The organism is Stutzerimonas kunmingensis (assembly GCF_032106285.1).
Classification (GTDB): Bacteria; Pseudomonadota; Gammaproteobacteria; order Pseudomonadales; family Pseudomonadaceae; genus Stutzerimonas; species Stutzerimonas kunmingensis_B.
Window position 1 is genome coordinate 146,826 of the sequence record NZ_DAMCPO010000007.1, and the last position, 46,637, is coordinate 193,462.

Here is a 46,637-nt window from a genome sequence, read left to right on the forward strand (position 1 = left end):
TTCGCGAGGGGGTCAAGCAGCCCTACTCGTTCGTGGTGACCCCCAATGTCGACCACCTGGCGCAACTGCAGGATAACCCTGCGCTGCGCGAGGCTTACGCCAAGGCTCGCCTGCGTCTGTGCGACAGCCGAATTCTGCAGCCGCTGCTGCAGCGCCTCGGTGTGCAGATCGAAGAGGTGATTCCGGGCAGCGATCTGACCGTCGACCTGCTGGAATGGGCAGACCGCGAGCGCCTGCGCATCGTCCTGATCGGGGCGACCGAAGAGGAATGCGTCAAACTGCGCGCGATCTACCCCGGAATCACGCTCTATCACCACAATCCACCGATGGGCTTCATAAATCGTCCGGATGAAGTGCAACGGGCATTGCAGTTCGTTCGGGAAAACCCGTCCGAACTGGTGCTCTACGCAGTCGGCGCGCCGCGCCAGGAAATACTTGCCAGTTCCATCGAAAGTCACGAACGGACCGGTATGGGCTTTTGTATTGGCGCATCCATTTCGTTCGCTACCGGCAGTATTAAACGTGCCCCGGTGTGGATGCAGAACTGCAAACTCGAATGGTTGCATCGGATGCTTTCCGAACCCAAAAGGCTGGTTAAGCGCTACGCACATGACGCGATGTTCATAGTTCCGGCATTCATGCGGGAAAAAAACTACCGCGTGCAGAAGGCCAAGCCGGCGAAACAGGACAGCTAATCCCAATGATCGAAAAATTGGGCGAAATTGCACTGAACGACGGTGAACCCAGCGAAATCGAGACGGTCTATCCCTTCTGTGTGAGCGTGACAGGATGGCAATTCAACATCTAACTAAACATGAGCGCCATCCCGCCTCGGTGGTAACGCAGCAGCCGTATGTGAAGAACTTAGGAATTAAACCTGCCCAACCAAACAGCCGCTGTCTTTACAACCAGGAGGGAAATAAAAACGCGTCTACGTAGCTGAATAGATAGCTGCTGGAGATGAACAAGTCAGGAAGGAGAGAAACTTTGGCTACCGATCCAATTTGGTCGCTGAGGAGTGTGGAGTGATGACTCCGGTCCTCTTGGAAAGGCGAAAAAATTACTCAAGCGCCTCAGGCAGAAAAGTGAATCAAGCCGTCTCACTCTTTGAACAACAACCACTCCGTCAAGGATGAACAACCCATGAAACCATTTATCGCTCTAGCTTTTACTTCCGCCTTGGTATTGCAGGGCTGTGCGTTCGCCCCCGGCCAGTACCTCGATCCCGATGAGTTCAAGGAAGGTGCCGAAGCCGAGCACGGCACCGTTCAACTGATCCGCATCACCCCCGAAATGCTCAAGGGAGACCTCGCCTCCGACGCGGGCACCTCCAGCAAGCAGGAACTGCTCAACTACAAGCCCGGCGCCTACCGCATCGGCGCCAACGACCTGCTCTACATTACCGTCTGGGACCACCCGGAGCTGACCGCGCCGTCCGGCCCGCAGCAGCAGCTGGATGCCAACGGTCGTCTGGTTCGCCCCGATGGCACCCTGTTCTACCCGTACATCGGCAATATCGAAGCCGCGGGCAAGACCATTGAAGAACTGCGTGCCCTGATTGCGCGTCGCCTGACCAACTACATCGACAGCCCACAGGTCGATGTATCCATCCTGCGCTTCGGCAGCCAGCGCGTGGTCGTTTCCGGTGCATTCGACACCGCCGGCGAAGTGCCGGTGACCACCGCTCCGATGACCATCACCCAGGCTATCGGTCAAGCCGGTGTGGATACCGAAACCGCGGACCTCACCGGTCTGACGCTCAAGCGCGACGGTCGTGAGTACATGCTTGACATGGATTCGCTGAACCGCCCGGACTCGTGGCTGCACCAGGTTTACCTGAAGGACGGCGACCAGCTGCACCTGCCATACAACGACCAGCGCAAGATCTACGTGCTGGGCGAGGTCAACCTGCCGCAAGCGCTGTCGTTCAAAGCCACCAACATGAACCTGATGGACGCAATCGGCACCGCCGGCGGCATTCGTCAGGAGACTGCCGATGGTGAGGCGCTGTACGTGATTCGCGGTGCTGAAGACATGATGACCGAGCCGGCCAAGGTCTTTCAGCTGAACGCCGATTCCCCCACCGCCTTTGCACTGGCCAAGCACTTCCCGCTCCAGCCGCAGGATGTTGTGTTCGTGGGGCCGGCCAACATCACCCGCTGGAACCGTTTCATCAGCCAGCTGCTGCCGTCCGCCAGCATCGTGGGCACCGGTGCCGCAGCGGACTACAACCTGTCTCGCTAAGCGCGCCATGGCCTGATCGCAGGATCGGGTAGAAAAGCCGCAGAGTCATCACCGATGCTCTGCGGCTTTTTCGTATGTTGGCACCCGCCATTGCGCCGTGCGTGCAACACCTACAGCGGAACCGAACCGCCGTCGGCGACGGCGCTCCACGCAGCATCAGTCAGAAGCGGCCCGACTAGTACCCCGCAGAACGCAGCCAGGCAAAAAAAACGGGCCTGCTACAGCTTGGTAGCAGGCCCGTTTTTGTGAGCAGCTTCGAGGGCTTCAGCGCACCGCTTCGAACAACCCGGCCGCGCCCATGCCGCCGCCCACGCACATGGTCACCACGCCGTAACGCAGATTGCGGCGCTGCAGTTCGCGCACGATATGGCCGGCAGTACGCGAGCCGGTCATGCCGAACGGGTGGCCGATGGAGATCGAGCCGCCGTTGACGTTGTACTTCTCGTTATCGATACCCAGGGTGTCGCGGCAGTACAGGCACTGCGAGGCGAAGGCCTCGTTGAGCTCCCACAGGTCGATATCGGCGATCTGCAGCCCTTTTGCCTTGAGCAGGCGCGGCACGGCGTAGACGGGACCGATGCCCATCTCTTCCGGCTCACAACCGGCCACGGTGAAGCCACGGAAGAACGCACGCGGCTTGAGGCCGAGCTTGATGGCCTTGTCCAGGCTCATCACCAGCGTCATCGAGGCGCCGTCGGACAGCTGCGACGCGTTGCCGGCGGTCACCGAGCCGTCCTCGGCGAAAGCCGGCTTGAGTCCGGCGAGGCTTTCCAGGGTAGTGTCCGGACGGTTGCAATCATCCCCGTCGACCACGCCCTGGTGCAGCGTACGCTCGCCGGTGTTCTTGTCCTCGGTGAAGTACTGCACGTTCATCGGCACGATCTCGTCGCCGAACAGCCCATCGACCTGAGCGCGCGCGGTACGCTGCTGGCTCTGCAGGGCATAGAGGTCCTGCTGCTCGCGGGTGACGTTGTAGCGCCGCGCCACCAGTTCGGCCGTCTGGCCCATGGTGTGGTAGATGCCCGGCACACGCTCCTGGATGATCGGGTTGAACAGGTGATCGGTGTTGCGGCTCTTCAGGGTCAGGGTGATCGACTCCACCCCGCCGGCGACGATGATGTCGCTGCAACCGGAGGCAATCTGGTTGGCCGCGACAGCGATGGCCTGCAGGCCCGATGAACAGTAGCGATTAAGCGTCATGCCGGCGCAGCCGATGCCCAGACGGGACAGCACCGCGGCGTTGCGACCGATGTTGTAGCCCTGGGCGCCCTCATTGGAGCCAGCACCGACGATGCAATCCTCGACGAGTGCGGGGTCGAGATCATTGCGCGACAGCAACGCATCAACGCAATGCGCGGCCATGTCGTCAGGACGGGTCATGTTGAACTTGCCACGGAAGGACTTGGCCAGGCCGGTCCGTACGCTATCGACGATCACTACTTCACGCATGACATACCTCGGAGACTAGGAGCGGTCGCGGGGATGTTGTGACGGCGCTGCGCGCACGGTTTGTTCCACGACCGCGGGGTGGACGGTGACCCGAGCATAGTTCGCGCCTCGCAGCACTGGCGACGACCATTCAGCTCGGATATGCACGGCCATCGCCTCTCCGGCCGGATAGCGCGTTTGGGTAGGCTTTTCAGGCTCGTAGATAGGATGCGATTCGCGCGACCAACCCTGCGGCGGCTCCCCGGTCACAGGACACCGTCGACCCCGTAGCAACAGCCTGGCAACCCCGCCCCGGTTAACGTCCCTTCTCGATCGCCGCCTCCAGCGCTTCATTCAACGTCCGCAGCACCTTGACCCTGGCGAAGCGCTTGTCGTTGGCCTCTACCAACGTCCAGGGAGCGATTTCGGTACTGGTGCGGTCGACCATATCGGCTACGGCATGCCCGTAGTCGTCCCAGCGCTCACGGTTGCGCCAATCCTCCTCGGTGATCTTGAAGCGCTTGAAGACTGTCTCCTCGCGCTCCTTGAAGCGCTTGAGCTGGGTTTTCTTGTCGATGGTCAGCCAGAACTTCACCACCACGATATCGGCATCGACCAGTTGCTCTTCGAAGTCGTTGATTTCCGAATAGGCGCGCAACCACTCATCCGGGGTACAGAAACCTTCCACCCGCTCGACCAACACGCGGCCATACCAGGAACGATCGAAGATGGTGAACTTGCCGCGCTCCGGCACATTGCGCCAGAAGCGCCAAAGCCAGGGCTGCGCGCGTTCTTCCTCGGAGGGCGCGGCGATCTGTATGGTTCGGTACATCCGCGGGTCGAGCGCGCCGGTCACGCGGCGAATCGCACTCCCCTTGCCCGCCGCATCATGACCCTCGAACAACGCCAGCACGCCCCGCTTGCGCAGACGGCGATCCCGCAACAACTGCGACAACCGCGCCTGCTCCTCGGCGAGCTGCTGCTGGTAGTCGTCCTTGGTGAGCTTCTGGCTCAGATCCAGGCTGTCCAACAGGCTCAAATGATCCAGATCGATCTGCAGCGGCGCCGAATGCGGCTGCGACGCCGCCTGCCCTGGCTGCTCCGCGGCGGCCAGGGCGGCCTGCAGACCTTCGAGCAGAATGCGGCCGACGGTCAGGCTGCGATAACGCTCGTCCGCACCCTCGATCACATACCAGGGCGCAAAATCCCGGCTGCTGAGCCGCAGGATCTTCTCACCGTGGCGCACGAACTTGTCGTAAGTCTTCGACTGTTGCCAATCCAACGGGCTGATGCGCCAGCTGTGCAGCGGGTCATTCTTCAGCGAATCGAGCCGGGCGTTCATACGCTCCTTGGACAGATGGAACCAGAACTTGAAGATCAGCGCGCCCTCGTCACAGAGCATCCGCTCCAGGCGCTGCGCCCGCGCGGTGGCGAGTTTCAGCTCGTCACCATCCATGCGCCCGTGCACACGGTCCTCAAGCATCTTGCTGTACCAGTTGCCGAAGAAAATCCCGGTGTGGCCCTTCGGCGGCAGGCGTCGCCAGAAACGCCATGCCGGTGGATGCGCGAGTTCTTCGTCGCTGGGCACATCGAAGCTGTCGACACGTATCAGCCGCGGATCCATCCACTCGTTGAGCAGCTTGATGGTTTCCCCTTTGCCGGCGCCTTCGATGCCATTGATCAGTATGAGGACCGGGAACCGCGCCTGGGCCTTGAGCCGGTACTGCGCCTGCAGCAGCGCTTCACGCAACTCGGGCACCGCCGCATCGTAGGCCTCCTTGTCGATGGAGTGACCAATTTCGGCTGATTCGAACATCGCTTTCTCCGTCCAGGTGATGCGCTCAACCCTAGCAGGCACCCTGAAGGCATAGCGAGCAGCGCGTGAAAAAATAACCGCAGCCTTGGTACGGTTTATTCCTCCTGAAGCGGAGCTGCAGCCGTTGGCGACGACGGCGTGCTGTTGATTTGCGCACCCTCTCCCCGCGGGAGAGGGACGGCGGGAAGCAGTCCAGATGCCCAAGCATCGACCTGGAACGGGACCGATGCCGGCGAAACAGCGCGAGTAGCAAGTGGTAATCCGCCAAGCGAAGTACGGCGCGTCGCCCGAAGCGCGATCACATCCAATACCTGCCTTGAGGCAGAATAGCGACCATGAACGATCTGCCTTCCTACCCGCGCTGCTGCACGCCACCCACCGACCACTGGCCGCTACCGCAAGCCTTGTCGGGTGTGAGCCTGATGAGCACACGCTTCGACCCGGCATTGCTCGACCTCGAGGATTTTAGTCGCTGGGAGATTCCCGCACAGAAAGGCGTCAGCAAGCGGCAGGCCGAGTTTCTCGCTGGACGTTTATGCGCTAGGGAGGCCCTTCGAGGCCTGACCGGCATTGCATTCGTGCCGCCAGTGGGTGAAGACCGCGCACCGCAGTGGCCGCGCGGCATCGTTGGCTCCATCACCCACGGCGCAGGCTGGGCAGGCGTGGTGGTGGGTTCCAGTCAGCAATGGAGCGGGCTGGGACTGGATATCGAGCGCATTCTTGCCCCCGAACGAGCTGACCGCCTGGCCGCCGAGATCCTTACTCCCCGTGAACTGGAGATCTACTTCCCGCTGAACGAAAACAAACGTGCCGAACTGGTCACCCGAACCTTCTCGTTTAAGGAAAGCCTGTTCAAAGCCCTGTACCCGCTGGTGCAGCAGCGCTTCTACTTTCAGGACGCCGAGGTGCTGGACGCCACTCATCAGGGCCTGGCGCGCCTGCGCTTGCTGATCGACCTCTCCGCAACCTGGCGCAACGGTGCCGAGTTCGAGGGCCAGTGCACTACCTTCGATGGCTACCTGCTCAGCCTGATCAGCATTCCTGTTCAGCCCGCCTCGGTCGACCCAAGCTAGTGCTCAGCCCTGCCACCGCGCCCAGAAAGGCGCGGCCCAGCGCTGGCAAGCTGAAGGGCCTGATATCGCCTCATCTGAAAAACCGAACCCGCGGGCTTTCAGCGAGTCAACCAGACACCCCAATTCACCGGCGCGCACGCCTATAATCGCGCCTTTCAGAAAACCGACACAGGTGAACACATGGCCAATCCATACCACGATCACAACCTGGCCCTGCTGGCCCATCTGCGCGGCATCCTGCTCGCCATGGGCGAGGCCGAACAGGTCTCGGAAGAAAGCCACGCGCTGTTTCTCGAACGCTTCGACGAACTGATCATGAACCTGCAGAACGTGCCGGAAGAGCGCCACATGGGCCAGGACCTGATCTGCCAGGTCTTCCACCGCTACCCCCAGATCGCCCACCTGGTTCCGCGCGACCTGCTGTGGTACTTCGGCGGCGACTGCCTGCACTTCATGCCGGATGACGAGATCGCCGTCTTCCAGCAGCTGGAAGAGCGCCGCTACGAAGCCGAGCAGAACGACGAACCGTTCGACTGGAACCGTGAAAAACAACTATTGAGCATACAGGACGAGGGTGCACGACACTGATATCCAGCACCAGCCGGCCGAATGGCAAGGAGTATCTGGCCAACTGAGAGGCAATCAAGGCCGCTAATGGTGGGGGCTGAAGCCCCCTTGGGAAGAAAGGTTCCCTGGCGGTAGAGGCTGTCGCAGGCAGTTTTAAAATCTCGCCTACTCAACAGCTGGGCAGTTCAGAAGCTGCCAGAAGACCAGGCCACCCTGACGTGACTCTACTTACTACTCCGGCTCCACCCTCCGCTGCTGATAAATCAAATCAACGATTTCACCTTCAGGCACATAACCACTCACCACTTCACGCAGCAATACGCGAACCTGCGGATAGTCATCCTGTTCAACAGCCTTGAGCAGTTTCGCCAGCGCACTACGCAGCGCATCCCAGGTGAAATACTCCTCATCGGCGCGCATGATCATCGGATGCTCGGTAGGGCTCACGTTGTCGCCGATCAGCAGCTCTTCATACAGCTTCTCACCCGGCCGCAACCCGGTGAACTCAATGGCGATATCCCCGTGCGGGCTTTTCTCCGAACGTACACTCAGGCCGGACAGGTTGATCAGTTTCTCGGCCAGCTCGGCAATAAGCACCGGCTGGCCCATATCCAACACGAACACATCGCCACCCTGCCCCATCGACCCCGCCTGAATGACCAACTGAGCGGCCTCGGGAATGGTCATGAAATAACGGGTGATCTTCGGGTGTGTCACCGTCACCGGCCCGCCACTGCGGATTTGCTGGTAGAAGCGCGGAATAACCGAGCCCGATGACCCCAGTACATTACCGAAACGAACCATGGTAAAGCGCGTTTTGTTGACGTGATGCACCGAGTCGCCAGCGCCAAAGAGCACCGGCGCGGTTTCGCGGCTCAACGCCTGCAGAATCATTTCAGCGACACGCTTGGTGCTGCCCATCACATTGGTCGGGCGCACCGCCTTGTCGGTGGAGATCAGCACGAAGTTGGCCACACCCGCCTGCACCGCCGCCTGGGCCGTGTTCATGGTGCCAAGCACGTTATTCAGCACGCCTTCAGCGACGTTGTGCTCCACCATCGGCACATGCTTGTAGGCAGCCGCGTGATAGATCGTCTCCACCTGCCAGGTACGCATCACATCCAATAAGCGCTCGGGATTACGGATGGAACCCATGATCGGCACCAACCGGACCGGCAGCGAAGCCCGCTCGATAGCCCGCTCCAGCTCGATGTGAATGCTGTATAGATTGAACTCGCTGTGCTCGAACAGCAGCAGCGTTTGAGGCTTGTTCGACAGGATCTGTCGGCACAACTCCGACCCGATCGAGCCGCCCGCTCCCGTCACCATCACCACCTTGCCACGAATGCACTTCTCGAACAGCGCCTGCTGCGGCGGAACGGCGTCGCGCCCGAGCAAGTCAGCAATGTCGACTTCCTGAATATCCTCAACCTTGACCTTGCCGCTGGCCAGATCCATAAAACCAGGAACACTGCGTACATGGAGGGGGAAATGCTCCAATGTCTCCAGCACCTCACGCCGCCTGCCTCGTGATGCAGACGGAATCGCCAACAGAATTTCATCCGCTCCCGTCTCGTCGACCATCTGCTGGATGTGCTTGGGCGAATACACCCGGAGCCCTGCAATCGTGCGGTTGAAGAGATTCGGATCATCATCGATAAACGCAACCGGACGCATCGCGCGCCCCAAGCGCAACGCAGCAATCAACTGATTGCCCGCCGCACCGGCGCCATAAACCGCAACCTTCGGCAAACCCGCGTCGCGGCCTTTGAACTTAGTGAGCGAGTCCGGGGAAAACCAATCACCCATGAAGTACTGGCGCATCACTAAGCGCAAGCCGCCAATCAGGAGCAGGCTCAGCCACCAGTAGTTAAACACCATCGAGCGCGGAATGACCTTGGGCACATCCGTACGCCAATACACCGCCAGAGACAAAAGCAACGCAGAGAGCGTAACCGCCTTGACGATGGCCATCAGTGCATCGTTACCGAAGTAACGCATCACGGCGCGATACATGCCGAAGCGAATAAAAAATGGAATCGCAATCATCGGTGCAATACCGAACAGCCAGGCATGGCCGCCGAACGGCTCGATATTCCGGGCATCCCCCAACCGGACTACGAACGCTAGCCAAAGCGCAGCCCAGACCAACACCACATCTGTCGATACTTGAACCAGGCGCTTGTAGCGCCTGGGTAGTTCCACCAGGCGGGAGCGCAGCTTTTCAGCAAGTCTTAACACCACGACCTCACTCTTGATGGGCTTCTTAAAACGCGCTGCTTGTCGCTAAACCCATGACGTCTTTAAGGACCGAGCAGGTTTTTTCAATTTCAGCTGCCGTTAGTGTTGGATGCACCAGAAACATAAGGCTGGTTTCACCCAGCTCACGTGCTACCGCCAAACGCTCCGCAGGCCTCCAATCCGTGCCGTCGAAGGCCTTTTCCAAATACACTTCCGAACAGGAGCCGGAAAAGCACGGGACACCTCTCGACGATATTTCACCAAGAATGCGATCTCTGCTCCAGCCTTCAGCCAACTCGGCAGGCTCAACGAATAGGTAACACTTATACGCTGCGTGATTGAATTCAGTCGGCATCGTCGGCACGCGTAAGCCGGTCAAACCCTTGGCTACTGACCAAATACGCTCAGCATTAGCCAAGCGAGCCGCATGCCAGCTCGGCATTCGCTGCAACTGAATACGGCCAATCACCGCCTGGACTTCCATCATCCGCCAGTTAGTACCAAAGCTCTCATGAAGCCAGCGAAAGCCGGGGGCATGCTCACGCTCATACACCGCATCCCAACTCTTGCCATGGTCCTTGAAGGACCACATTCGCTTCCAGAGAGAGCGATCATTTGTGGTGACCATTCCTCCCTCTCCTCCGGTAGTCATGATCTTGTCCTGACAGAACGACCATGCACCCACATTCCCGATAGAGCCTATTGGGCGCCCTTTATATTGAGCACCATGGGCCTGTGCACAATCCTCAATCACTTTCAGGTCATGCTCGCTAGCCAACGCCATGATCGGGTCCATGTCGCATGGCCAACCAGCCAGATGCACACAGATCACCGCTCTGGTACGCGAGGTCAACACAGCGCGAATAGTTTCGGCTGTAATATTCTGCGAATCACGATCTACTTCGGCAAACACCGGTACAGCACCAGCATTGACGATGCTCGACACCGAGGCCAAGAAAGTGCGCGGCGTCACTACCACCTCATCGCCAACACCGACACCTAGCGCCAGCAGCGCCACATCCAGCGCCACGGTGCCATTGGCCAAGGCAATCGCATACTCGCCGTTCGCCCAGGCGGCGAACTCCTTTTCGAACTCGCGACACTCCTGCCCCGTCCAGTAATTAACCTTATTGGAGAGGATCACATCGCGTACAGCATTGGCCTCTTCCTCAGTAAAGGACGGCCAAGGGGAGAAGGGGGTATTCAGCAAATCGAATCACTCATGATCTGGGAAGAAAAAACCGGCTCTTATAGTAGCGCCCAAACATGCTTGCGCAAGCTGAAGGGGAAAGCTACAAGCCTGCCCGCCTAGCGCAAGCTACAGGCAGGGACGCCAACCACAGTCTGTCCATCCGCCACATCGGCCACCACCGCCGCCCCGGCGCCGACCATGACGCCACTACCGATAAGGATCAATTGGCGCACGCTTGCACCGATACCGACCCAGCTCAGATCCCCTATTTCCACGCCACCTGCCAGCCGGGCCCCGGGACTTATATGCACGGCATTACCTAAGACGCAGTCGTGATCGACGCTGCAACCGGTATTGAGAATGGTGCCCTGTCCGATCTGCGTATCTGCATTGATAACCGCACCGGCAAACACCACCGAACCAACTCCCAAGCGGGCGTAACGGCTAAACGTGGCGGATGGGTGAATCAAGCTGACAACGTGAGCACCTATCGCCTGTAGTTGCAGCAGCTTGGCCTGACGGATCCGGTTGTTCCCAATGGCTACCAGCACACCATCGAAGCGACCAAGGCTGGATAGCAGCACAGTAGTATCGCCGACAACAGGCCAGTAACCGTTGGTTTGCCGGGCAGGCCAAGCATCGTCGAAGAACTCGATCTCCTGCCACCCACAGCATTCGGCGGTGTCGGCGATTACCTTGCCATGGCCACTGGCGCCCAAGAGCGCCAGACGCTTCATGGCCTATTCCCGGTGAACTTACTCATGGTCGCCTCTCCGTAGCCGCTGATGCCATCACGCACCAGCACCTTCTTGAATGTGAGGAAGAGGATCTTCATATCCAGCCAGAACGATTGATTATCCACATACCAGACATCCAGCCTGAACTTTTCTTCCCAACTCAACGCGTTGCGACCGTTGATCTGTGCCCAACCCGTTACACCGGGACGCACCTCATGGCGTCGATACTGCTCGGCACTGTAGAGAGGTAGATATTCCATCAGCAATGGACGCGGACCTACCAAGCTCATTTCGCCTTTAAGCACGTTCCACAACTCCGGCAATTCGTCCAAACTACTGGAGCGTAAGAAGCTGCCAAACGAGGTCATGCGCTGCAAGTCAGACAATGGTTTTCCATTGGCGTCAAAAGCATCTCGCATCGAGCGAAACTTGACCATTTTGAAGGGCTTGCCCTGTAACCCAGGTCGCACTTGACTGAAAAGAATTGGCGCTCCCAGCTTCCACCTGACCCCGCAAGCAACAAGCAATACGACAGGCAACAAGACGACCAACCCAAGTAGCGCAAGCGTGATATCAACAAACCGCTTCAATTGGCCTCACCTTGAAATAATATCGACAGATAGTCGCTGGTCAGCTTCGAATAGTCACGATTCTGCAACAACCATTCGCGCCCGCGTGCGCCCATCAGGGAACGCTCCTCTTCGCTTCTTGATTTCATGTCGAGGACGGCGGCGACCACCGCATCGACGTCATCTGCGGGCACGAAAACGCCGCAGCCTGATTCATTTATCATGGAGGGATAACCGTTGTAGGAAGCCACAATAGGTTTGGCCGCCAGCATGTAGTCGATGACTTTGTTCAGCGACTGTCCATAATCCCAGACCTTCGAGTCATGAACCGAGAAGTACAATAGGTCTCCTTTACAGAGCACCGCCTGCACCATGGTCCGCGGAACTTTTGGCGCGAAAACAAGGTTGGGAAGGCTTCCATACCGTTTCTCGTAGCCTTGCTTCAGCGCACCGTCACCGACGATAACGAACTCTATATCAGCAAATTGCTGCATGGCTTCGGCTGCTGCAAAAAACACGTCTAGGGCATTGGTAATGCCAATAGTGCCGGCATGCACAATCTTGAATTTGCTACTGGACAGGTAACGCTCAGCATATTCTGCAGGAAGCTCAGCCACATCGTTGAGATGCTCCCGACTAACCCCCATCGGGACGCAGAAAACCGGGCGGTCATGACCAAGCTCTCCCCGCACATGTTCGGCGAGATTTGGCATCGTTCCGACGATTGCATCCGCTTTTCTGTAAGCGAGTCGCTCCAGCCACGACAGCCCCTTGACAAATAGGTTGTTGTTGCTGAAGCCACCCTCCTCGACAATAGTGAGCGGCCATATGTCCCGAACTTCGAAAACCAGCCGGCACTTGTATTTAAGTCGCAACAACAGCCCGTTGACGATAGTCAACAACGACAAGCTGGAAATGATCACGACGTCCGGGCGTTCCAGCTTGCTCTTGTCGAGCCAGAACAGGTTCCACTCGAAGTGGAACCAGCTCAGGATCCTGCGCAGCGACTTGGCGACCGAATATTTCATCGTTTTCAGCCAAACGATCTTGACCCCGTTATTATCCAGCACGGTTACCCTGTCCCGAAGCACAGGAAGATCCACCAGATTGTTGGAATCCGAGGTGACAACGACGATCTGATGCCCGGCGCGCCTCATCTCATCCACCAGGAACCAACCCCGCCCGCCAGGGCTGGTGGAGGTCTTGGGTGAAAAGTACTTCGTTACATACCAGATCGTCTTGTTCATCGAGTCAGCCAGCCCGTCAGTCTTTGTAGAGCCGTGGAATGGCATTGACGACTTTGATCACCTCGGTAAAGTCCATGCCGAGCGCATCGAGATACCAGCGAATATTCTGGTAACGCGGGCGGTTTTCCTCACGCGCCAGTTCCAGGGCGCGATCTCGAGTAATTTCCCCTTCGCGCACCTGATTACTACGGAAGGTATCGTGTTCTGAAAATCCGGCAACTAAATAATAGATGTAATTGTACAGGCCCGCAGTACCATCCCCGATCCGCCAGGTGGTACTGGTGTCGATCGCCAGCTCCCAGCCGTAATCGTTAATCAACGTGTCATCGATAGCCTTCTCGTCCCAATGCCAGTAGTCGAAGATGTGGTAGTAGTCTTTTTTCTCTGTGAAGCTTCGATAGTACTCGCCGGATAAGGTATCCCACAGTGAACTGTTGAAATAACCAGGACTCTTCAGCATAGCTTTGAAGCGCAGGCTCTGATATTCCATTTGCTTGCGCCAACCGTGCATATAAACACGTTTCTCTTCGAAAGCCGGCGGCACTCCGAGAAAGCCCGCCTTGAAGTGAGTAACTTCTAACGGATTTACCCCCCAGAGGTTCAAGCTCACACCAGTTTGCTGTTTTACCGTTTCGATATGCCGAAAGAAATGTTTGTCACCGGAGGTAAGAATACTGATCATCCCGAGGTGCGGCGCTTTGAGCCATGCCTTGAGGTTGACGGCAATATTCTTTCGTTTCTGGGCGATATCGTCAGCAACGATGATATTTTCCACGCCTAGCTTGGCGCTCATCCGGCTGATATTACGCCGGCCCAGATCAGTGACCATGCCCCAGTCGTAGGTATAAGTGACCGGGTTCATCTTCAGCTCTTTGACAATCAGGTGCAGGCCATAGCAGCTGTCCCGCCCACCAGAGAACGGAACAATACAATCGGTGACGCCCGTCCGGCGATATGACTCTACGAGATTGAAAAGCTCTTCCTTGGGCTTGGGGATATTACGCGGGGTGTAATTGTGACAGTAATTGCAAACGCCATCAGCATCAAAGTCGATGAAGGGCATTGTCTCTGGAAGAATACAGCGGGTGCAGCGACGCAGGTTTGGTTGTGGGTGGATCAGTAGTTTTTCTTCGGTCGCCACAAACTGGAACGGCGGAATCAGGTTATGGACCCGCTGGTTAGTATCAGAAACACAAATGTCCGAAGCGACTGGCAACTCCAAAACAACAGCGTTTTCCCGAACCTGCTGAATGTCCGTGCAACCAATCTGGCTGAGCGGGAACATTTCTGAAGAGAAGCATGCGCCTTCTTTAGCAGATCCAATGTAAAGGCTGCCGTTATTGGAAAACAGCAGCGCCTTGCCCAGGCGGGGAACGACGATTGCACAGGCAATGACACCCTCACACAACGCGAGTATCTTTTCCGCTAGGCCATCCAAGGTGTCACCTGACTCTTTGAGGTGCTGCTCGGTGATTGCGGCAATCACCTCGCTGTCAATTTCAAGTGCTCGCATGGGCTTGATGTGATTCCACACATCGGCATCATTCACGATAATCCCGTTGTGAATAACGCAAATACCGTTACGAACGATCGGTTGATTGTCAGAGAGGCCATTGGTAATCAGGCGGCTGTGTCCAAAGACGAACGCGGAGTTAAACGGCTTAACCTCCGAGATCAGTTTCTTAATGTCATAATCAGCCCGTTTTACCTGATAACCAGAGCGGTCCGCATAGATCAGGCCGCTAGAGTCACGCCCGCGCTGCCGAGCATGCAGGGCCAGTGTTATCAGGCTCTCTTTATTAATTTTTCCCCTGGCGATGAAGCCAAAAATTCCACACATAGCACAGCCCGTATCAATTAGTTATGCCACTGCGAACAGTGGGTTTTAGTCTGGCGGGACGCAAAGCATGCTGAAGCCTACTCCACAACGTCGAACTCTTGCGGCTGGGCTCTTGCGTTCTCTGCAACCAGCAGCGTTGAATCCTGCATCACATCACCTAGCCGCGATCCTCGAATTAGCTTGTTGCGAAAGGCTTCATTGTTCAGGTTGTGCCGCCGTATCGGTTCAGCAAATAGCACAACATTAACTCAGCCGTCAGAATTTAGTCACTCGGGCAACTGCAAATTAAAGGTACACAATCCAGCCTCCCATGGCGACATTAAAGCACTGCCCGGTATGCACCAACACTTCTTGCACGCCATCAGTGGCCTGAATGGCTTGGAAATAACACTGGCCTTGATAAAATGCGGTGGGCATCGATGATAGTGAGGTTTTTGAATTGATTTTCGTCGATGCAAAGGCCACGGAACAACATAAAACATGCTTCGACTGTCGCTGTATGGTTTGTGGTCGTATAATCCAATCTAATTTTTTATCACCCTTTGAAACACATTCACCATCTGCTGAACGCAGGCGGGCCAAGAATAGGTGTCGGCGACGTGCTGCTTGCCTGCTACGCCAAAACAGTGGCGCAATTGTGGATCCAGTACCAGCTGTTGCATTGCATCTGCGGCGGCTTGGGGGTTTTCACGCGGTACTACCAAGCCGGTTTTATCTTGCAGGGTCACTTCTGGCAAACCGCCGGCGTCCGACACCACCACCGGGCGGCCAGCGGCTCCGGCCTCAATAATGGCTACGCCAAAGCTTTCGCTATCCAGCCGGCTAAGCGCAACGTAGATATCCAGCTTGGCTAGTTCTTGTGGCACTTGATCGTGAGGGACTTGGCCAACAAAGTGCACCTTATCTCTTACCTCGAAATGTGCCGCAAGGGTTTTGTATTCCTCGATTTCCGGACCACCTCCAACCAAGCGCAAACTTAGATTTTCAGCAAGTTGAGGCTCAATTTTATCTAACTGTTTGAGTAGCAATGCAAAAGCTTCAATGAGAGTATCGATACCGTACTTGCTGGCCATCGTTTTAACCGTTCCAATAACAAGCGATTGCCGGGCCTGCTCTGCAACTGGCTTTATAGTTTCATAGGCCGCCATGTCTACACCAAAAGGCGTAATAAAGATCTCGGCCAAACCAGGCACCAAGCTGCGTGCCTGCTTGGCCATGCAATGACTAGTGGAGGCCACGGCATCTGCCGCCAACAAGTTTCCTCTTACTAGCCACTTATGCAACGGCGACTTACAGGGGAAGTCATACACATCACTCCCCCAAATAGATAACAACCAAGGCCGCTGACCTGCCAAACGTGCAGTAGTGGCGTATCCGCTGGCATAGTGGGCATTGACAACATCTGGCTTTATTTCACTTAAAATTATTTTTACCCTAGGCACCATTATGAAATAACCAAAAACACCAAGAAAAGGAAACAAATGTAAAGTAACACCCTTATCTAAAGAATCGCTAGGACGATGCTGAGAAATGACGTGTACCTGATGGCCAACGGCGTTCAGGCCGTTCGCCCAACGTATGGTATGGATGGAGTTTGCTCCAGAAAGGAGAGCTATTATCATAAGGGTCATTTACTCCAAAACACTATAGTTTAAAGCGTGCAATCCGAGCAATGCAAAGCACTATGCTAGCGGTGCGTTATGGATTCACAATACAAACGCCATTATATTAGAAATACGCACCCAAGCAGCGCCTGTTATTTGATCCAGTTATTAGCAAACCCTCACACAGGCGTAGTTTTCTTCGCCATAGCCAAACCAACCAAAACCATAATAGGCAGACTAAGCGCCAAATTATTTTGGAAAAGACTTATTTCAAAAAACTGAAGCGCCAAGAGCCCTAAAAACGAAGAAATAGCGACTCTACCAAAGGCGTCTTCTGCAACTTCAAACAATCCATACCACACAATAAAAATCAAAAGAATAATACCTAGCAAGCCCACTAGCCCGACTTGTAACAATACCTGCAGGTACAGATTGTGTACAGAATACTTCCAGTTAGAAAGATCAGAGAGTTCAACCCCACCACCCCATCCGAAAAAAAGCTTTTCGCCTATTAACCCCATCACATGAGCCCATATTTCATTCCGCCCCGATTCGATTCTTTTATTGAAATATTTTTGCGAAAGACCATCAATGGCTATCATCCAATCTTCTGCAGCTATACCCGTTATAAATAGAACCGCAAAGAATCCGAGACTAAGAAAAGCGAGCAAGTAAAATATATATATATTTTTATTTCTTCTTAGAAAAGGAATAGCCCAGTAAGTAATAACAAAAGCCAATGTTGCCAATAACGATGCTCTAGACCCGGACAGAACAATATGCCCGATTGCGCATAAGCCTAAAATCCACCCCCAAAAGCCGCCTCTGCCGCTGAACATAAAGAACGAAAAAAGCACGTACCCTGCCATACCCAACGAATTTGGATTTTGAAAGCCGGCGCCTCCGAAAAACTCTAAGACCACAAGAATTATAAAAGAAAACGATGCAACCCAAAACAAACATTTATTAAATAACGCCTGAGGAGTTTTCCCATATAGAAAAGCACATAAAAGCACCGCAACAGTCACCGCAACCTGCACGCCACGAAACACAGACTTCTGCCAGCCATAAATATTGAAAAAACTAGTTGTGTACATTAAAGAAATAGCAACTGACACGAAGATCAAGCAGACTAAATACTTAGGAAGCTTTCGATCTCTATACAGGAACAACGTACCTAGAGTAGCTATGCCTAGTACCGAAACCGCTAGAGAAACCCTCCCAGCGAAAGCAAGGGTTTCTATAGAATGCAATGAAAAAAATGTAAAACATAAAACTAATAAAAAACTACCCTGTAGAGGCGACAATAAACCTAATTTAACTTTCACTTAAGGACCCACAAAAACAAGTTCTACGTCGAGAATAACCAAAATTCAGCCCCCATCGCTTGGCTGAATCGGTATTTTTCTACTTAAAATTAGATTTCTAAAACAAACATGAATCGAAAGTAGCGATTTTCTATAAATGATGCAGCCTATCGATCCCACTAACATCCACAGAATTAGACTGAGCTCTCCAAGTTGTTTCCCCCATAAAGATACAATCACCGCAGCCATGCTAGCCAAACCACTTCCTATGTAGAGCTTATATTTAGGAAAGCGGCGCCAGGCAACGCAGGAAAACTCGGTTCGAAGAAAAAAGAAAAACCAGAACGTAATCGCGGTAGCTGCAGCCGCACCTGCCGCACCATATTTGGGGACAAGAAGGTAGTTACTGAACAGGCTAAATCCTACTGCCATACATGACGCCAGCATCGATAGTGAAGTTCTTCTACTTATATTTAGGCCAATTCCAGTTGATTCCGCAAGAGCATAAAGCAGAGGAGCAGCCATACATGCGGGAACAATATGCTGTATTTGGGAATAATTTACTGGTAAAAAAAACGGAATGACCCATGAAAACATCCCTGAAATTACAAACAAGAAGAGTACCGTAGCAGCCATATGCTCGCATACGATATCAATTTTGTGAGGATTGACACCTTCAGATGTCCATTTAAAAACCATCGGAGCCCAAATAGTATTAAATATACTTGTTACAACACCAACAGCTGCGGCTACACTTATAGCAATCGAATATATCCCAAGCTCACTAAAACTAGAGATACTTCTTAAAAAAAACTTATCCATTGCCGTCATACCCCATGAGGCCAATCCAGCAAAAACTAGTGGCAAACCAAAGCCAAACATTTTCCTCATTTTATTATAATCAAAGCATGCTTTAACCGCAGAATACAACTCAAGCCGAGCAACCCAAAAAAATATTAATATCGCCAAAAGCAAAGAAACAGCTTGAGCAACCAGCAAATCTTGGAAACCAAGTTCGCTTTTTATAATAAAACAAAGAAATATAACAATAAGAAAAAAAAGTCTCGGGAGAATTTGGCTCATAGAATAAGCCACCCCCCTTTCCTGGACCCTTAAAACTAGAGAAATATATCGCAAAACAAAAACTGCCACAAAACATACCGCTATCAATGCGCTGAACAATACATTTTGCATAGAAAAAAACAAGTTAGATAAAAATACGGGCGAGACCGCAATACATGTCAACAGAGCAATTATTGTAAAGAAGAATCCTGGCACAAAGGCGGATTTTAAGAGCCCATGCTTATTATTAGCCTCATGATACTCCCTAACATATGCCAAATCTAAACCAAGGCTAAAAACAATTACTGAAAGACCGCTGAAAACTTGCAGCATAGTAATTCGACCGATATCCTCCGCAGAGAACAGCCAAGCCAACACTGGTAGACTAATGACCCCAATTAAAGCGGATCCTATTGGTCCAAGCGCAAAGCCTAAAATTTTAGCTTTATTGATAGCCAATCCGATATTCCTAGTTACCCTACGACAAATCTCTTATTTTTTTTGCAGGTACTCCGCCCCATATTTCGTAAGGAGGAATATCTTTGGTAACTACAGCTCCAGCGGCTACTATTGAACGATCTCCAATTGTTACGCCTCTTAAAATAACAACATTAGCACCTATCCAGACACCGTTTCCAATTTTTGGTGGTGCAATTTCTTTTTTCGTAAAATCTTGTTTTAATCCCATGCTGACCGCTTCGAAGGGTGACGTTGTAACATGGCTTACTACATGTTCGGCCGGCCCAATTAGAACATTATAAGCAATGGAGCAATATTCCCCTATTTCACCTGAAGCTATAACCCCCGAATTAACATATGTTCCAAGGCCCATCCTAACTTCTGCACCTATGGTAGTATTTCCAATATATTCAACGCCTTTGATGAAAGACCTCGGACTTATATTTGCTCCGCCATCCAGACGGACGCCTTGCAGAGAAGCTTTCAGCCAGCCCGCTAAATAATAAATCCTTTTTTTTACTAATGCTGATAAATTTCTAACTATCATGGAATTACATATCTTTTTTTAAAATGAAAACCAGCGCTTCATCAATTTTGTCTAAAAGACATTGTTAAAGCTCCCAACTTATAACATTAAACATCGATCATATCTGATATGGCTGAAACTATTTTCTGCTGGGTATCTAACCTCAAATAGGGATGCATGGGCAAACTGATAACTCGTTCGGAAACCGAATCGCCTATCGGCAACTCTATTAACGAACTAGCCACAGCAGGCTGCTTATTTAAAGGAATCGGATAATGAACTGTAGTAGGAATATTTGCGACCCGTAGCGCGGCTTGAATTCTCTCACGATCCTCCAAGCGAAGGGTATATTGCGCCCAAGCGGACGTATTATGAGCCTCTATAAAGGGACCGGTATAGATGTTGACTTCATCGAGAAACCTACTGTAGCGCTCAGCTACTATCTGACGTAACCGAAGCTCATCATCAAATATATCTAGCTTCGGTAATAAAATGGCCGCTTGTATCGTGTCCAGCCTACTGTTCACACCCACACGGATATGATGGTACCGACGGTCCTGCCCATGCCGAGAAATCTGGCGGATAACTTTCGCCAGTTCTTCATCATTGGTGAAAATGGCACCTCCGTCGCCGTAGCATCCAAGCGGTTTGCTGGGAAAAAAACTGGTGCATGCGATTGTCGTTAGGTTGCAGCTCTTGCGGCCCTTGTAGGTGGCGCCGAAGCTCTGTGCGGCATCTTCGATTACCGGAATACCGTATTTGGCAGCGATAGCGTTGATAATGTCGAACTCGGCGCACTGGCCGTACAGCGATACCGGAATAATCGCCTTGGTACGCGGTGTGATAGCCGCTTCCAGCAGCTGCGGATCGAGGTTGTAGGTACGTGGATCGATATCCACATACACTGGCTTGGCGCCCAGCAGGGCGACGGTTTCAGCTGTAGCGATGTAGGTGAAGCCAGGTGTGATGACTTCATCACCTGGGCCAATGCCCAGCGCCATTTGCGCGATCTGCAGCGCGTCGGTGCCGTTGGCGCAGGTGATGCAGTATTTGGCGCCGACAAAGGCTGCCAGCTTTTCTTCCAGTTCATCGACTTCCGGGCCAAGGATATACTGGCCATGGGCGAGCACGCGCTGAATACCAGCATTGATCTTGTCCTTGATGCGGGCTTGCTGGGTTTTCAGGTCAATGAATTCGATCATTTACTGGGCATCCACTTTATTCAGGATGTTGCCGGTTAATACATAGCGTGCCCTAGTATGGGGACAAGCGACTTCGCCCTCCCCGTTTACCGGCAATTCCAGTTGTTCGCCGAACTCGCTCATCCAGCCGATCTGTCGAGCCGGTACGCCAACCATCAGCGCATAGGCAGGGATGTCCTTATTGACTACCGCGCCGGCACCAACGAAAGCGTATTCGCCGATGGTCACGCCGCAAACGATGGTGCAGTTGGCACCCAGGGTGGCACCTTTCTTTACCAAGGTGTCGCGGTACTGATCTTTGCGCTCTATTAGAGATCGCGGATTATAGACGTTAGTAAAGACCATACTCGGTCCGCAAAAAACGCCATCTTCAAGCGTGACGTTGTCGTAGACAGAGACATTGTTCTGCACCTTGCAGCTGTCACCGATGACAACCTTGTTACCGACGAAAACGTTTTGCCCGAGGGAAACGCCTCTGCCAATACGGGCACCGCCGCAGACATGCACAAAATGCCAGACGCGCGAGCCCTCACCGATCTGTGCGCCGTCATCGACAATAGCGCTGGGATGCTGGGAATAGGTCATGGAAATTTCCTGTCAATAAACATTGATCGCCAGCAAGCTGGCTGCTTCACGATCTAGACCAGCCGAGTCAGGAACGGATGACCTTCTGCATTCTGAGCTCCGACGATAGCCGCGGAACGGATGGTATTTACCGTTTCCACACAATGTCGAGCATCTTCAATGCCGTAACCGCGCCCGGCAAGGATCTCCTCGTAGCTAGTGGTGTGCAGGTCGGTAAAGCCTTCGGAGAACTCCATTTCTTCATCATTGACAGTGATGGAGCGGTAGGTCGGCTTCTTGCCCTTCACCGAATCTGGAAGGTCGTTGGCATCAATGGACAGGAACCAGCGGACACGCGCCTGTTCGTACTCTAGATAACCAGCAGCTTTGTATTCAGAAGCAAAATGCACAACGTTGCGCTGCAGCTTGCCAAAAATGAAGTGCAGCATGTCGTAGAAATGCACGCCAATATTGGTAGCCAAACCGAACGATTTACGCGGGTCGCCTTTCCAACTCTCCATGTACCACTTGCCGCGCGAGGTGATGTAGGTCAGGTCCACATCGTATTTGTGCTCGGCATTTTCACGGGCCACCTTATCCTTTAGGTTGAGGATGGCTTGGTGATGACGCAGTTGTAAGATGTTGTACAGGCGTTTCCCAGTTTCCTGCTCGACCTGTGTCAACTCATCGAGGTTTTCCGGCGTCGGCACCAAAGGCTTTTCACAAATCACATCGCAACCCAGACGCAAGCCGGCCACGATATGAGCGTGATGTAAATAGTTAGGCGAGCATATGGACACATAATTCAGCGCCGTAGCTGGGTCACGCTTGTTGCGATAGGCATGATCCTGAAAACGCTCGAACTCGGTGAAGAACTCGCTCTGCGGCGAGATGCTGTCGATGATGCCGACCGAGTCGTTGATGTCATAGGCGGAAACCAGCACATTGCCGGTGTCCTTGATTGCACGCATATGACGGGGAGCGATATAACCGGCGGCACCGATTAGGGCGAAATTTTTCATGAGTATTCCCTGCGAGGCATTGCCCGGCCAGTTGAAGGGCCTAGCCGGGCTTGGACTGCTTATCGGCCGATCAGGCCTTGATGATGTGCGGGGCCGGAGCGCGGTATTTGCCACGGCTATCAACGATCAGCTTGGCGTGCTGTTTGATCAATTCGTAATCGAACTTTTCATGATCGGTGGCCAAGACCACTGCATCGAAGCTGGCAAGGTTCTCAGCAGTCAGCGTTTCGCTATTCAGCTTAAAGTGATGCTCACGCATTTTAGGGAAGACCAGCACGTGCGGGTCGCTGTATGCGACAAGACCGCCCTTGGCTTCGATCAATTCCATGATTTCTACAGATGGGGATTCCCGCATGTCATCTACGTTCTTCTTGTAGGCGATACCCAGAACAAGCACTCTGCTACCTTTCAGCGACTGCCCCCTATCATTGAGACCGTCCATTAGCTTACTAAGCACGTACTCGGGCATGGCCTTGTTGACCTCGCCGGAAAGCTCGATGAAGCGCGTATGGAGACCGTATTCGCGCGCTTTCCAAGTCAGATAAAAAGGGTCGATGGGAATGCAGTGACCGCCCAACCCAGGGCCTGGATAGTAGGCAGTGAAGCCGAAGGGCTTGGTCGCGGCGGCGTCAACCACCTCGAAGATATCGATCCCCATACGATCGGCGACTACCTTCATTTCATTGACTAGGCCGATATTGACGGCGCGATGGATATTTTCCAGCAACTTGGTCATCTCAGCCGCTTTGGTTGAACTGACCGACACCACTTGATCAATGGCCTGCTCGTAGAGCGCAATTCCGACTTCCAGGCAAGCCGGAGTATGCCCGCCGATGACTTTCGGAATGGTGCGTGTTTCAAAGTTCGGGTTGCCCGGATCCTCACGCTCGGGTGAATAAACAAGGAATATGGATTCCCCTACGACCAGCGCTCCCTCCTGTACACGAGGCAACAGCTCTTCTTCGGTAGTGCCAGGGTAGGTAGTGCTCTCCAGCGAAACGATTTGGCCTTCGCGAAGGTATGGCTTGAGCGAGTCGGTGGTATTGATCACAAAGCTCATGTCTGGCTCGCGATACTTGTTTAGTGGCGTAGGAACACAAAGGATCAGAGCATCACACTCACTAACGCGCCGAAAATCTGTAGTCGCCTCAAAGCCGCTCTCACAAGCGGCTGCAATTTTTTCAGAAGCAATATGCTCGATATCGCTTTGTCCTGCGTTAAGGTTGGAAACCTTTTCCGCATCTATATCGATGCCCAAAACGCGATAGCCGATAGCATTGTATCGCAGCATTAAAGGCAGCCCCACGTAGCCGAGACCGACGATGCCGATCAAAGCTTCCTTGTTTTTGAATTTCGCAACGCTGGCCAATTTTTGCTGGGACATCTACACACTCCAAATGTAATAAAAATATGACTGCTTCAGCCGTAACACCTAAGCAATGGATGCGAAGGAGGCGTTGCCGGCCGAAGGCATGTACACAAGCAAACCGGTTCCTACAGGAATGAAAGCACTTGCGACTGTTCGTTAATCATTCAACGTTTGGTTGAAACTTTGAGCGCCGAAAAGCATGCAACATTAACTGCGCATTTCGTTCCAAAACAGAAACTCTGTTTAACCACAGGACAAACCTTCTGGTTCGTTGTTACAAGAGCTCACGCTACCGCTACGACCTGCGCGTACCGATAGCAGCTCATGGCTAAACTTTCCTCGCTCAGCAATATCGCCTGTGGTGCTGATGAAAACCTGCCTACCTTGATATTCGTATCGTTTGTGTAACTGCGCAGCCAGTACCTCTTTGGTTCTCGCCTCGCCATGTACGACCCTTATCTCAGCCGGCCATTGCTGCATCCCGGTCACAAATTCCAGCAGTCCCTTCTGATCCGCATGAGCCGAGTAGCCACCTATGCTTGTAATGCCAGCATTGATATCAATACGTTCGCCGTCGAGGTCAACGTAGCCACCTTTCGGTCCAAAGGTCTGGATTGTGTGTCCAGAGGTGCCTTTGGCCTGGTAGCCAACGAACAGGACGTTGTGTCTTTGATCGCCCAGCATGGCCTTGAGGTAATTGACGATGCGGCCGCCACTGCACATGCCACCGCCGGCGATAACGATAGCCGGTCGCGCGGTTTGGGCTAGATGTTGGACGATGCGTTGATGGTCGCTGTGGCTGTCTATGGTGATCAGTTGTTCGAAGGCCAGCGGGCGGCGGCCGGACTGGATGCGGCCGCGGGCTTCATGATTCCAGAAGGATTTTAGGCTTCGGTAGGTCTCGGTGAAGCGGCTGGCGAGGGGTGAGTCGAGAATGACGGGGAGTTCGGGCCAGTTGGCGTGATCCGTCCCTGGATAAGTTTTGTTCGCGAGCGAGCTCGCTCCTACAGGAGCGGATGCGCTGTTGAGTTTGGTGTGGATGATCTCTTCGAGCTCATAGAGCAATTCTTGGGTGCGGCCGATGCTGAAGGCGGGAATGAGGATGGTGCCCTGGTCTTCAAGGGCCTGTTCGATGACGGCTTCGAGCCGCTTTCGGCGGTTGGCGCGGTCTTCGTGAAGACGGTCGCCGTAGGTGCTTTCCAGCACCAGGATGTCGGCGCGCTCCGGGGATTCGGGCGGCATCAGGAAGGGTGCGTGCGGCGCGCCCAGGTCGCCAGAGAAGACTATGCGTTTGCTCTGCCCTGTTTGCGGATAGGTCAGGTCGATTTCAACATAGGCCGATCCGAGGATATGCCCAGCACGCTGCAGCCGTATGCGGGCTTGCAACTCGTCGGTATCGGCCAGGGTGAACCACTGTTGATACGGCAGTGCAATGAGCCGCTGCTCGACGAGGCGGATGTATTTTTCGATCTGTGCCTGGTCACGGCTGAAGCCGAGCTTGAAGGCATCTTCCAGGACGATGGGCAGAAGTTTCGCGGAAGGCTCGCTGCATAGGATGGGGCCGTCGAAGCCTGCCGCGAGAAGATAAGGGATGCGCCCAACGTGGTCGATGTGCACATGGGTGGCGACCAGCGCTTTTATGGTGTCCAGCGGGAAGTCAATGGCGAGACGATCCGCGCCGGGCTCGTTCGGGATCGATGCATCGTTGCCTTGGAACAGTCCGCAGTCAACCAACAGGCTGCTGGTGGCATTCATGCGCAGTTGGTGGCAGGAGCCGGTAACGCCGTCCTTGGCGCCGTGATGTTCTATTTGTGGATAGCTCATGGTTATTCCTTTAACGATGTCACCCAAGATGCCCGCGACAAACTAGCCACGGGCCCGCTGAAAAAATAAGCGGGGATTCTACCGAGTTTCAGAACTGCTGAGTCGCTAGCAGCATTCCGACGGACGGATGGTCAGATCGCGGCTACGGGGCGGCGCAGGTTTCGCACCAATGCGATGAACAACCCGAGCATGCCGCCAAGCACCAAGGCGAGCGCGACGATCAGTGCTTTCTTGGGCTTGATCGGGCGGCTTGGCTCTACCGCAGCTTGGTCGATAGAGACCAGCTTGAGCGATTCGGTATCGAATTGCAGAGCGCGCAGTCGGGCTGCCTCCTCACGCCAGGCGGCGAGGTTCTTCAGGAACAGGTCCTCATTCTCACGGCTGTTGAGCACTTCAATTTGGCGGTTGTGCTCGAGCAGTTTGAGTTCACGAGCAATCTGCGCGATGCGCGGCTCGGTGAAGTCATCCGAGCGACGAGCCAATAGTGCTTTACGCTCGGCCTCCAGCGCATCGCTGCCCATGAAGTAGAGCGGTATTTGCTGGTTGTTGACTTCAGTGCGGATCACGCTGCCCTGCCCCGTGATTTCGGCGGCGCCAAGGGATGAAGGCGTAGTGGGTTTGCTGATACCCAACGAGGTTGCGATGCGGATCGCCTCGTTAAGCTGGTTGATGCGGTTGTCACGGCGGGTTCTAAGCTGCTGACGCAATGCAGAAAGCTCGTCGTTCAGTTCGGCACGCTTGAGGGCGTCCGCTTCGCTCAGCTTGGCGATTTTGACTTCCTTGCTCGCCTCGTAGTTGGCGCGAGCGGCAGCCATGTTCTTTTCCAACTGGCTGAGACGGTTACCGATCAGGGTATCGAGATCGGCTGCGACTTCCTGACGAACGCTATTGAGCGAGTACTGCACGAAGCCGTTGACGATCTGAACGCCGTTGAGGTCTTGCGGGTAGGTCAGTTGAATGCCAACGAAGGGCGTGGTTCCTTCAAGCTTTTTCGCGTCAGGCTGCAGTAACTTGATCGCGTCGTCGTTAAAGGCCTCGAACGTTTGCTCCAGGCTACGGCCGGGCTGGGCCAGATCAGCGAAGAGTTGCTGATTGTCACGGAAGAAACCGAGGCGGTTCTCATAGGAATCAAGCGCAGCGCCAACTTGAGCCAATGCCTGCTTCGGTGACAGCTTGTAGATGCCCAGATGGTTGAGCTCATCCAGGTCCTTGATCGCCGCTGGGCGCAAGACGCTTTGAACCGTGTAATAGCGCGTTGCGGACATGGCGTAGGCAAGCCCAATGAGGCCAGCCAGGAAGGTCACTGCGATGATCAGCGTTTTTTGCTTCCATAGCGCGCTGACGAGCTGAACCAGATCAATTTCATCATGGGTGGCAGAGCGAAGGTGTTGCGGGGGGACTGCAGCGTTCACGTCGAATTCCGTCTCGTCGATAAGGCAGCACAGCGAAAGGCTGCGCCGGCACGATCAGAAAAAGATTGAAAAGTTCCATCAATCTTTAGCGGGTCGGCATTTTGCCATCTAGGTCACAAAAAACAAGCGAGACGTTGGATGAAAAAGGGGGCAAAACGCCGCGGCAGACGAGCGGTAACTAATAAAGAGCTTTGCGGCGGATGCTGGGCGTTGGGTTGCCATAGAGCGAGAGCATTCGCCCGAGGGCGGGCCTCCCACAGAAGTTGCCGGAGTGTATGCGGAGATTGCGTCGGAGATGAGCGTTGCGGCGGATGCTGGCCGTGGGGTTGCCAAAGAGCCAGAGCATTCGCCCCGAGGGCGGGCCTCCTACAGAAGCTGCCGGGGTGTATGCGGAGATTGCGTCGCAGAAGTGCGTTGCGGCGGATGCTGGGCGCGGGGTTGCCAAAGAGCCAGAGCATTCGCCCCGAGGGCGGGCCTCCTACAGAAGCTGCCGGGGTGTATGCGGAGATTGCGTCGCAGAAGTGCGTTGCGGCGGATGCTGGGCGCGGGGTTGCCAAAGAGCTAGAGCATTCGCCCCGAGGGCGGGCCTCCCACAAAAGCTGTGAGGTGTTGCCAAGATTTGTAGGAGGCGCGCCCTCGCGGCGAATGCATTAGGGAGCAGTAGCGGGCAATGCAGAATTAATAGGCTACTGGGGCGTCAGCGGCCTATTGATCAGAGAACAGCGGTGTCTGGTTCGTTGTTACGCGCTACCAGACTGCGTACCAGCGCGACAAACACCCCCAGCATTCCACCGAGCACGAGCCCTAATGCCAAAATCATGGCTTTTTTGGGTTTGATGGGGTTGAGGGACTGCAGAGCTAGCTGATCCAATCGCACCAGTCTCAACCGTTCTGTGTCTAGCTTGATGCCTTTCAGGCGAGCGGCTTCTTCACGTAGCTCGGCGAGGTTGGTCAGATAAAGGTCTTCGCCCTCTCGCTCCTTCAAAATCTCGACTTCCCGATTGTGTTCGAGCATTGCCAATTCCGACTGGATTTCAGCGATACGGGGCTCTATGAAGTCGTCTGAAGTTCGTGCAACAAGCGCATCGCGTTCGGCGGTTAGCGCCTCGGTACCCATGAAGTACAGTGGTGCTTTCTGATTAGTGACCTCAGTGCGAATGACCTGAGTGCCGCTGGGGGGCGACGCTGTCATGGCTGATGGGCTTGTTGGGTTCCGGATTCCCAGTGATTCGGCAATAGAGATTGCCTCGTTAAGCTCCTGAATACGGTTTGTTCTACGAGTCTTGAGTTCTGCACGCAACGCAGTGAGTTCGTCCTGTAGCTCGGCGCGCTTCAAGGTATCTTCCTCTAGCAGCGCTGCGATTTTCGCTTCTTTGGTGGCCGAATAACTTGCACGCTGAGCGTCCATGTTCATATCCAGACTGGCCAAGCGGTTATTGATCAGGCTTTCAAGATCCTCCGTGATTTCGCGACGCTCAAGCTCCAGCACATGCGCAACGAAGCCATTGACCACCGCAGCACCGTCCATTCCTTCAGGGTAGGTCAGCCTGAGCCCGACGAAAGCGCTTCGGTTGTCCGTACGCTTGGGATCAGGAAAGAGCATTTCGAAGGCGTCTTCGTTGAAATTAGCAAAGGCCTGCTCAAGCGAGTCGCCGCGCTTTTCGATTTGCTGGAAAAGCTCTTGGTTGTTCAGAAAGAAGTCGAGTCGGTTGTCATAGGATGACAGCGCACCGGCCGCTCTGTTGATGGCCTCTTCCGGGGTGAGCTTGTAGATGCCGGTCTCATTGAGTTGATCCAGACTGCTCTGTGGGGCGGGTCGTAGATAGGTTTTGGTCTGGTAATAAGGAGTCGCAAGGAAAGCGTAAGCGGCTGCGATAAGCGTAACGACCGCCGTTATTCCGAGAATCAGGAATTTCTGACGCCAAAGTGCCCGGAATAGCTCGACTAGATCTATCTCTTCGGATGTGGAGGTTTGGTACTGCACGGTCATCCCAACTCCTTGTTATAAATGCGCTTCAATGCAAAGCAGGCGAACCGGGTTTAGTGCACGGTTAAGCGGGAAAGTTCGCTCACGCTGATAATTTTGCGCTTCTAAGAGAGAGATTATGAGTGCGACTGCGCTCGTTATTCTTCTTCGTTCACCCGATCACGCAGTTCCTTCCCCGGCTTGAAATGCGGGACGAATTTGCCATCAAGCGGGACGGATTGGCCGGTCTTGGGATTGCGGCCTACGCGAGGGGCGCGGTAGTGCAGGGAAAAGCTACCAAAGCCGCGGATCTCGATCCGGTCGCCAGTGGCCAGAGCCTGAGCCATTTGCTCAAGCATGGTCTTGATGGCCAGCTCGACATCCTTCGACGAAAGCAGCCCCTGCTGGGTGACGATTCGCTCGATCAACTCCGACTTGGTCATGGTTTTCCCTTCGTTTTCAAGCGGCTAGATCATTCGGGTTGCGGTCGTTTGTAGCATGTTGTTCAGAGTTTGAACAGCCCGAGCGGGATTGACGAGCAAGGAGTGCTTCGTTTGTCGGAGCACGACACGGAATGCAAAGGGACGGATGAGTAACCAGCCCCCCCCCCCGGCGTGATCGATGGAAAGCGAGAGCCGAGGTGATCTTTCTTTGGGCAATAAAAAAGGCGGGCTAATAAGCCCGCCTTTCGTTTAAACCAACTACCGATCAATCCTCGCGATAGCGACGCAGCTTGAGCTGCTTGCCGCCGACGCGGGTGTCCTTGAGTTTGCCGAGCAGGCGGTCAAGACCGTCTTCCGGCAGCTCGACCAGGCTGAAGCTGTCGCGCACCTGGATGCGGCCGATGGCTTCGCGGGCCAGGCCGCCTTCGTTGAGGATCGCACCGAGCAGGTTACGAGCGGCGATGCCGTCACGCGCGCCCAGTGGGGTGCGGCAACGGGCGCGGCCTTCGGCCAGCGGGACCGGAGCGCGACGCTCGCGATCACCACTACGCTCAGGACGATCCGAACGCTCGCTGCGCTCACGCGGGCTGCTGGTCGGAACCAGCGGCTGCTCTTTTTCGACTTCGGCCAGGGTCAGCGCCTGACCATTGGTGGCCTTGCGCAGCAGTGCGGCAGCCAGGGCGCGCGGGCTGCAGCCGATGTCAGCGACCAGCTTGTCGAGCAACTCGCCATGGGTCGCTTCGGCATCGGCAACCAGCGGCGCGAGGCTGTCGGTGAGTTTCTTGATGCGCGCGTCCAGCACCTGCTGCGCATTCGGCAGACGGGCTTCAGCGACCTTCTGGTTGGTCACGCGCTCGATAACCTGCAGCATGCGACGCTCACGCGGGGTAACCAGCAGCAGCGCGCGGCCTTCGCGACCGGCACGGCCGGTACGGCCGATGCGGTGTACGTAGGATTCCGGATCGTAGGGCATGTCCACGTTGAATACGTGGGTGATGCGCGCCACATCGAGACCGCGGGCGGCCACGTCGGTAGCGACGACGATGTCCAGACGGCCATCCTTGAGCGATTCGATAACGCGCTCACGCTGGTTCTGGGCGATATCGCCGTTCAGCGCAGCGGCCTTGTAGCCCTTGGCTTCCAGCGCGGCGGCCAGATCCAGCGTGGCTTGCTTGGTGCGCACGAAGGCAATCAGGGCGTCGAAATCCTCGACTTCCAGCAGGCGCAGCACAGCCTGGATCTTCTGGTCGGCATGGACCATCAGGTGTGCCTGCTCGATGCGAGCGACGGTCTGGGTCTTGGCAGCGATCTTGATGTGCTGCGGCTCGCGCAGATGCTTTTCGGCAATCGCGCGAATGGAGTGCGGCAGCGTAGCGGAGAACAGAACAGTCTGACGGCTCTCTGGCATCGCTTCGAAGATCACTTCGAGGTCGTCCATGAAGCCCAGCTTGAGCATCTCGTCCGCCTCGTCGAGTACCAGGAAGCGGATGGTCGACAGCAGGCCACTGTTGCGGCTCAGGTGGTCAACCAGACGGCCCGGGGTCGCAACGATGACCTGCGCGCCCTGGCGAATGGCCTTGAGCTGCGGGCCCATGGGTGCGCCACCGTAGACCGCGACGACGGTCAGGCCAGGCATCTGCTTGGAATAGGTTTCGAATGCAGTGGCGACCTGCAGGGCCAGTTCGCGAGTCGGCGCGAGGATCAGTGCCTGCACTTCCTTACGAGCGGGATCGATCTTGGACAGGATCGGCAGCGCAAAGGCCGCGGTCTTGCCGGTACCGGTCTGCGCCTGGCCGATCATGTCGTGACCGCCAAGGATCACCGGGATCGCCTGAGATTGAATAGGGGATGGTTCTTCGTAGCCGACTGCGCTGATGGCAGCCAGAACAGCGGAGTGAATACCGAGTGCGGCAAAGCCGCCGATTTCCTGGGTCATGGGTCTTGTCTCTGATGCTCCGCAAGACCCATTGTTCCGAAGCTGCGCATGCCGTGCAAAACCCGAAGGTCACCCTGGCAGCCCGGTCGGCGGGGTTGCGAAAACGTATGAATGATGAATCGTCAAGGATAGCCCGCTCGAAGCGGACAGCAGCCGAAGCAGTGCTTCGTGTGTTGCAGTACCTGAACGCAGTCTGGGTTTCAGCCGGCGCGTACTATACCGGATTAACGTGAAGCTGTGCGGGTATTTTGCGCTGGCGGTTGGGCTGCCGGGCGCGGCGTTGGCCAGCAAGCACCGCCGCGTGGCTCGCCTGCACCGAGCCAGGTGCACAGCAGCGGCACCGTGGCAGGTCTCGTCCTCGCGGCGGGCATCACTTTCAGGCAGCCTCGCTATTGGAGGCGCTGACGCGGAAGCGGCCGACCAATTGGTGTAGCTTGCCAGCCGTATGACGAACACGCTCGGCGCTGTCCTGCAGCACGCCGAGGGTCTGCCCCATCTCATTGGAGGCCTGGTCGACGCCACGGATGGTCTGGCCGTAATGCAGGCTGCGCTCGTTCAGCCCCTTGATGATGTCGAACATGCGCTCGACGGAGTGATGCAGATGCACATTCTCCGAGGATGCCTCCTCGGTCAGGCGCAGGCTGCTGTCGACATTCTGGACGCCACCCTCCATGAACGACACCGCCTGGCGCGTTTCCGCCTGCAGGCTCTCGACCTTGTGCCGAATGTCCTCAGCCGCCTTGGCCGTACGTTGCGCCAGTGAGCGGACCTCACCCGCCACCACAGCGAAGCCGCGACCATGGTCCCCTGCCCTGGCCGCTTCGATTGCTGCGTTCAGCGCCAGCAGATTGGTCTGCGTGGTGATGTCGCTGATCAGCCCGACGATCTCATCGATCTCGCCCATGCGGCTGTCGAGCAGCTGAACGCTCTGAGCCGAGCGCTGCACCACATCACGGATCGATTCGGTACCGTTACGCACGGTGTCGAAACGCTCGCGGGCACGCTGCATCACCTCGTCCATGGCGCCCTTCATTTCCTCGGCGGTCATCGATGCCTGCTGAATTTCGCCAAGTTGCTCCTCCACCAGCAGCAACAATCGATGGATCGATTCGGCCACATCGCTGGTGGTCTGCCCCGCTTCGCTGCTGCGTTCGAGCATCAGCTCGTTGTCCTGACGAACGTGTTTCGAGACCTGGATCACCTGGCCGACCACACCGTCCAGGCTGTCGATGAAACTGTTGATCCAACGCCCCATGTCGCCACTCTCGTCGCGCTGCATGGTGCTGCTGTCGACCCGTTGGCGCAGATTGCCCTCGCCTTCGGCCAGCGTACGAATCACCTCGGTCATCTCCTGCATGCGCGCAGCCAGCCGTCGCGGCCCGAAGGACGCGAACGCCCAGGCCCCCAGCAGGAGCAGCAAACCGTTGACCAGGTGCAGCGCGGTGGTGGGCAGACCGCTGAACTCCTGCAGCAGACTGCCGATGGCGAACAGCGTGGTCACCGTGAGCAGATAGGTCTTCATCAGCCCGACGCTCAGCGAACGGCGACGATAGACCTCCTCCAGATCCGCCTCGCACATCATCCCCCAACGGTCTGGCGAGCCTTGCAGCTGAAAGGTAACGCCCTTGCCAATAACCGGAATATGGCGGTAGTCCGAGTAGCCGGGATAGGTGACGAACAGGTTGGCACCCTTGGCGATCGTCTCCCGCACACCAGGATGCAACTGGCCGGTGGCCGGATCGGTAAAACGCAATTCCAGCTCGGTATGCTGCTGCACGCGCACCGTTCCCCAGCGCGTGTGCACACCGCTTTTCAGGTTCTCGCCGTGGCTGAAGGTGGCATCTTCGAAGCGCGAGCGTGACAGCGCCGTGCCGGTCTGAACACTGCTGTCGAAGCGCGACTCCACCATGAACAGGTAGTTGTCACCCGATTCCGGGTAGACGTGGCCCGCCTCGCGCTGGATGAGGTCACCGATCACATCATTGGGCACCCGCGCGCAGATGCAACCGAGACACTTACCGCCAACATGCACCGGCTGATAGAACATCAGGGTGACCGCATCATGGAAGCGCGACGTGCTCGCGCCCAGGCGCTGGGTCAGCGGATCACGATAGGGCCCATGCAGGAACGGCTCACTCATCCCGCGCGCTACCGCTCGGCCATCAAGATCCTGCTGCCCGACATGAGCCGCACAGGTGGATGCCAGCACGCGGCCTTGCGAATCGATGACGAACAGCTCGGAAATATCCGGCAGCTGTGCTCGTTTCCCCTCTAGCACATCGCTAGCGACGTGGCCAACGGCTTCGCCCAGATTGGCGGCGAGGTCCGCCAGATGACCCCAGTGACTGGCGACCCAGTTCTGCAGGATGCGCACCCGTGACTGCGCAACGCCCTCGAAGACCTGCTCCACCACGGGATACACGCCACGATTCAACCAGCACGACCAGCGCATCGACAGCTTGCCGGTTGGCCCCGACCACGGAAGCCAATGGCGCTCGCTAGCGGACAGATGCATCAGATTGCTTTGAAGATGAGGCACGGGCGATTCCTTACTGCCGACAAAATATGCTGGCGTTTTGCAATTAGCAGGCCAGCCATGCCGTCACGTTTGCTCATCAGCGCGGCAAGACACAGCGCTCCAGCATTGATTAACTGCTGGCTTCGTGGGACCCAGATATTGAGTGGGACGAGTGAGGCCCCGCGATAGAGCCGCGCGTCGCGCTTTTCCGTGCGGGACGGCGCCGGTCAGTACGCACCGATATGGAACAGCCACAAACCTTCACTACCGTCGACGCACCCGTTCGGTGCAGAGTTAGCTCGCGGGCCGCAGTGCCGCAATCAACGAATCCAGCGAATAGCCCAGGCGCGGTGCCAACACTTCGGCCCGCTGGCGCAGCCCGGTCATGTCCAGCTGCTGATCGAGATCCGCTGGCACCAGCAGCACCACGTTGCCCTCCTTCACGGGGCACTCCCAGTAATGCCGATGATAGAGGCCACGCAGCAGCGCCGCGCCCAACGGGCGATCGTCATCGGTGCCCCACTGATTGATGATCAGCCAGCCGCCCGGATTGAGTTTTTCCTGACAGCGCTTGAGGAACGACCAGGCCAGATGCGCGGCATCCGGGCCTGCATCGTTGTACAGGTCGACGAAGATCAGATCGGAACTCTCAGCGGTATCCAGCAGCTCGGTGGCATCGCCGATGCGGATATACAGCCGCGAGTCGTTCTGCAAGCCGAGGTACTGCATCGCAAGCTCCGGCACCGCTGGCCGCAGCTCAATGACCTCGACGTCCTCCAGCGGCAGGAACTGCAGACAGGCCTGGGTCAGGTTGCCGGCACCAAGCCCTAGAAACAGTGCGGTTTCCGGCTCTGCATGACACAGCCCACCGAGCAGCATCGCGCGGGTGTAATCGTATTCGAGCCAGGCAGGATCGGCGGTGAATACGCAGCTCTGTTCGACCGCCGCGCCAAACTCGAGAAAACGGTAGTCGCCCACCTCGAGTACGCGAATCAGCCCGAAAGCGTCATGCACTTCGGCGAGCAGACGTTCCTCTTTGTCCATCAATGTGCTCCGCAGCTATCCGATCACCAGCGTGTCGGCGAACGCATCTTACGCAGCCCCATAGGCCATCGCTATCTCCGGGGCCCGGGCGCTTCAGGTAAAATCGCCGCACTTTTATCAGTTGGAACGATCATGAACGACGCCTGGAGCCCCGATAGCTGGAGAAGCAAGCCGATCCAGCAGCAGCCCGAATACCCGGATGCCGAACACCTCTCGCGCGTTGAACGCACCCTGGCCGGCTTGCCACCGCTGGTCTTCGCCGGCGAAGCACGGGAGCTGAGACGGCAGTTCGCCGAGGTGACCCAGGGCCGCGCGTTCCTGTTGCAGGGCGGCGATTGCGCCGAGGGTTTCGCCGAATTCTCGGCCACCAAGATTCGCGACACCTTCAAGGTGCTGCTGCAGATGGCGATCGTCATGACTTTCGCGGCCGGCTGTCCGGTGGTAAAGGTCGGGCGCATGGCCGGCCAGTTCGCCAAGCCCCGTTCGGCCGGCGACGAAACCGTCGATGGCGTGACACTGCCGGCTTACCGGGGCGATATCGTCAATGGCATCGACTTCAACGCACAAAGCCGCGTGCCGGACCCGGAGCGTCTGCTGCAGGCCTACCATCAGTCCACCTCCAGCCTGAACCTGCTGCGTGCATTCGCCCAGGGCGGTTTCGCCGACCTGCACCAGGTCCATCAGTGGAACCTGGATTTCATCGCCAACTCGCTGTTGGCCGAGAAGTACCACCAGCTCGGCGCACGCATCGACGAAACGCTGAAATTCATGCGCGCATGCGGCCTGGATGGCGCGCCACAGTTGCGCGAGACCAGCTTTTTCACGGCTCACGAGGCACTGTTGCTGAACTACGAGCAGGCTTTCGTCCGCCAGGACAGCCTCAGCGGCGGCTGGTACGACTGCTCCGCGCACATGCTGTGGATCGGTGACCGCACCCGTCAGCTCGACGGCGCGCATGTCGAATTCCTGCGCGGAGTGGGCAATCCCATCGGCGTGAAGGTCGGCCCGAGCATGGACAGCGAGGAGCTGATCCGCCTGATCGACATCCTCAACCCGCAGAACGACCCCGGTCGCTTGAACCTGATCGTGCGCATGGGCGCCGACAAGGTCGAAGCCGGCCTGCCGCGACTGGTGCGCGCGGTACAGAACGAAGGTCGCCATGTACTCTGGAGTTCCGACCCAATGCATGGCAACACCATCAAGGCGTCCAGCGGTTACAAGACGCGGGACTTCGAGAAGGTGCTCGCCGAAGTGCGTCAGTTCTTCGATGTGCATCGTGCCGAGGGCAGCTACCCCGGCGGGATTCATATCGAGATGACCGGCCAGAACGTCACCGAATGCATCGGCGGTTCGCGGCCGATCACCGAAGCCGGCCTCAGCGATCGCTATCACACCCAGTGCGACCCGCGGTTAAACGCCGATCAGTCGCTGGAAATGGCGTTCATGATCGCGGAAACCCTGAAGCAGCTGCGGCCCAACTGATGGCGAGGTAGAAGCCGCGGGCTGCCGGTCACGGTGCTCGACACTTATCGCGCACCGATCGGCAAGTGAAAGGACATAAAAAAACCCGGCACCAGGCCGGGTTTCTTTTTCGAGCAGTCTGCGTGGCCTATCAGGCCTTGACGCGGGACTTGTACTCGCCGGTGCGGGTGTCGATTTCGATCGAGTCACCGATTTCGCAGAACGCGGAAACCTGCAGCTCAGCACCGTTCTTCAGGCGGGCGGTCTTCATGACCTTGCCGGAAGTATCGCCACGTACGGACGGCTCGGTGTAAACGATTTCACGAACGATGGTGGTCGGCAGTTCGACGGAGATCACCTTGTCGTTGTAGAAAACGGCTTCGCAGACGTCGGTCATGCCGTCTTCGATGAAGGTCATCACACCTTCCAGGTCGTCTTTTTCGATTTCGTACTGGTTGAACTCATCGTCCATGAACACGTACAGCGGGTCGGCGAAGTAGGAATAGGTCACTTCCTTGCGCTCGAGGATGACCGGCTCCAGCTTGTCGTCAGCCTTGTAAACGGTCTCGGTAGCCGAACCGTTGAGCAGGTTCTTCAACTTCATCTTGACCACGGCACTGTTACGGCCGGACTTGTTGAACTCGGCTTTCTGGATGACCCAGGGTGCGCCGTTGATGATGGCCACCTGGCCGGCACGGAACTCTTGTGCGGTTTTCATACGAAATATCCGAAGGGGAATTAGAGACAAAAAACAGGCCGCGTATCATAGGGTCTGTTCCCGCCTGGTCGCAAGCCACGTTGCTGCGCCAAATGGCGCGATACGGAGCGGCGTACAACAAGGCGCGGAGGTCAGGCCACGGCCTTTCCCCACCATAATTGAAGGTGCGGTCGCACGCTAAGCGTGAACAGCACCTAGCCAATCGGTGTAGAAAAACACCAGCTTTCCGGCCAGATCGCCATTGGCCACCTGCTCGTGGGTCCAGGCTTCGGCATGCTCGAGCAACGCCGGATACTCGCGGACCAGAGCGGTCCAGGCTTCGCCAGCCCCCTGCCCGGCGTTCCAGGCACGCCAGAATTCGCGCAGCGCTGCGTTGGCCGTGGGCGACAGCTCATGCGCGTACAGATCGAGAAAGGCATGGAGTTTATCCCAGTGGGCATCGTCTTCCTGAGGATAGATGTGCCACACCAGCGGTCTGCCGGCCCACTGGGCGCGGATAAAGGACTCCTCCCCGCGCACTGCGTTGAAATCGCAGCTCCACAGCAGCAGGTCGTATTCGTCCTGAGTCATGAACGGCACGATGCAAAGCTGCAGACTGCCGCGCCGATGCTGATCGCCCGCATGCAGGCTCGGCACGCCAAGCCAGGCGGCAACATCGCCAAGTACTCGCCCTTCCGGGACCAGCAGCTGGTTGCTGCGCGAATCGGCCGCGAGGGCGTCTAGCCAACCCGCGACCGCAGTGTTTTCGTAGGCGAACAAGGACAACAGGCGAGCGCCGGGCTGTCGCGCTACGCCGAGCGAGGCAAGAAAAGCGGCCTGTTGCGCCATATCGCTCTGAAATTCCGCACGGCGCAACATCAGATCAGCTTCACGGATCAGACCGCCGGTCCGGGCTTCGAAGCCCGGAAAGAAGAAGTACTTCTGCAAGCCGTTGGCCTGCAGTGAGGGCAGCGCATGGCAGCCGACGATCCAGTCCTCGGCGCTCAGATACTCGAGATTCAGCCAAAGGATGCGACGACCGCTGGCAGCCATGGCATTGATGTAGGGCTGCGGCAGATTGCAGGCGAACGCCTCGATGACCACATCGGCGGGCTCGGTAGCTGACCATTGGCCGGACCAGCGCCGGACCTCCACGCCCTCGTGCAGCTGCTGTTCCGCCTCGGCATTGGCCGCCGGGCAAAGCCGAGCGAAGGTATCCAGGTCATCCACCCACAGCCGCACGTGCTGACCGTGTTCCGCCGCCAGCTGCCGGGCCAGGCGCCAGGTGACGCCGATGTCACCGAAGTTATCCACGACTGCGCAGAAGATGTCCCACTTCGCTTTTACAGACAAAACCGTGCTCCTCAAGCCGATACCGGCACTTCGTGCCTCTGGAAACGCTGCGCAGGATACAAGGTTGGCGCCAGCAACCGGTTGCCATGCCACAACCCAGGAACGGCAGACGCGCGTATACGCCCGAGCCTGCAAAGGCGTCAGCGGATTCAGACAAGAGAGAAAGGAAAAACGAGAAGATCGTTATGGAGGTGAACCCTACCAGCCACACCCCGGCACACAATGTCACCGCTGCGGCTGCTCCCTTCCGGGCCTGACCGGGTTCACGGCTGATCGTTGCGAGGGGACCGGCAGGGCCCACCATAACGAAACCCGCCTGGCGGCGAGCGGCGCCATTGTACCGGCTTATCAGCAACTTACAACCACAGACTGCTGCCACGCTTACGGCAGGCCAATTGCATCCTCTTCCATGAAGCGCCAGCAACCCGACTATCAATGGATTGAACCGGCGAGCGGTATGCGCATTGCGTCGAAAGCCTCTAGCCAAAGACCAACGTCTGTCCGAGGATGGACAGGCTCAAGCGCTATCGAACGCTTGTCATGAAACCATGCTGTGCAGCGATTTCGCTGTGCGGCTGATGGCAACAGCACACGAGGTAATCATGAGCAAGGCTCCAATCGCCGTCATCGGAACCGGGATCGCGGGGCTCTCCGCTGCGCGCGCCCTCCACGATGCCGGGCAGGCAGTACATCTGTTCGACAAGAGCCGCGGCAGCGGCGGCCGCATGGCCAGCAAACGCAGCGATGCGGGCTCGCTCGACTTGGGCGCGCAATACTTCACCGCCCGGGATCGTCGCTTTGGCGAAACCGTCCGCCAGTGGCAGAGCGAAGGCTGGGTCGATCAATGGTCACCCAGCATGTATCAGTCCCATGATGGTCAACTGAAACCATCTGCCGACGAGCAGGTGCGCTGGGTCGGCACACCGACGATGAGTTCGATCACCCGCGGGTTGCTGGGCGACATGCCGGTCAACTTCAGCTGCCGCATCACCGAAGTGTTTCGCGGCGAGCAGTTCTGGACGCTGGTCGATGCCATAGGCGTAAGCCACGGACCATTCAGCCAGGTGGTGATTGCCGTGCCGGCGCCGCAGGCGGCTGCGCTGCTCTCCAGCGCGCCCAAGCTCGCCGCCGTCGCCGCCAGCGTAGCCATGGAGCCCACCTGGGCGGTCGCGCTGGGCTTCGCGACTCCGTTGAACACCATGCTGGAAGGCTGCTTCGTTCGCGACGATGCGCTGGACTGGATCGCTCGCAACCGCAGCAAGCCCGGCCGCAACGGCGAGCTGGATACCTGGGTTTTGCACGGCACCAGCAGCTGGAGCCGACAGCACCTCGACCTGCCCAAGGAGGCGGTGATCGAGCGCTTGCATGGCGCATTCGCCGAGCTGATCGATTGTGTGGTGCCGGCCCCGGAGTTCACCCTGGCCCATCGCTGGCTGTATGCCCGCCCGGCCCAGGCCCACGAATGGAATGCCCTGGCCGACGCCGGGTTGGGTCTTTACGCCTGCGGCGACTGGTGCCTGTCCGGCCGAGTGGAAGGCGCCTGGCTCAGCGGCCAGGAAGCGGCGCGCCGGCTGCTTGAGAATCTGTAGAGCGGCTGCCAGCGGCTGATCTGACCCAGGTCAGCCGTGCGCGCAAGGCCAGCTGCTATGATCGCGCGCTTTCTGCACTGGCCCCTTCAGCGGAGTTCCGATGAATCCCTCCACCCTGATCGGCATCGTCGCGAGCATCGGACTGCTCGCCGTCGTCATGCTCTTCGCCGCCAAAGAACCCGCGCTTTTCATCGACCTGCCAAGCCTCGGCATCGTACTGGTCGGCACCCTGGCGGCGACCTTTATCAGCTATCCGTTGCGCGAAGTCACCCGAGTGTTCGGGCTGATCTGGACCGTGATGCGCAACGAGCGCCTGTACACCCGGCAGGATCTCGATGAGCTGGTGCAGATCTCGCGACTGTGGATCAGCGGTGACCTACCTGCGGTGGAAAAAGCGGTCGAGCAGGTCAGCAATCCCTTTCTGCGCACCGGCGTGCAGCTGGTGATCGACAACACCCCGGAAGAAGACATCCTGGAACTTCTGCAATGGCGCATCGCACGACTGCGCGCCCGGGAGAATGCCGAGGCACAGCTGTTCCGGGCGATGTCCAACTATGCGCCGGCGTTCGGCATGATCGGCACGCTGGTCGGGCTGATCAACCTGATGTTCATGCTCGGTAGCGGCAATATGGACCTGATCGGCCGCAGCCTCGCGGTCGCGCTGATGACGACCTTCTACGGCGTGCTGCTGGCCAACCTGATCCTCAAACCAGTGGCCGTGAAGCTCGAACGGCGTACCGAGCAACGCGTGGCGCTGATGAATCTGGTGATGCAGGGCATCTCGATGATGTGCAATCGCCGCAGCCCGGCCTACATGCGCGAAACGCTCAAGTCGTTCATCGCCCACCACGACGACGAAATTCGCGACGGCAGCCCCGCCGCACCGCGCAGCGCGCCGCAGGACGAACGCACGTGAACGGCCAGGCATCGCAGGGCAGCCGGTTCTCCCGCTGGCATATCGAGCCGCAGCGAGAGGAAGAGCAGGAAGCCTGGCTGATCACCTACCTGGACATGCTCACCCTGCTGCTGGTGATGCTGGTAATCATGCTGGCGCTGGCCGGCAAGGGCGAAGGCCAGCAGAGCGAGCCCGCGATGGTAGAAGCCACGCAGCAGGCGGCTGGCGATCAGCTGGTAGCACTGCAGCCAAGCGCTTCACCCATACCATCGATCGTGCCGCTACCGGCGCCGGCGGCTGATACGCAGCAGGACGACACGAGCGAAGCGAAGCCCGATCTGGCGCTGGGCGACGACATCGAGGTCATCGTCAACGATGGCAGCATCAGCTTTCGAATCAGCAGCGAAATTCTGTTCGGCTCGGGCCGCGCAGAGCTGGAGGACGCCGGACTGGATGTGATCGACCGATTGGTCCCGACCCTCGCCGCAGGCGGTCATCGGATCATCGTCGAGGGCCATACCGACAATCTGCCCATCCAGACCGAGCGCTTCCCGTCCAACTGGGAGCTTTCCGCCAGCCGCGCCAGCAGCGTGGTGCGCTACCTGCAGCTGGCCGGCATCGAATCGACGCGGCTGAGCGCAACCGGCTACGCCGACACGCGACCGCTCGCCGACAACGGCGACGAACAGGGTCGCGCCAGCAACCGCCGCGTCGAGCTGATCATGCAGACCGAGGCGGACAAGCCCTGACGCTTCAGCCCAGCGCGGTATCGAGGAACATCATCACCGCGAAGCCCACCATGAGGCCCAGCGTGGCGGGCGTCTGATGGCCGTTGCGGTGGGTTTCCGGGATCACCTCGTGGGATACCACGAAGATCATTGCCCCCGCGGCCAGGCCGAGGCTGATGGGATAGGCGATGGCGAAGCCGCTGGACATGCCGATACCCACCAACGCGCCGATCGGCTCCATCAGCCCGGATGCCGCGGCGACCAACACCGAACCCAGCGCCGACAACCCGGTGGTGCGCAACGCCAGCGCGACGGCCAGGCCCTCGGGAATGTCCTGAATGGAGATCGCCGTGGTCAGCGGCAGGCCGACGCTCAGGTCGCCATTGGCGAAGCTCACACCGATGGCCATGCCTTCGGGGATGTTGTGCAGCGCAATGGCGAGCACAAACAGCCAGACCCTGTTCAGGCGTTCGCACTCGGGACCACAGGGGCCAGTGCTTTCATGCTCGTGCGGCGTGAAGTAATCCAGACCGAGCATGAGCAACACGCCAAGACCCAGGCCGACCACCACCGTCAGCGCCGCAGCCGGGCCGTTACCGAACAATTCACGCCCCGCTTCCAGCCCCGGAAGGATCAGGGAGAAAGCGCTCGCAGCGAGCATCATGCCGGCGGCAAAGCCAAGCATGCTGTCCTGGGTGCGGGTAGAAATGTCACGCAGGCCGATCGCCAGAAACGCGCCGACCGCCGTCGCTACGAAACCGGCGCTGCCGCCCAACAGCGCGTAGCGAACGTTGCCCGCCTCGCTGCTCTGCAAAGCGTTGGCGGTACCCGCCACTAGCAGTAACAGCACCGCCACTGCAGTTGCCGCAAGACCGAAGGTGATCCAGGGGTTGGCTTGCGCCTGTGCGAGCCAGGCAGCGCGCAGAGTGGCCGCCGGGCTTTGAACGGTGGACGCCATGATTTCAGAATCCTCGATGCGGGCGGCCAGTGTACTCCGCCACGCCCTGCTCCAGAGCCTATGGTCACGATAGCCGCAGACCATCGCCGACCTGCGCGCAACGCCCGCGTTGTACCCCCATGGGTATGACCGTAAGCTTGGCGGGTTCGATGGCCCGGAGGGGCCGCATTAAGGAGTGGTCCGTCGTGCCCGCTGCAAAAACCATTCGTCGCGCGCTTTTGCTGATCATCCCGGTCCTGCTGCTGGCCGGCTGGATGATCTGGCGCCAGCTTCAAGGGCCGGAATTGCCCGGCTATCGCCTGGAAACACGCCCACTGGTGCAACGCGTGGTCGCCAGCGGCGAGGTGGACAGCCAGTCGCTGGCGCAGGTCGGCAGCGAAATCACCGGCGTTGTCGCCGTGCGCCATGTGCGCGAGGGCGATGCGGTAAAGGCTGGCGATCTGTTGCTGGAGCTGCGCGACGACGAGCAGCGCGCCCGCCTGCGCGAGGCGGAAGCGGCCCTGCAGCAGCTGATTGATTCCAGCCGCCCCCAAGCACAGGCCACCCTGCGCGAGGCACAGAACAACCTCGAACAGGCCGATCGCGAACTCCAGCGCCGGGAGACACTGTTCGAACGCAAGCTCCTGGCCTCCGAGGCCCTTGAGCAGGCTCGCCGCGCAACGCTGACTGCCCGTGTGGTCCGCGACCGCGCCCGTTTCGCTGCCGCGGCCGTGGGCGAAGGCGGCAGCGAGGAACAGGTCCTGCGTCAGCGCCTGGAAGCGGCGCGCGCGAACCTGGCGAAAGCCCGCATCCACGCCCAAGTCGACGGCATCGTGCAGACGCGCGAAGTCGAACCCGGCGACCTGGTACAGCCCGGCCGCACCCTGCTGACGATTGCCCGCTCCGGCAGTAGCGAAATCCTGCTGCCTCTGGACGAAAAGAATCTGGCCCCGATCGAACTGGGCCAGGCCGCCAGGATCATCGCCGATGCCTACCCGGATCGAGTGCTGCCGGCACGCGTCAGCTTCATCGCGCCGAGCGTCGATACCGCCCGTGGGACCATCGATGTCCATCTCGACCTGCTGGAGCCAGCCGACTTCCTGCGTCAGGGCATGACCGTCTCGGTGAACATCGAGACCGGCCGACGCGAGCAAGCCCTGGTATTGCCCAACGATGCGCTGCGCGCCCGCGACGGAACACGCGCCCAGGTATTGCGCGTCAATGACGGCGTGGTGGAGCGGGTCGGCGTGCGTCTGGGGATGCTCGGCACCGCGCTGAGCGAAGTCAGTGAAGGGCTGGCGGCAGGTGATCTGGTGTTAATCGGCGACGCCGAGGAAGGCCAGCGCGTACGCGTGCGTGAGCAAACGATTCCAACCGGCATTCAGGACTGACTGCATGCGCCTGGCCGACTCGCTGTGGACCGAATGGAAGATCGCCCTGCGCTTCTTGCTGGACAACCGCATGCAGACGTTGCTGATCATGTTCGGTATCGCCGTCGGCTCGGCGGTGATCGTGTTCATCACGGCGCTGATCACCGGCCTGCAGGCCAATGTGGTCGAGCGCACCCTGGGCACCCAGGCGCATATCCGCATCCTGCCGCCGGACGAGGTCAACCGCCTTCTGCCCGCCGATGACCACAGCTGGCCGCTGGTGCTGGAGAGCCCGCGGGCCCAGCGCCTGCGCTCGATCATCAACTGGCAGGACGTACGCGACGTACTCGACCAGGACGCACAGATCCTCGCGGTGTCGCCGGTGATCAGCGGCCCAGCCATCGCCCTACGCGGCGTGGCCCGCGCCTCGGTGGCGCTGCTCGGCATCGACCCGCCGCGCTATCAGCGCATCATCCCGCTGGCAGACGACCTGATCGCCGGGCAGTTCACCGTGGGCGCCGGCCATGCGGTTATCGGCAAGGAACTGGCACGCGACCTCGGCCTGGGCATCGGCGACAAGCTGCGTTTGGACGCCGGCGAAGGCCGCGAGGCAGTCGTCGATATCGCCGGTATCTTCGAGCTGGGCGTACGCGAGCTGGATGCGCGCTACGTGTACTTGGACCTGAAACAGGCGCAGACACTGCTCGACCTGCCCGGCGGCGTCACGGTGATCGATACCACGGTCGCCGAGATCTTCGAGGCCGATCAGGTCGCCGAGCGCCTCGCGCGCCTCACCGGGCTGCGCGCCGAAAGCTGGATGGAAACCAATGGGCAACTGCTCAACGCGCTCGCCTCGCAGAGCATGACCACGGAGATGATCCGTGTATTCGTCGGTATCTCCGTGGCCTTTGGCATCGCCAGCGTGCTCGCCGTGAGCGTCGTCCAGCGCACCCGCGAGATCGGCATCCTGCGCGCCATGGGCAGCCCGCGCGGGCAGATCCTGCGCGTGTTCCTGCTGCAGGGCGGGCTGCTCGGGCTGCTCGGTTCGGCCTGCGGCGGAGGCGTCGGCTGGGGCCTGGTGCAGGTTTTCAATCTGTTTGGCCCGCGGCTGTTCACCATTCCGGTCGATCCGACCCTGGTGCCGCTGGCCATGCTGGTAGCGACAATCACCGGCGTACTGGCGGCGGCGATGCCGGCGCGGCGTGCGGCGCGCTACGACCCTGCGGTGGCGATTCGATATGTCTGAAACCCTGCCAGCCAGCCCGGCCAATGAGGTCCTGCGCCTGGAACAGGTACGCAAGGCCTTCAACATCGGCACACCACTGGAAACCGAGGTGTTGCACGGTATCGACCTGCGCCTGAACCGCGGTGAGCTGGCCGCGCTGATCGGCCCGTCCGGCTCAGGTAAGAGCACGCTGCTGAACCTGATCGGCCTGCTCGATACGCCCAGCTCCGGCGAGCTGTACGTGCTCGGCCAGGCGACACGCGACAGCGACGACGAAGCGCGCACGCACCTGCGCAACCAGGCAATCGGTTTCGTGTTCCAGTTTCACCACCTGATCTCGGCGTTCAGCGTGCTGGAGAACGTGCTGATGCCGCTGATGATTCGCCACGGCAAGCCGTCACGCGCGGATATCGACCTGGCCCGCGGCCTGCTCGACGAAGTCGGACTGGCGCAGTTCGCCGACAAGAAGCCGACGCAGATCTCCGGCGGCCAGCAGCAACGAGTTGCCATCGCCCGGGCGCTGGTGACCCGCCCGCCTCTGTTGCTGGCCGACGAGCCGACCGGCAACCTCGATACCCGCACCGCGCAAAGCGTGTTCGAGCTATTTCATCGCATCAATGCCCAGTTCGGCTGCGCAATACTGGTGGTGACCCATGATCCACGGCTTGCGGCCGATTGCGGGCGGACCATACAGCTGGTCGATGGCCATATCGTCAGTGACGCTGCCAATCCGCCCAGTCGCTGACCCGACAGCCGCTGCGCCCCTTCCATAGCGGGTCGCGGCAAATGTCCCGCCACCAACTAATAACTATTAAGTCTAAGCATATAACCTAAATCAGGGCTAACATCACTCCACACACATACCCCCACCGGTATTAATCTTGGAGAGGAGCGCGCCCATGAATGCCCATATCGAACCCTTCTTCGATCCCGCGACTTTCACCTACAGCTACGTGGTCAGCGATTCGCAGACACGCCAATGCGCGGTGATCGATTCGGTGCTGGACTACGATCCGGCATCCGGCCGTACCTCCCATGCTACCGCCCAGCGTCTGGTCGACTATGTACGCGAGCAGGACCTCAAGGTGCAGTGGCTGCTGGAAACTCACGTGCACGCCGACCATCTGAGCGCCGCGCCGTACCTCAGGCAGCAACTAGGTGGTCAGCTGG

The 46,637-nt window shown here is 57.7% G+C and carries 37 protein-coding genes, 1 other RNA gene and 1 pseudogene (1 of these 39 only partly in view); 12 read left to right on the forward strand and 27 right to left on the reverse strand.

All coding sequences use genetic code 11. The features are described 5' to 3' along the window. Both RT582_RS08120 and RT582_RS08125 read left to right on the forward strand, forming a co-directional pair. A protein-coding gene (locus tag RT582_RS08120; protein WP_313477097.1) for a WecB/TagA/CpsF family glycosyltransferase crosses the window boundary here: on the forward strand, nt 1–695 show its 3' portion. The gene continues 73 nt to the left of window position 1, outside the view; 695 of the gene's 768 nt are visible here — the last part of the coding sequence; the start codon falls outside the window, past its left edge; the stop codon is at nt 693–695. A 448-nt stretch (nt 696–1,143) separates the two neighbouring features. Then, nucleotides 1,144–2,244, forward strand: coding sequence for a polysaccharide biosynthesis/export family protein (locus RT582_RS08125; RefSeq protein ID WP_313477098.1), 1,101 nt, complete (start codon nt 1,144–1,146; stop codon nt 2,242–2,244). Between the two features lie 264 nt (nt 2,245–2,508). On the opposite strand, the gene RT582_RS08130 is transcribed toward RT582_RS08125, so the two are convergent. Together RT582_RS08130 and pap are read right to left on the reverse strand one after the other, a co-directional pair. Then, entirely contained in the window at nt 2,509–3,693 is a 1,185-nt protein-coding gene (locus tag RT582_RS08130; protein WP_313477099.1) for a thiolase family protein, read from the reverse strand. A 295-nt stretch (nt 3,694–3,988) separates the two neighbouring features. Beyond that, nucleotides 3,989–5,488: a polyphosphate:AMP phosphotransferase gene (gene pap / locus RT582_RS08135; RefSeq protein WP_313477100.1), complete on the reverse strand. Its 1,500-nt coding sequence runs from the start codon at nt 5,486–5,488 to the stop codon at nt 3,989–3,991. A 335-nt stretch (nt 5,489–5,823) separates the two neighbouring features. Between pap and RT582_RS08140 the strand changes: the two genes are divergently transcribed. Beyond that, nucleotides 5,824–6,561: a 4'-phosphopantetheinyl transferase family protein gene (locus tag RT582_RS08140; RefSeq protein WP_278389904.1), complete on the forward strand. Its 738-nt coding sequence runs from the start codon at nt 5,824–5,826 to the stop codon at nt 6,559–6,561. A gap of 180 nt (nt 6,562–6,741) precedes the next feature. Next, a complete protein-coding gene (locus tag RT582_RS08145; RefSeq protein WP_003299931.1) occupies nt 6,742–7,149 on the forward strand; it encodes a PA2817 family protein in 408 nt (135 codons plus the stop codon). 210 nt (nt 7,150–7,359) lie between these two features. Here the strand turns inward: RT582_RS08145 and RT582_RS08150 are convergent, their stop codons facing one another. From RT582_RS08150 to RT582_RS08250, 21 genes and pseudogenes are all read right to left on the reverse strand, one after another. Beyond that, nucleotides 7,360–9,369, reverse strand: coding sequence for a polysaccharide biosynthesis protein (locus tag RT582_RS08150; RefSeq protein WP_313477123.1), 2,010 nt, complete (start codon nt 9,367–9,369; stop codon nt 7,360–7,362). Nucleotides 9,370–9,394: 25 nt separating this feature from the next. Next, a complete protein-coding gene (locus RT582_RS08155) occupies nt 9,395–10,579 on the reverse strand; it encodes a DegT/DnrJ/EryC1/StrS family aminotransferase (RefSeq protein ID WP_313477101.1) in 1,185 nt (394 codons plus the stop codon). A 98-nt stretch (nt 10,580–10,677) separates the two neighbouring features. Next, the gene (locus RT582_RS08160) at nt 10,678–11,298 is read right to left on the reverse strand and encodes an acetyltransferase (protein WP_313477102.1); all 621 of its coding nucleotides are present in this window, start codon (nt 11,296–11,298) and stop codon (nt 10,678–10,680) included. Continuing rightward, nucleotides 11,295–11,888 carry a sugar transferase gene (locus RT582_RS08165; RefSeq protein ID WP_313477103.1) on the reverse strand — a complete coding sequence of 198 codons (594 nt, stop codon included), beginning with the start codon at nt 11,886–11,888 and terminating at the stop codon, nt 11,295–11,297. Before RT582_RS08165 ends, RT582_RS08160 begins: the two co-directional genes overlap by 4 nt. Beyond that, entirely contained in the window at nt 11,885–13,114 is a 1,230-nt protein-coding gene (locus RT582_RS08170) for a glycosyltransferase family 4 protein (RefSeq protein WP_313477104.1), read from the reverse strand. The genes RT582_RS08165 and RT582_RS08170 overlap by 4 nt, the downstream gene beginning before the upstream one ends. Nucleotides 13,115–13,130: 16 nt before the next feature. After that, nucleotides 13,131–14,954, reverse strand: a complete 1,824-nt coding sequence (locus RT582_RS08175; protein ID WP_313477105.1) for a hypothetical protein — start codon at nt 14,952–14,954, stop codon at nt 13,131–13,133. A gap of 524 nt (nt 14,955–15,478) precedes the next feature. Further along, on the reverse strand, nt 15,479–16,585 hold the full coding sequence (locus RT582_RS08180) for a glycosyltransferase (protein ID WP_313477106.1): 1,107 nt from the start codon (nt 16,583–16,585) through the stop codon (nt 15,479–15,481). A 152-nt stretch (nt 16,586–16,737) separates the two neighbouring features. Further along, nucleotides 16,738–17,886: an O-antigen ligase family protein gene (locus RT582_RS08185; protein ID WP_313477107.1), complete on the reverse strand. Its 1,149-nt coding sequence runs from the start codon at nt 17,884–17,886 to the stop codon at nt 16,738–16,740. Between the two features lie 45 nt (nt 17,887–17,931). Further along, nucleotides 17,932–19,386, reverse strand: coding sequence for a lipopolysaccharide biosynthesis protein (locus RT582_RS08190; protein ID WP_313477108.1), 1,455 nt, complete (start codon nt 19,384–19,386; stop codon nt 17,932–17,934). Nucleotides 19,387–19,417: 31 nt separating this feature from the next. Then, a pseudogene (locus tag RT582_RS22440) lies at nt 19,418–19,567 on the reverse strand (DapH/DapD/GlmU-related protein); the annotation flags it as partial. 452 nt (nt 19,568–20,019) lie between these two features. Further along, the gene (locus tag RT582_RS08200) at nt 20,020–21,114 is read right to left on the reverse strand and encodes a DegT/DnrJ/EryC1/StrS family aminotransferase (protein WP_313477110.1); all 1,095 of its coding nucleotides are present in this window, start codon (nt 21,112–21,114) and stop codon (nt 20,020–20,022) included. Next, nucleotides 21,115–21,699 (reverse strand): UDP-2-acetamido-3-amino-2,3-dideoxy-D-glucuronate N-acetyltransferase, encoded by a 585-nt coding sequence (gene wbpD / locus RT582_RS08205; RefSeq protein ID WP_313477111.1) that lies wholly within the window; start codon nt 21,697–21,699, stop codon nt 21,115–21,117. Between the two features lie 53 nt (nt 21,700–21,752). Continuing rightward, entirely contained in the window at nt 21,753–22,700 is a 948-nt protein-coding gene (gene wbpB, locus RT582_RS08210; RefSeq protein WP_313477112.1) for a UDP-N-acetyl-2-amino-2-deoxy-D-glucuronate oxidase, read from the reverse strand. Between the two features lie 70 nt (nt 22,701–22,770). Then, nucleotides 22,771–24,084, reverse strand: coding sequence for a UDP-N-acetyl-D-glucosamine 6-dehydrogenase (gene wbpA / locus RT582_RS08215; RefSeq protein WP_313477113.1), 1,314 nt, complete (start codon nt 24,082–24,084; stop codon nt 22,771–22,773). Between the two features lie 228 nt (nt 24,085–24,312). Further along, entirely contained in the window at nt 24,313–25,893 is a 1,581-nt protein-coding gene (locus RT582_RS08220; RefSeq protein ID WP_313477114.1) for an MBL fold metallo-hydrolase, read from the reverse strand. A gap of 131 nt (nt 25,894–26,024) precedes the next feature. Then, entirely contained in the window at nt 26,025–27,305 is a 1,281-nt protein-coding gene (locus RT582_RS08225; RefSeq protein ID WP_313477115.1) for a Wzz/FepE/Etk N-terminal domain-containing protein, read from the reverse strand. Between the two features lie 712 nt (nt 27,306–28,017). Then, on the reverse strand, nt 28,018–29,295 hold the full coding sequence (locus RT582_RS08230) for a Wzz/FepE/Etk N-terminal domain-containing protein (RefSeq protein WP_313477116.1): 1,278 nt from the start codon (nt 29,293–29,295) through the stop codon (nt 28,018–28,020). A gap of 134 nt (nt 29,296–29,429) precedes the next feature. Beyond that, entirely contained in the window at nt 29,430–29,714 is a 285-nt protein-coding gene (gene ihfB / locus RT582_RS08235; RefSeq protein ID WP_045164450.1) for an integration host factor subunit beta, read from the reverse strand. 265 nt (nt 29,715–29,979) lie between these two features. Then, nucleotides 29,980–31,650, reverse strand: a complete 1,671-nt coding sequence (locus RT582_RS08240) for a DEAD/DEAH box helicase (protein WP_313477117.1) — start codon at nt 31,648–31,650, stop codon at nt 29,980–29,982. Nucleotides 31,651–32,026: 376 nt separating this feature from the next. Next, nucleotides 32,027–34,189 carry a methyl-accepting chemotaxis protein gene (locus RT582_RS08245; RefSeq protein ID WP_313477118.1) on the reverse strand — a complete coding sequence of 721 codons (2,163 nt, stop codon included), beginning with the start codon at nt 34,187–34,189 and terminating at the stop codon, nt 32,027–32,029. Nucleotides 34,190–34,462: 273 nt separating this feature from the next. After that, on the reverse strand, nt 34,463–35,212 hold the full coding sequence (locus RT582_RS08250) for a spermidine synthase (RefSeq protein ID WP_023444991.1): 750 nt from the start codon (nt 35,210–35,212) through the stop codon (nt 34,463–34,465). Between the two features lie 132 nt (nt 35,213–35,344). Here RT582_RS08250 and RT582_RS08255 point away from each other — a divergent pair, with 132 nt between their 5' ends. Further along, nucleotides 35,345–36,694, forward strand: coding sequence for a class II 3-deoxy-7-phosphoheptulonate synthase (locus RT582_RS08255; RefSeq protein WP_104097292.1), 1,350 nt, complete (start codon nt 35,345–35,347; stop codon nt 36,692–36,694). A 130-nt stretch (nt 36,695–36,824) separates the two neighbouring features. On the opposite strand, the gene efp is transcribed toward RT582_RS08255, so the two are convergent. From efp to ffs, 3 genes are all read right to left on the reverse strand, one after another. Beyond that, complete coding sequence (gene efp / locus RT582_RS08260; RefSeq protein ID WP_003280508.1) at nt 36,825–37,391, reverse strand: elongation factor P; 567 nt, start codon at nt 37,389–37,391, stop codon at nt 36,825–36,827. A gap of 177 nt (nt 37,392–37,568) precedes the next feature. Beyond that, nucleotides 37,569–38,723: an elongation factor P maturation arginine rhamnosyltransferase EarP gene (gene earP, locus RT582_RS08265; RefSeq protein WP_045667127.1), complete on the reverse strand. Its 1,155-nt coding sequence runs from the start codon at nt 38,721–38,723 to the stop codon at nt 37,569–37,571. A 196-nt stretch (nt 38,724–38,919) separates the two neighbouring features. Then, nucleotides 38,920–39,016, reverse strand: an RNA gene (ffs, locus tag RT582_RS08270) — signal recognition particle sRNA small type. A gap of 309 nt (nt 39,017–39,325) precedes the next feature. Here ffs and RT582_RS08275 point away from each other — a divergent pair. The 3 genes from RT582_RS08275 to RT582_RS08285 all read left to right on the forward strand — a co-directional run bounded on the left by RT582_RS08275 (nt 39,326) and on the right by RT582_RS08285 (nt 41,956). Further along, nucleotides 39,326–40,312: an NAD(P)/FAD-dependent oxidoreductase gene (locus RT582_RS08275; RefSeq protein ID WP_313477119.1), complete on the forward strand. Its 987-nt coding sequence runs from the start codon at nt 39,326–39,328 to the stop codon at nt 40,310–40,312. A 100-nt stretch (nt 40,313–40,412) separates the two neighbouring features. Continuing rightward, on the forward strand, nt 40,413–41,228 hold the full coding sequence (locus tag RT582_RS08280) for a motility protein A (protein WP_003299513.1): 816 nt from the start codon (nt 40,413–40,415) through the stop codon (nt 41,226–41,228). Next, a complete protein-coding gene (locus tag RT582_RS08285) occupies nt 41,225–41,956 on the forward strand; it encodes an OmpA/MotB family protein (RefSeq protein WP_046622121.1) in 732 nt (243 codons plus the stop codon). The genes RT582_RS08280 and RT582_RS08285 overlap by 4 nt, the downstream gene beginning before the upstream one ends. Before the next feature lie 4 nt (nt 41,957–41,960). On the opposite strand, the gene RT582_RS08290 is transcribed toward RT582_RS08285, so the two are convergent. Beyond that, complete coding sequence (locus tag RT582_RS08290) at nt 41,961–42,893, reverse strand: ZIP family metal transporter (protein WP_003299516.1); 933 nt, start codon at nt 42,891–42,893, stop codon at nt 41,961–41,963. Nucleotides 42,894–43,078: 185 nt separating this feature from the next. On the opposite strand from RT582_RS08290, the gene RT582_RS08295 reads away from it, so the two are divergent. The 4 genes from RT582_RS08295 to RT582_RS08310 form a co-directional block, all read left to right on the forward strand. Further along, nucleotides 43,079–44,263 carry an efflux RND transporter periplasmic adaptor subunit gene (locus RT582_RS08295; protein WP_191121805.1) on the forward strand — a complete coding sequence of 395 codons (1,185 nt, stop codon included), beginning with the start codon at nt 43,079–43,081 and terminating at the stop codon, nt 44,261–44,263. Nucleotides 44,264–44,267: 4 nt separating this feature from the next. Continuing rightward, complete coding sequence (locus tag RT582_RS08300) at nt 44,268–45,488, forward strand: ABC transporter permease (protein WP_191121804.1); 1,221 nt, start codon at nt 44,268–44,270, stop codon at nt 45,486–45,488. Further along, complete coding sequence (locus tag RT582_RS08305) at nt 45,481–46,212, forward strand: ABC transporter ATP-binding protein (protein WP_256076194.1); 732 nt, start codon at nt 45,481–45,483, stop codon at nt 46,210–46,212. The genes RT582_RS08300 and RT582_RS08305 overlap by 8 nt, the downstream gene beginning before the upstream one ends. Nucleotides 46,213–46,366: 154 nt before the next feature. Next, nucleotides 46,367–46,637: MBL fold metallo-hydrolase (locus RT582_RS08310; RefSeq protein ID WP_313477120.1), on the forward strand; the 271-nt coding region annotated here is incomplete at its 3' end.

Excerpts from the sequence above, each read along its gene's own strand:
- efp (WP_003280508.1), bottom strand. The coding sequence starts at position 37,391 with ATGAAAACCGCACAAGAGTTCCGTGCCGGCCAGGTGGCCATCATCAAC.
- RT582_RS08130 (WP_313477099.1), bottom strand. The coding sequence starts at position 3,693 with ATGCGTGAAGTAGTGATCGTCGATAGCGTACGGACCGGCCTGGCCAAG.
- ihfB (WP_045164450.1), bottom strand. The coding sequence starts at position 29,714 with ATGACCAAGTCGGAGTTGATCGAGCGAATCGTCACCCAGCAGGGGCTG.
- RT582_RS08230 (WP_313477116.1), bottom strand. The coding sequence starts at position 29,295 with ATGACCGTGCAGTACCAAACCTCCACATCCGAAGAGATAGATCTAGTC.
- wbpB (WP_313477112.1), bottom strand. The coding sequence starts at position 22,700 with ATGAAAAATTTCGCCCTAATCGGTGCCGCCGGTTATATCGCTCCCCGT.
- RT582_RS08240 (WP_313477117.1), bottom strand. The coding sequence starts at position 31,650 with ATGACCCAGGAAATCGGCGGCTTTGCCGCACTCGGTATTCACTCCGCT.
- RT582_RS08170 (WP_313477104.1), bottom strand. The coding sequence starts at position 13,114 with ATGAACAAGACGATCTGGTATGTAACGAAGTACTTTTCACCCAAGACC.
- RT582_RS08275 (WP_313477119.1), top strand. The coding sequence starts at position 39,326 with ATGAGCAAGGCTCCAATCGCCGTCATCGGAACCGGGATCGCGGGGCTC.
- RT582_RS08290 (WP_003299516.1), bottom strand. The coding sequence starts at position 42,893 with ATGGCGTCCACCGTTCAAAGCCCGGCGGCCACTCTGCGCGCTGCCTGG.
- wbpA (WP_313477113.1), bottom strand. The coding sequence starts at position 24,084 with ATGTCCCAGCAAAAATTGGCCAGCGTTGCGAAATTCAAAAACAAGGAA.
- RT582_RS08300 (WP_191121804.1), top strand. The coding sequence starts at position 44,268 with ATGCGCCTGGCCGACTCGCTGTGGACCGAATGGAAGATCGCCCTGCGC.
- RT582_RS08160 (WP_313477102.1), bottom strand. The coding sequence starts at position 11,298 with ATGAAGCGTCTGGCGCTCTTGGGCGCCAGTGGCCATGGCAAGGTAATC.
- RT582_RS08140 (WP_278389904.1), top strand. The coding sequence starts at position 5,824 with ATGAACGATCTGCCTTCCTACCCGCGCTGCTGCACGCCACCCACCGAC.
- RT582_RS08280 (WP_003299513.1), top strand. The coding sequence starts at position 40,413 with ATGAATCCCTCCACCCTGATCGGCATCGTCGCGAGCATCGGACTGCTC.
- RT582_RS08145 (WP_003299931.1), top strand. The coding sequence starts at position 6,742 with ATGGCCAATCCATACCACGATCACAACCTGGCCCTGCTGGCCCATCTG.
- RT582_RS08200 (WP_313477110.1), bottom strand. The coding sequence starts at position 21,114 with ATGATCGAATTCATTGACCTGAAAACCCAGCAAGCCCGCATCAAGGAC.
- RT582_RS08180 (WP_313477106.1), bottom strand. The coding sequence starts at position 16,585 with ATGACCCTTATGATAATAGCTCTCCTTTCTGGAGCAAACTCCATCCAT.
- RT582_RS08305 (WP_256076194.1), top strand. The coding sequence starts at position 45,481 with ATGTCTGAAACCCTGCCAGCCAGCCCGGCCAATGAGGTCCTGCGCCTG.
- RT582_RS08220 (WP_313477114.1), bottom strand. The coding sequence starts at position 25,893 with ATGAGCTATCCACAAATAGAACATCACGGCGCCAAGGACGGCGTTACC.
- pap (WP_313477100.1), bottom strand. The coding sequence starts at position 5,488 with ATGTTCGAATCAGCCGAAATTGGTCACTCCATCGACAAGGAGGCCTAC.
- RT582_RS08175 (WP_313477105.1), bottom strand. The coding sequence starts at position 14,954 with ATGTGTGGAATTTTTGGCTTCATCGCCAGGGGAAAAATTAATAAAGAG.
- RT582_RS08250 (WP_023444991.1), bottom strand. The coding sequence starts at position 35,212 with ATGGACAAAGAGGAACGTCTGCTCGCCGAAGTGCATGACGCTTTCGGG.
- RT582_RS08125 (WP_313477098.1), top strand. The coding sequence starts at position 1,144 with ATGAAACCATTTATCGCTCTAGCTTTTACTTCCGCCTTGGTATTGCAG.
- wbpD (WP_313477111.1), bottom strand. The coding sequence starts at position 21,699 with ATGACCTATTCCCAGCATCCCAGCGCTATTGTCGATGACGGCGCACAG.
- RT582_RS08255 (WP_104097292.1), top strand. The coding sequence starts at position 35,345 with ATGAACGACGCCTGGAGCCCCGATAGCTGGAGAAGCAAGCCGATCCAG.